We start from the raw sequence: 57,671 nt of genomic DNA, 5'->3' as shown, positions 1-57,671 counted from the left end.
ACTCACCGAGACTGTTCTGGCACTGCGCAACGGTCAGGTCACCAGCGAGGACACGGTGAAATCCTCGCTCGACCGCATCGAAGAGCTCAATGACACCTTGGGCGCGTTCATTCACGTGGATCGTGAAGTTGCCATGAAGTGGGCCCGGGAGGCGGACGAACAACTGGCCGAGGCGGCGTCGGACCCGTCCGCTCAAGCAGAATTGCCAGCGCTGCTGGGTGTACCCACGGCACTGAAGGACGGCCACGAGGTCGCGGGGATGCCCACGACCTTCGGAACCCTGATCAACCAGGACGAGGACGGCGAGTTCCCGATCGCTGCCGACTCTGACCCTCTCGCGCGGACCCTCGAGACAGCGGGCGCCATCATGCTCGGCAAGACGCAAGTCCCGGAGTTCCTGCTCAATTGTTATTCCGAGAACAGAATATTTCCGCCGGCGCGCAATCCCCATTCGCCGGAACACAGCCCTGGGGGCTCCTCTGGTGGCCAGGCTGCGGCTGTGGCCTCCGGGATGCTGGCGGGGGCGATCGGTTCGGACGGCGGCGGTTCGGTGCGAATTCCTGCCGCGGCGTGCGGATTGATCGGGCTCAAACCGAACCGTGGACGAGTCCCGAGCAGCGATGCGCTGAACAACGTGGGGCAGTTGAGCGTCAACGGCCCCATCACGCGCACCGCCTTGGACGCCGCCCTACTCATGGATGTGCTGTGCTCCACCCCGGGCCACACCGCCATCGATCGGCCGGTGAAAGCAGTGCCGGAACGGTCGTTCACATCCGTGGTGAGCCGCGCGCTGGCCGGGGATGCACCATGGGGAGATCGTCCGTTACGGATTGGCGTGAGTACGGCATCCCCGTTCGAGGGCAGCTACGACATCTCTGTCTCCCCCGAAGCAGAGCTCGCTCTGTCCGAGGGCGTCCGCCAGTTGCAGTCGCTGGGCCACGAAGTTGAAGAAGCCCAGATCAACTACCTGCCCGGTTACGCGGAGAACTTCTTCAAACTGTGGACGACCGCCGTGGGTCAGATCCCCTTGGCCGACGGGCAAGACTCGCACCTGACCGGCCTGGCGCGGCACTTCCGAGAAGCCGCGTTGAACCGCTCGGCCGTGGAGCTGGCGGACGCCGTGAGCGCGATCCGCGTGTTCGAGGCCGACACCATCGCCCAATATGCCCGGTACGACATGATTCTCACGCCAGCTCTAGCGATGCCCCCGCGGCCCATTGGTTGGTACTTCGAGGGCTACGACATGGCCGATCCTCGCAGCGCAGAACGCGACTACGAGCGGCAGTGCCAGTACACCCCCTACACCTCGTTCATCAACGTGGTGGGGCTACCGGCCATCACTGTTCCCACCGTGTGGACGCAGCCGGAATCCGGTGACTACCCCGGCAAGGTGCCCATGGGGGTGCAACTGGTGGGAGCGGCGTCGTCCGAGGCGTGGCTGCTCTCCCTGGCCGCGCAGCTGAACCCGCCCACGGACCCGCGGGCCGCGTGAGTGCAATCGAACGGAACATTGCGTCGCGTCACTGACGAGCGCGGGTTTCCCGAGTAGGTTTGGGGTATGGCGAACCGTGCGGGCACCGTAGCCCAACCCAGTGACCTTGTGAACATCGACGAGCTGATCGCGGCGTATTTCGACCGCGTGCCTGACGCCGGTGATCCCGATCAGCGAGTGGCGTTCGGTACGTCCGGGCACCGTGGATCATCGCTCAAGACCTCGTTCAACGACACCCATATCGCGGCCATCACGCAGGCGATTGTGGAGTACCGCGCGGGGCAGGGTATTGCCGGCCCGCTGTTCATGGGCAAGGACACGCACGCGCTGTCCGGGCCGGCGCAGGACACCGCACTCGAGGTGCTCGCGGCCAACGGCGTGAACGTGCTGCTGGATTCGCGTGAGGGTTTCACGCCCACCCCGGCGCTGTCCCACGCGATCATCAAGTACAACGCGTCCGGGGCGGCCGAGCAGGCGGACGGCATTGTCATCACCCCGTCCCACAACCCGCCGGCCGACGGCGGCTTCAAGTACAACCCCCCGCACGGCGGCCCCGCGGATTCGGATGCCACCGAGTGGATCGCCGCGCGCGCCAATGAGCTCATGGAGGCCGGGCTCGACGGCGTGCAGCGCGTCTCGAACGACGCCGCTCGGGTCGCAGCGACCACCGGTACCTTCGACTTCCTGGACTCGTATGTCTCGGATCTGCCTTCGATCATCGATCTGGATGTCATTGCGAAATCCGGTCTGCACATTGGCGCGGATCCCATGGGTTCCGCCTCCGTGGCGTACTGGGAGGAGATCAGCAAGCGTTTCGGGCTGAACCTCACCGTGGTCAACCCCGAGGTGGACCCCCAGTGGGCGTTCATGACCCTGGACTGGGACGAGAAGATCCGCATGGACTGCTCCTCCCCCAACGCCATGGCCTCGTTGATCGGTAACCGCGACAAGTACGACATCGCGACCGGTAATGACGCGGACACGGACCGGCACGGCATCGTGACTCCGGATGCCGGGCTCATGAACCCGAACCACTACCTGGCCGTGGCCATTGATTACCTGTACCGCAACCGTTCGGGCTGGTCCTCAGATGCGGGGATCGGCAAGACTTTGGTGTCTTCATCGATCATCGACCGCGTGGCATCGTCTCTTGGGCGCCGTCTGGATGAGGTCCCCGTGGGCTTCAAGTGGTTCGTGCCGGGCCTGATTGACGGTTCCATTGGTTTCGGCGGCGAGGAGTCCGCGGGTGCATCGTTCCTTCGAATGGACGGTTCCACTTGGACGACCGACAAGGACGGCATCATCTTGGCCCTGTTGGCCGCGGAGATCACCGCCCGCACCGGCAAGACGCCGTCGCAGCGCTACACAGAGCTGACCGAGGAGTTCGGCGATCCGGTGTACGAACGCATTGATGCACCGGCCAACCGCGAGCAGAAGGCGGCGCTGAAGAAGCTCTCCGCGGAACAAGTCACCACGGACACCCTGGCCGGTGAACCGATCACCGCGAAGCTTACGGAGGCTCCGGGTAACGGTGCGGCCATCGGCGGTTTGAAGGTCGTCACGGAGAACGCGTGGTTCGCCGCCCGTCCGTCCGGCACCGAGGACGTGTACAAGATCTACGCCGAGTCCTTCAAGGGATCCGAGCACCTCGCACAGGTGCAGAAGGAAGCCAAGGCGCTGGTGGATTCGGTGATTGGGTAGCTTCTGTTTCTGGCTTCTGCGGTGATCTCCGCCGTGGTTGCACATTCAGGGCAGGGGTTGGCGTTGAGACCAGGAGTTTCAGTGCCAACCCCTGCCCTTTTTGACTATCCAGCGCCCCTTGGATCCGTCTTGTTGCTGGGCCCCAGTGGCGAGCGGCACGATGGACGTCATGGTCAGTCATGGCAAGAAGAAGAACATCACGTTGGAAGTCGGTCACCACGAGCTCATCATCCGGGATCGGTATGAGATCGCGTCCATCAGCAATGACATCTTGATCGGCTTGATCTTCCTGGTGGGCTCGTTCCTGTTCTTCTCCGAGGCCACCATGACCTTCGCGACCTGGCTGTTCGTGATCGGCAGTGCGCTAATGCTCGTTCGACCGGTGATCCGTCTGGCCCGCCGCACCCATTTGAAGAAGATCAACCCCGGCAGCGATGCTGCCACGAGCAGGGACTTCTGAACGACAAACATTCCAGTCCGTAAAGATGCACCTGAGCGGCCTAAAAATGCACTTTTGAGGACTGGGATGTTGGGGATATCGCTCCCACACCGGCTCGTGCGGAACGCGCGCTGACACGCGAACTCTCAGTCATCAAAAGGCCACTTGGACGCGGTCCAGGTGGCTTTTTAGTGCCTAAGATTTGGCGGTGGCTTAAAGCTGACTCAGATCAAGGACCCGGCCGCTAAACCCGCGTCACCCACACCGCTTCAGCAGCGAGAACGCCCATGCTGACCACAGAAGCCGGTGCGGCTGCCTCAACCGACACCGCAATCATCCCCGGCGATCCCGAATCCGGCAGCACCCTCAACCGCGTACCCGGAACCACGCCGACACCGGCTAGATAGCGCAAGGTCGCTGGGTCGTCATCTGAAACCCGCACCACGTCAACGGCCACCGGATCCAGCACATCCACCAGTTGCACAGCCGTGGGTGCAGCAATCACACCGCTCGGCGAAGGAATCACATCCCCGTGCGGGTCCGCGGACGGATGCCCCATCAATGCGTCGATTCGATCCAGAAACTTCTCCGACACCGCATGCTCAAGCACCTCAGCCTCGTCGTGCACTTCATCCCACGCGTACCCGAGCTTGGTGGTCAGGAACGTCTCCAGCAACCGATGTCGGCGCACCATGGTCACCGCCACCGAACGGCCCTCGTCGGTCAGCTCGACCACACCGTAGGACGGGCGCGTCACCATACCTTGGGCCGTGAGCTTCTTCAGCGCCTCCGAAACCGTGGACGCTGCCAACCCCATGCGTGCGGCCAGGGTAGTCGTGGTGACCTTCTCCGGTGACCACTCCCCCAACTGCCAAATGGTCTTCAGGTAGTCCTGGGTGGAGGAACTGAGCTCTGCGGGTTGCACGTGTCCAGGGTACCGGTCGCCCCGGATTAGAATTTGGCGGGCGGTACTCATTTCCCAGCCGCCCGTCAGACGCCACGCGCCGCTGTCTAGGAGCCTTCATGAGTTCGTCACCGTCCACTCCCCCTCAGAACGACACCGCTTCCCCCGGCCTCGCACAACGCCTTGGGTTGGGCTGGCGGCTCCACGGGGACGGACGCACCGTGGCCCCCGGCGACGTCGTCACCCCGCGCGAGCGGCTCGTATGGCCCCGCACGATCTCGATCGGCGCCCAGCACGTGGTCGCGATGTTCGGCGCAACGTTCCTGGTGCCGCTGCTGACCGGGTTCCCACCGGCGACCACGCTGTTCTTCTCGGGCATCGGAACCATCCTGTTCCTGATCCTCACCGCGGGACGTGTGCCCTCGTATCTGGGCTCGTCGTTCGCGTTCATCGCCCCGATGTCAGCGGCTATGAATCAGTACGGTCCCGGCGGTGCGCTCGGTGGTGTGGTCATGGCCGGCATCGCGTTGGCGATCATCGGTGTGATCGTGCAGCTGGCCGGCACCGGATGGCTGCAGAAACTCATGCCGCCGCTGGTCACGGGCACCATCGTGGCGCTCATCGGCTTCAACCTGGCGCCCTCGGCCAAGGCGAACTTCATGGAAGCTCCGGTTACCGCCATGGTGACCTTGGGCTCCATCATTCTGATTTCTGTGCTCTTCCGCGGGTTGATCGGCCGCCTGTCCATCCTGCTGGGCGTGGCCATCGGCTACGTGACCGCCGTAATCCGCGGCGAGGTCGACTTCACCGCGATCAACGCCGCGTGGCAGGAACAGGGCCTGTTCGGACTCCCCCAATTCCACACCCCCGAGTTCCACCTGAGCCTGGCCGGGCTCTTCATCCCCGTGATCCTGGTGCTCGTGGCCGAGAACATCGGGCACGTGAAGTCCGTAGCGCTCATGACCGGCGACGACCTGGACCCCTACGCCGGCCGCGCCATCATGGCCGACGGCCTGGCCACCATCATCGCCGGCTCCGGCGGTGGCTCCGGTACCACCACGTACGCGGAGAACATCGGAGTCATGGCCGCCACCCGCGTCTACTCCACCGCCGCGTACTGGGTCGCCGCGATCGTCGCGATCCTGCTGAGCGTTATGCCCGTGTTCGGCGCAGCCGTTGCAACCGTTCCCCAGGGTGTCCTGGGCGGCGCGGCCACGGTGCTGTACGGCATGATCGGCATGCTGGGCGTGCGCATCTGGGTCCAGAACCGCGTGGACTTCTCCAACCCCGTCAACCTCACCACCGCGGCCGTTGCCATGATCGTGGGCATCGCCGACTACACGTGGTCGGTATTCGGTCTGGACTTCGCGGGCATCGCCTTGGGCACCGCCGCGACCCTGGTGATTTACCACCTCATGGCGTTCATTGCCCGCGTGCGCGGTTCCGTGGGCTCCGACCCGTTGACCCCGGACACCTCCAAGACGCCGTCGCCGCTGGGCTAGGTCAGACAGTAGAAATGGGGGTTGCTCACCACGGTGAGCAACCCCCATTTCTATCTGGTTTCGCTTATGCCACGTCGCCGACGACGCCGCTCAGCCACCTCTCCAGCGCGGGCCACGCATTGCGCCCGGTCGAGCGGCGGACCAGACCGTGGTGTCCCAGCGAGGAGACACCCAGCTCGCCCGGGGTGAAGGTCCTGCGCTCCACCGTGGCGCCGGTGAGTCGGTCGGTGATTTCCGGCCCTTCACAGATGAGCATGGGTAGCCGGGTGCGTGGGGGCGTTTCGGAGCGCGTGTTGTGGGGTCTGGGTAGAGGTCGAGGCCTCCAGGATGGGTAGCGACCAAGCAACCTGATCCATAAAGGCCTCGACGTGTCTCATGCTATCTGCGCGCCCGCGTGCGCGCTTTTCGACCTGCCCGACGTCCACGTCCTGGCCGTGGAACGCGGGGCGCGCCAGTTCACCGTGGTGGTTGAGACCGTGCCGCCCCTGGTGGGCTGCCCCTCCTGCGCAGTGCTCGCCACCGGTCATGGCCGCCGGAAGGTGCTCCTGCACGACCTGCCCTGTGCTGGGGTGCCGGTGCGGGTTCGCTGGCGCAAGCGGATCTACCGCTGCCTCGAGGACGCCTGCGAGATCTCGACGTTCAGTGAGCTCCACGAGCTGGCGGCCCCGCGGGGCAAGCTCACCACCCGCGCGATCGCCTGGGCCGTGGCCCAGCTGCGCTCCCACGACATCGCGGTCTCGGCCCTGGCTGAGATGCTAGGGGTCGCTTGGAACACCGTCTGGGATGCCATCGCCCCGGTCATCGAGGACCAGTTGGCCGCGCAGGAGCGGCTGACCGGTGTGGACGCTCTCGGTGTCGACGAGCACGTCTGGCGCCACGTCGGTCCGCCCGGCACCGGACTGGTCACCGGGATCGTGGACCACTCCCGCGGTGAGGACGGCCGGCCTCGGGCGAGACTGTTGGACCTGGTCAAGGGCCGCACCGGGGCCGCCTACGGCCACTGGCTCTCCGAGCAGGGGCCGACCTTCACGAGCGGGATCCGCACGGCGACGCTGGACCCGTTCCACGGCTACGCCAATGCCATCCGCGACAAGCTCCCGGAGGCCATCACGGTGCTCGATGCGTTCCACGTGGTCAAGCTCGGCGGCCAAGTCGTCGACGAGGTGCGTCGCCGCGTGCAACAGGACACCCTGGGTCACCGCGGACGGGCCGGAGACCCGCTCTACGGGATCCGCCGGACCCTGCAGATCGGCGCCGAGCACCTCACTCCCAAGCAGATCACCCGCCTGAACGCGAAGCTCGAGGCCGGGGACCCGCACTATGAAGTCACCCTCGCCTGGCACTGCTACCAGAAGCTGCGTGCCGTCTACCACGCCCGCCCCGAAGCCGGACGCCGGCTCGTCGCCGAGATCCTGGGGGCCTTCCCGACCTGCCCGATCCCGGAGGTCGCCCGGCTGGGCCGCACCTTGCAGCGATGGCGGTCGGCGATCCTGGCCTACTTCGACACCGCCGGAGCCTCGAACGGGCCGACAGAGGCGATCAACGGGGTGATCGAGACGATGCGCCGGGTCGCTCGGGGTTTCCGCAACTTCGACAACTACCGGCTACGCGCCCTGCTCGCCGCCGGTGGCCACCGGCCGTGGCGGAAGACGCCTACCCACGCTCATCTGTGAAGGGCCTGATTTCCTCGATCTGCTCCGGGGTGGCCCAGGGGTCGTCAGAGGCGCCGATGGCCAACACAGCCACGGCCACCCGCGCAGCGCGGGAGGCCGCGTTCATGGTCGGGTCATCAAAGAAGTAGTGGGGCTTCCGCGCCCACTTACCCCACTCGAGCATCGCCCCGGAAGGCATATCCTCGCCCAGCCCGGCTCGACGCCCCGGCATGTACCCGAACACCCGGCACAGCACCGGACCTGCCAGGTGGAGAACAGCAGCCACGCGGCGTCGTTCTGCGGTGCCTCGCACGGTGCTGGTGACGCCGGCGTGGGAGGAGATGGTCACAAAACCCGCGAGGCCGTCCGTGCCGTAGTCGAGCGCGAGCGCATGAGCGCCCACGCTGTGACCGATGGCAACCTGCGGCCGGTCCTCAAAGCGCTGACGGACCCACGCAGCCACCGCGGGCACGTCCTGCATCATCCAGTCGCGCATGCGCAGCTCGGGATGATCCTTGGGCTTGCCAGAGCGGCCCGTTCCACGGAAGTCATAGGTCACCACCGCGTAGCCCCGAGCGACAAAGTACTCCGCCAGACCACGGTAGAAACGCTCGGGGGTGGCGGTGGCCGGATGAATCGTCAGCGCGGCGGACGGCTCATCCAAAGGCAACCACAGCGTCCCGGTCACCGAGGAATCCCCGACGACCGGAATCTGCAGCTGCTCGGTTCGGATGCTCACTCCCGGCTCAGCCGGAGAAGACGATGCCGTGCTCAGAACGGCAGCTCCATCTTGCGCTCCACGACCCGGCGAACTTCTTCCGCGTCCACCTCTGCCACGGTGGCCGGGGACCACTGCGGCTTCTTGTCCTTGTCAACCACCATGGCGCGCACGCCCTCCAAGAATTCCTTGGACTGCGCGGCAACCGTGGCCATGCTGAGTTCACGTTCCAGGCAGGAGCGGACGCTATCGTCCTTGGCTCCCGCATTGAGCAGCTCGAAGACACGAACCAGCGAGGTGGGGCTCATCCCGTCCAGGTCGCTGTCGGCGCGCTCGACAATCGCCTCGAGCGAGTCGCCGCCGTAGGTCTCCTGAATCTCGTCCCACTTGGTGATGATCTCGGAAGCCGGCGGTTCCTGACCGAACTTGGCAACGGCGGCGTCCACGCCGTCGGAAATGGTCAGCTCCACGAAAGCCTCGGCATCGGACGAGGAAATGTAAGTGTCGGCCAGGCCCAGGGCAATGGCGTCCGCACCGTTGAAGCGGGCACCGGACAAGCCCAGGTACCGGCCGAATTCCAGCGACGTCTCGCGAGCGCCGCCGGCGGTTTCGCGGGAGACGCGCGGCAAGAAGTGGCTGGCTCCGATGTCCGTGAAGAAACCGATCGCGGTTTCAGGCATGGCCATCAGGGTGGTTTCGGAGACGATACGGTGCGAGCCGTGCACCGAGATGCCCATGCCGCCGCCCATCACGATGCCGTTCATCATGGCCACGTACGGCTTGGGGTACTCAGCGATCAGGTTGTCCATCGCGTACTCAGTGCCGAAGGTGTCCTCCACCTCGGCCGAGCGGCCATCCAGGGCTGCCTCGCGGACTTCCTTGATGTCACCGCCGGCGCACAGCGCCTTGGGGAGCGTGGACTGCATAACCACCTGCGTGATGGCCGGATCCTTGGCCCAATCCTGAAGGGCTCCGGCGATCTGGTGGTACATGGAACGGCTCAGCGCGTTGAGCGCCTTTTCGCGCGTGAGCGTGAGCACTCCGGTGCCGCCCACGATTTCTGCCCGGACAAAATTCTCCTGAGATGTGGTCATGGTCACTACCCTATCGAGACCGGCCTTGGAGAATTCAGGATTCCAATGCTTTACGCAGTGCGCCTAACAGGTCCTTGGCGCGGCGGTCCACGTTTTCCGCCAGCATCTCGTTGGTGTGGAACGAGAAGCCGATCCCGTAGTCCGGCCACGCGCCGTGCAAACAACCGCCCGCGCCGGAGTGCCCGTAGGCCCGCTCCACGGGGCCGTAAGTGCTGATGGGATCCTGCAGTTCGTAGCCCAGCCCGAAACGCAGGGGCCGGTCGTTGACCGCATCAAGCCCCTCGGACCACGTCCGGGTGAACAGCTGACGGGTCTCCGCAGATACCAACGCTCCGGACTCCACGAGCGAGTACGCGCGGGCAATCGAATCCGCCCCGCCGATCGCGCCACCGGATGCCAAGCCCGCCGCGTGGAATGCCGGCGAGTTGGCGGGAAGCTCCTCCCCCATCAGTGCATCGCCGTACATCCGGTCCACGATGGCCCGCCGTTCCGGGTCCTTCAGGAAGGTACTGATCGCATAACCGGGCGCGCGGAACACGGGTGCCACACGCGGCTCCTGAGCTTCCGGCAGTCCCAGGTAGAGATCCAGATCGTTGGGTTTCACGATTCGTTCGGCCAGCAGCTGTCCGGCCCGTTTGCCGGTAATGCGCAGCATGATGGCCTCCACCAGGTATCCGAACGTCACCGCGTGATAGGCGACCTTGGAACCCGGCTCCCACACCGGCTTTTGCTGCGCCAGGATCTCGGAATGAGCGGTCAGGCTGTAGAAGCTGTCCGTAGGATCCGGGTCCGTGTAGATCAGCCCCACGGTGTGATTGAGCACCTGCGCGACGGTCACGTTCTGCTTGCCCGCTGCGGCAAACTCCGGCCAGTACTCGGCCACGGGAGCGTGCACGTCCAGGGCGCCGTCGTCCACGAGCATGGCCGCCAGCGTGGCCACCATGCCCTTGGTCCCGGAGAACATGACGGCCAGGGTCTCGTCGGTCCACGGCGTCTCCGCCGGATCATCAGGAGACGAACGCCGCTCCTGCGAACCGCCGTGCAAACGAACCAGCGGCTCCCCGTCGCGGTACACGCTGAACGACATGCCGCCGCACGTTTGCCTCAAATGCTGCTCGAAGATCTCCCGGATCACCCGCCCTGTGGTGCCGGGCAGATGGGTTTCGGCGATCAATTCCTGTGCACTTCCGGCGGTCATTCGGTGACGATTCCTTCCCCCTCGCGCTACAGCGTGGGTACGTGCTTCAACAGCGACTTGGTGTAGCCATGCTGCGGGTTACACAGCACGTGGTCCGTGGGCCCGTAATCAACCAGTCGACCCTTCTCCAACACCGCGAGTTTATGGGACACGTGCCGCGCAAGCGCGATGTTGTGGGTCACGAACAGCATGGCCAGCCCGCGTTCGCGCTGCAGATCGCGCAGCAGCTCGATCACCGAGGCCTGCACGGACACGTCCAGCGCGGAGGTGATCTCATCACACACCAGCACCGAGGGCGCATTCACCAGCGCTCGCGCCACCGCCGCACGTTGCCGCTCACCACCGGAGAGTTCACCGGGCCTGCGGTTGATGTAGCTGCGCCCCAGCCGCACCGCATCCAGCGCGTCGGCCACGGCGGCGCGCCGCTGCTTCCGGGACATTCCGCCGCTCATTTCCAGCGGCACTTCGAGCGAGTCACCAATGCTGCGACGCGGGTTCAGCGATGAGAACGGCGACTGGAAAATGTACTGAATCCGGCGGCGGTCCTCGTTGCTGCGCTTGCGCGTTCCGTTCGCGAGCACGTTGCCTTCCAGCAGCACCTCGCCCGTGTACGCGGCGTTGAGGCCGGCAATGCTGCGCGAGAGCGTGGTCTTACCCGAACCGGATTCACCCAAGAGCATGGTGGTCTGGCCCTCGACCAGGTCCAGATTGATGCCGTCCAGAATCACCGCCGGTCCGTACGCCAGCCGCAGGTCGCGTACGGCGACCAACGGTTCATTGGCAGGTTTCGTTTCGGTCGGCGACGCCGCTCGGTCATGTACCTGGGCCGTATCGCCGGTTGACGACGCCGCCCGCTCACCACCGCGCGATGCCTCGTCAGATCGCGCGGGTTCGGCCGCGACCGCGGTGGCACCGGAGGATGCTCCGTGAGCCGACTGGGCGGCGTCGTGCTGGCCGACACCGCGAGCGTTGTCCCGGCCATCGTTCGCGCCGCGCGCGCTATCTGCGACCTGACCGCTATTGGCGACCGGGACGTCGTCGTCATGGCTGTTGTCCCAGGGCGCACGCACCTTGGCACTGGGGCTCACCGCAGGCCCGCCGCCCATGGCGCGTTCACCCTGGAGGTCGGGCACCGCGGCCAGAAGTGTCTTGGTGTAGTCGTGATCAGGATCGTAAAGAACCTTCTCGGCGGGACCGCGTTCCACTATCTCGCCGCGGAGCATGACCGCCACGTCGTTGGCGACCTGGGCGACCACGGCGAGGTCGTGAGTGATGTAGAGGCCGGCGACATCGTGCTTGGTAGTCAACTGGTACACGGTCTTGAGGACCAGGTCCTGGGTGGCCACGTCCAAACCGGTGGTCGGCTCATCCAGGATGATCACGGCGGGGCGGCACGCGAAGGCCATCGCAATGCCGATGCGTTGCTGCTGACCGCCCGAAAGTTGGTGCGGGTAGCGCCGCTGGTACTTCTTGGTGCTGGGCAGGCCCACTTCTTCGAGCACCTCGGCCACGCGAGCCTCGCGTTCCCTACCATTGCGTCCGAACTCGTGGATGCGCAGCACCTCGTGGATCTGCTCCCCCACGCGCAACGCACCATTGAGCGAGAGCGCGGGATCCTGAGGAACGTACGCAATGGTGCCGCCGCGCAGCTTACGCACCTGCTTCTCAGACAGCGTCAGCAGGTCCATGTTCTGGTTGAAGAACCGCGACGCACCTTCGTGCAACTGGACGGAGCCACCGCGCAGTTCCAATCCGGTGCGCAAATGGTTCATGCATGCCAGCGCGGCAGTGGTCTTACCAGAACCGGACTCACCCACCAGGGCCAGAATGCGCCCGGGCGTGAGGTCGAAATCGACGTCCTTGAGGATCAGGTCCCCGCCTTGAACACCCAGGGACAGGTCGCGCACGGAAATGGCCGTGGCCACCGTGGCCTTGGGAACGGTAGTTGTGCTGACCATTTACTTGTCCTTTCGCGCGGAACCGGTGGTGCGGCCCGCTGAGGCGCCGGACACGGCGTCGGCAATGAGGTTGGTGCCCACGGTAAGAATGGCGATCGCGATCACCGGCAGGATCACGCCCCATGGCTGGAGCGAAAGCGCAATGCGGTTCTCGTTGATCATCAGGCCCCAGTCCGCGGTGGGCGGCTGCATGCCCAATCCCAGGAACGACAGCGAGGCGACGGCGCCGATCGAATACGTCATGCGCAAGCCCATCTCCACCATGAGAGGGCCCATGATGTTGGGGACCACGTCCCGGCCCAGAATCTTCCACTGGGGCACGGCGTACATTTGCGAGGCCAGTACGTAGTCCTCCGCGACCACACCGGAGGTGGCCGAGCGAATCACGCGGGCCACGCGCGGTGCGTGGGTGATGCCGATGACCACCACGAGCACCCAGCCCTGCGGGCCCAGCACGGTAATGGCGAGCATTGCGAAGACCAGCTGCGGGATGGCCAGCAGCACGTCACCGGTGCGCATAATGGCCGAGTCCATCCAGCCGCCGCGGAACGCCGCGAGCATGCCGAGAACGGTGCCGAGCCCAACGCCCAGCACTGTGGCCAGGGCCGAGTACAGCAGCAGTCGCCAGCCGCCCTCAAGGAACCGGGAGAGTACGTCACGGCCCAGATTGTCCGTGCCGAAGATGTCGTACTGGAACGGTTTGCCCGCGTACGAGGTAGGACCGTAACCGGTCCACGCGGGAACCACGAACGGACCCGCGATGGCCACCAACAACACCAGGCCGGTCAGCACCAGGCCGAACTTGGCCTCGGGTTGGGACAGGAACCGGCGGAAGAAGGAAACAGGACGGGCGTCCCCGCGGGACTCCGCAGGTTCAAAACTTGCTGCGGGCTGGGTGACCGGAGTTTCCGGTGTCACCGGTTGATGGCTCTGCGCGCTCATTTGGAGGACTCCGTCCGCAGCTTGGGATTGGCCAGGATGCCGATCACATCAGCAATGAGGTTCACGACCACGTAGAACGCGGCAATGATCATGGACAGTGCTTGGACCACCTGAACGTCACGGATCTGCACCGCGTCCACCATGGCCTGGCCCAGACCGGGATAGCGGAAGAGGAACTCGACCACCACAATGCCGCCGGCCAACCAGGCCAGCTGCATGGCCACGACCTGCGCGACCGGTCCGATCGCGTGGGGCAGCGCATGCTTCATGATCACCTGGCGTTCGGGCACGCCCTTGAGCCGGGCCATCTCCACGTAGCCGGAATCAAGCACGTCCAGCATGGTGGTTCGGGTCATTCGGATCATGTAGGGAACGACCACGAGCACCAGTGTCAGCGTGGGCAGAACCAACTGCAACGGGTAATCCCACACCCGGGTTCCCGGCGCGGCCATGGTCACGGAGGGCAGAAGCTGGAACACCGTGGTGGACAACAGCGCAGTCAGCGCAATACCGATCACGAACTCGGGCAGTGCTGCCAGGACCAACGAAATGCCGGTCAGAGTGTGGTCAGTGGTGCGGCCACGGCGCATGGCGGACCAGGTGCCCAGCAGGATGCCCACCGGGATGGAGATGACTGCGGCAATGATCATCAGCAGTATCGAAGCCGAGACCTTTTGCCCCAGCAGCTCATTGACCGAACCGCCGGTGGCGGCCGAGGTACCGAGGTCGCCAACCAACAGGCCACCCAGCCAGGTGAAGTAGCGCTCGTACCAAGGGTCGTTGAGGTTCAGCTGTTCACGCAGCACCGCGAGGCGTTCCGGCGTGGCCTGCTGGCCGAGGATCGCCTGCGCCGGATCACCGGGCAGCAGGAGCGTGAAGACGAACACCACCACGGACACTGCCAGCAGCACGAAGACCGAGATGCCCAGGCGTTTGAGAATCATTTGTCCCACGGGTTACTCGCTTTCCTGTGCAATCCACAGATGCCGGAACTGGAAACCGCTCACCGGCATACCCGTGCGGTAGGTCATGGTTCCCCCCACATAGTTCTGATAGGCATCGGCCTGGTTGAAGAATCCCCACACGATGTAGCCGCCGGCGTCGTGGAGTATTTTCTGCAATTGACCGATCAGTTCGTTGCGTTCGTCGTCGTCCAGCGTGGCGCGCGCTTTGTTGTAGAGCTCGATGAATTCCGGATCCGCCCAGTGCGTCTCGTTGAACGGAGAACCAGGAAGCGTGCCATTGGCCGTCTGGGGCAAGAAGTTGCGTGTCAGCCAGAAATCTTGGGCGAACGGGTACTGCAAGTAGCCGTCGCCGAAGAACGTGGTGGTGTCCACGCGGCGCAGGCTCACGTTGATCCCGGCTTCCGAGGCCTGCTCAGCGAAGACCTGGGCGGATTCCACGGCGCCGGCTTGGATGGGTGCCGTGACCATTTCCACGTCCAGCCCGTCCGGGTACCCTGCATCGGCCAACAGTTGTTTGGCCTTCTCGATGTCCCGAGTTCGCTGCGGCAGCTCAGGTGTGCCGGGGTCGAACGGCGCGTACATGTCGTTCCCCACGTTGCCGTGCCCGGAGAAAACCTGCTCCACCATCTGCTCACGGTCCACCACGAGCTTGAACGCCTCGCGCACCCGGGGGTCATCGAACGGCTCCACGTCCACGCGCATCGTGAACGGCAACCAACCGCCGGTTTCGGACATCTCGGTGAAGATGCGCGGGTCGGTTCCCACCACGTCCACGAGCGCCATGGGCAGCTGGCCGACCGCATCAACTTGGGAGGACAGCAGAGCGTTGACCATCGCGTCCTCGTCGTTGAAGTTCATCATGTGAACTTCATCCAAGATCGGTGCGCCGCCCCAGTAGTTCGGGTTCTTCTTGAGCACCGTGATCTGACCGGGTTCGAACTGTCCCAGGGTGAACGGTCCGGTACCGATCGGATGTGCGGGATCGTAGTCCGGGGGCACGATGCCCACCGCGTACTCCGCCGTCGAGTAAATGAACGCGGCATCCGGTTCGGACAACTCGAACCGAACCGTGTGATCGTCCACGGCCACGGTTTTTTCCAGACTCGCCAGACCGGACGCACCCGATTTGGGGTTGTCAGGATCTGTTACTCGGTCGTAGGAGAACACGACGTCCGCTGCAGTCATCGGGCGGCCGTCGTGGAAGGTGACATCGTCGCGCAGTTTGAAGACCCAGGCCCGCCCATCGTCTACGGGTTCGGCGCTGACCGCGAGCGCCGGCACCGGTTCGTAGTCCTGGTCGAACTCGTAGAGCCGGTCATAGAGGTTGATCACACGACCGCCGTCCGGAGTGGTCACAGGCACGTGCGCATCCACGACATCCGCGGCACCACCACCTGCGAGTCCAACTCGCAAAATGCCACCGGGCTCCGGCTCTCCGGTAGCCGCAGTACCCGAGAAGGCCTGCTCCGTGTTACTTCCGCAACCAGCCAGCGCGAACACCGCGGCCGTCGCGCCCACGCCCAGGAAACCGCGTCGTGACAATGCCCGACGCCGCGCAGCCGAGCGACGCTCGTTGCGCACCCCTCCGGCGTGGTCCGGAGAGTGATGTGGATAGGGTTCTGCGCTCATATTTCCTCGCTGTTGAGACACGACGTTGTGAGACTCCTGGCGAGCGCCCTTCGGAAAACAGGGCGTGCCGTGGCATGCCCACACGGGCACACCATTGGGACAGGGAAATGTAGCTACGGGATCTTGCTGAGACAGCCGATCCACCGCGAACGGACGAAGCCCACCGGCTGACGAGCCGGGCCGTGGGCGGAGTGGATCTTGTGCATCTCCGCCTCCGTTCGATTGTGGGCGGCGCATTCCGGAGCCAAGCTCACGGATCAGTGCGCCGCGTGTTTCACCTACTTATGACATTAGAAACATCACAGGTGTGAGTCAAAGCTCACACGCGAGATGACGCGGATCGAGGTGGCCACTGACCGCTGTCGGCCAGCACCCGAGCCAGGATGTCTGCGCGGTCGGTCACCAGACCGTCCACTCCGATGGCCAGTAGCCGGCGCATCTCCTGGGCGTCGTTGATCGTCCACACGTGAACGGCAATGCCCACCCGATGTGCCACTTCCACGAACTTCTGGTTAGCCACCGCCACGGGCAGCTTGAAGCCACCCGGCAGGGAGAGTTCGTAGCTCACCGGTAGCTGAACGGTGTTGAACTCCGCGACCTTGGGGGCCCACAACTTGGTCAAAGCGGACCAGATAGAGCTCACGATCCTGGGCGAAATCTTGTCCGTCACCCGCGCCACCTTGGACAGAATCGTCAGCCCCGCGCAGCCGACGGTTCCCGCCGAAGTGAGCGGGCGTTTCCCGGTGAGCTGCGCGATCGAGGCGAGCGTGCGGCGTCGGCGAGACTCAGAGAACGAGGTCACCCGCACCCGGTCCACCGCGCCCTCGTCCGCGATCACCCGAGGAAGGGCGGCCACGGATGATTCGTCCTTGACGTCGATATTGAAGTGCAGCTCGGGCAGTTCCCGCAGCAGCTGCGCCAGAGTTGCCAGAGGCTCGGTGCCGCCGATCCGCACGTCCTCCAGGGAGGACCACGGAGCGTCACTGACATCCCCGGAGGTGTCCGTCACGCGATCCAGGGTGGGGTCGTGGAAGGCGAGCACCACGCCGTCGGAGGTGGTGTTCACGTCCGTCTCGGCCCACACGAAGCTCAGATCCGCGGCCGCGCGGAACGCTCGGAGCGTGTTCTCGTGGCCGTCCAGTGAGAATCCACGATGGGCAAGTGCTGTGACCTGGGGTGCAACTGACATGTACTAAACAGTAACTTGTCATTAGGGCATTAAGCGTCAGTTGCTGTTCAAGTAACTTTCAATCACCTGAGCCACGCCGTCCTCATCGAAGGGCGGGGCTGTACGGCCCACCGCGGTCACCACGCCCGGGTGGCCATCCGCCATGGCGTAACCGTGGCCGGCCCACGTGAGCATTTCCAGGTCATTGGGCATATCGCCGAAGGCCATTACCTGCTCACTGGCAATACCGTGCTCTGCCGCGAAGCGTTCCAGCGTGCGAGCCTTGGTCAACCCGCGCTGACCAATCTCGACCAGCGGCGCAGCCGCGACCGAGTGGGTGACAGCCAACCGCCCGTCCACCAGGTCACGCACGTGTTCGAAGTACTCGTTGGGCACTGCCCCGTCCAGCTTGGCCAGCAGTTTCACCACACCGGCGCCGTGGGGCAGACAGTCCCTGATGGGGGCTTCCTCGACAGGAAAAATTTCCATGCGGTCGCTGCGGGACCAACCGGGATCGGTGAATACGCGGTCCAGGGTCTCCGCCGCGTAGAGCGTCTTGGGGAAGAGCTCGCTGATCTCCCCCATGATCCCGAAGGCTTCGCGCACATCGAACAGGCTGGTTTCAATGATGCATTCGGTCCGCAGGTCGTAGACAACCGCCCCGTTGGAGCAGATGACCACACCCACGTCCTCAAGTTGTTCGTGGAGAGGGTGCAACCACCGCTTGGGACGCCCGGTCACGAAAACCACGTGGATCCCGGCGTCCCGCGCGGCGGTAATGGCTTCAACGGTGCGCGGCCGGAAACGAAAATCGGGTCCCAGAACCGTCCCGTCCAGATCGCTGGCGATCATTCGGACAGGTTGGGATTCCTCGATTCCACCGCGGGCCACTGCTGGGTTACTTGACTTCGTACACGGGGGTCAGGAAGGCCCGCCCGATCGCGTGCGAGAACAGGTTGAAGTTCACCACGGCGGGGCTGGTGTTCTCGTCCACGTCCATTTCCTCCACGTCCACGGCGGTCACGCACAGGATGTAGCGGTGCGCTCCGTGTCCCTCGGGCGGGGCCGCGCCCAGGAACTCGTCCGTGCCTGCGTCGTTGCGGTGCTTCACGGCTCCCTGGGGCGGGTTCGATGCGGCACCGGTGGCCAGTTCCGTGACCGAGGCCGGGATATTGGACAGGCACCAGTGCCAGAAACCGCTCGGTGTGGGAGCATCCGGGTCGTACATGGTGACCACGTAGGACTTGGTGCCCTCGGGTGCGCCGGACCAAGACAGCTGCGGGGAGATATCCTCTCCGCCCGCGCCCATGATTCCGGAGACCTGGGCGGTGGCCATGGTCTGGCCCTCCGCAACATCCGTTGAAGTCAGAGTGAACGTGGGAAGGTCGGGCAGGTCTGCGTAAGGTTTACGGTCAAACATCGGTATTCCTTTCGTTGAACGATTCGTACTCACGGACAATTCGTTGCCGACGGCGCTCGGCCGGGTTCACGGCCTCATCTCACCGAGCTTGCCGCTCGCCTATGAGCAGACTGGACGCATTAGTGAGCGGGCAGGTCCGCCTTGGTCGGCAGATCCGCTCCGGAGCGGGACACGGTCACGCCCGCTGCGGTGGCCGCGTAGCGCAGGATCTCGAGCACCTGGTCCTTGCTGAGTGCATCCAGTCCGCGACGAGCCTCGGCCCCCGTGAGACCGCGGTCGGTCAGTGCGGAGATCAACGCGGCCATGAAAGAGTCACCGGCACCCACGGTGTCCGCCACGTCCACCTTGGCGGCGGGGGTGTCCATGCCTTCTCGTCCGGTGCCACGACTGACTGCCCACGGACCCAGGGCACCGCGGGTCACAACCACCAAGCGAGCTCCGGCCTGCAACCAGGCACGGGCGCTGTCCTCGATGGAACGGTTCGGGTAGAGCCACAACAAGTCCTCGTCCGAGGCCTTTACGATGTCCGCAGATGCCACAATCGCCTCCGCGCGGGCGCGGGCGTCCGAGGAATCCGGGATGATGGTCGGCCGGCAGTTGGGGTCATACGAGACCAGAGCATGATCGTGGGCGCGTTCCACGGCCTTGCGGACCATGGTGGCCCCGGGCTCGAGCATGGCGCCGATGGAGCCGACGTGCAGCAGACCGGTCTCGTTCAGGAGCCGATCGATCTGCTCGTCCGAGACATCCAGGGACCAGTCCAGCTGAAAGTCATAGGTCGCAGCACCCGCCTGATCCAGCGTGGCCTGGGCGACGGAGGTGGGTTTGGAATCCGGATTGAACGGCAGATTCACGTTGTTGTCCCGCAGGTGAGCGGCCACTTGCTCGCCGTACTCGTCCTGACCGTAACGGCCCAGGAACTGCACTTCTTGATCCAAGCGGGCGAGGCCCACGGCCACATTCATGGGGCTTCCGCCCACGTGCGCGCGGGGTTCTTCACCGTCGCGTGAGACCACATCCACGAGAGCTTCACCGATCACCGTCAACATGGCACCACGGTAGCAAAGGCGACCGACAAGAAGAGGCCACCGAGCGGCGTCGTCACCTTAAGAGACACGTGCGCGAGGGGTGCGCGAGCCACGTACACTGGCGTACGACGAGCCGCCTCATCTTGTGCGGCGCCATCACGCTAGACCGCACAACGAAGCGCGGCACAACACGGCCCTCACGACGAAGTCCGGGTCGAGGAAGAAGGATGCTGGTGAGCACCACCTGGTCCGATCGAGAAGCACTTGCTGAAGCACTGGTCCCCCTGGTGGGCCGTTTGCACCGCGAGAACAAGGTGGTCACCACCGTGTTCGGCCGGTCGCTGGTTCACAAGTCCGTTACCGAAATCATCAAGGCGCACCGCTTCACCCGCCGCATCCTGGGCGAAGAGCTGCCGCTCAAGGACACCCTGGACATCGTCGAGACGCTGACCAAGCTCAAGCTGGGTACCTGCAACATCGACGTGGCCAAGCTGGCACAGGGCTACAAGGAATCCGGTAGCAACGACCTCGAGGCGTACCTGCGTGAACAGCTCGCGTCCGTAGTCGATCACCAGGGCGAGAACGAGCCCGAGTCCCAGGACGTGGTGCTCTACGGTTTCGGTCGCATCGGCCGTCTGCTGGCTCGCATCCTCATCAACCGTAATGACGGCACCGGTCTGAACCTGCGCGCCGTGGTGGTTCGCAAGAAGCCGGGCAACGACCTGGTCAAGCGCGCATCCCTGCTGCGCCGTGACTCCGTGCACGGTTCCTTCGACGGCACCATCACCGTGGACGAAGAGAAGAACGTCATCACCGCCAATGGCGTGGACATCCAGTTCATCTACGCCGGCTCCCCGGCCGAGGTGGACTACACCGAGTACGGCATCGACAACGCCCTGGTGGTCGACAACACCGGTGCGTGGCGCGACGAAGAGGGACTCTCCCAGCACCTGCAGTCCAAGGGTGTCGCGAAGGTCCTGCTGACCGCTCCCGGCAAGGGCGATCTCAAGAACATCGTGTGCGGCGTGAACGACAAGGACATCCTGCCCGAGGACAAGATCCTCTCCGCAGCATCCTGCACGACCAACGCCATCACCCCGGTCGTCAAGGTCCTCAATGACCAGTACGGCATCAAGCAGGGTCACGTCGAGACCGTTCACTCGTACACCAACGACCAGAACCTCATCGACAACTGGCACAAGGGCGACCGCCGCGGCCGTTCCGCAGCGCTGAACATGGTCATCACCGAAACTGGTGCCGCCAAGGCTGTGGCCAAGGCTCTGCCGGAGATGAAGGGCAAGCTCACCGGCAACGCCATCCGCGTGCCAACCCCGGACGTCTCCATGGCCATCCTCAACCTGCAGCTGGACAAGGCACCCGAATCCGCTGACGAGGTCAACGAGTTCCTCAAGGACATTTCCATGAACTCGGCCATGCGCAAGCAGATCGACTACGTGGACTCCCCGGACGTCGTCTCCACCGACCTGGTCGGCTCCCGCCGCGCCGGCGTGGTGGACGGTCTGGCCACCATCGTCAACAACAACTCGCTCGTGCTCTACGTCTGGTACGACAACGAGTTCGGCTACTCCTGCCAGGTGGTGCGCGTGCTCGCTCGCATGGCAGACATCGCCATGCCGCAGCTCCCGTAAGCTGCCCGGCCACTACGACGCAGCCCCGGCCCCTTCCGCGCGAAGGTGCCGGGGCTGCGTCATTGGTTGTGAGGCGCGTTGGTTGTGGGGTGCTTCGGTTGTGGGGGCGTTGGGACTGTCGCGGGGCTTGCTGCGCATCTCAGGCGCCGTCCCGACCCCGCCGGGCACCTCGTGTGCCGTTAGAGCCTTTCTGAGCCTCGCCAAGGGTTCTAATGACGCATGGCGTGCGCACGGAGGTTCTAACGACGCCCGGTGCTCGTCGTTGCAGCACCCTTACCGCAGACGACGCCGCTTCGGCCGCGTAGCCGCGCATCTCAAGCGCGCTCAGGTCCCTGCCGCGCACCTGGTGTGTCCCACAGGTCTACTGGGGCTTCTCACCGGCCTGCTTGACCTCGCCAATCGCGTTGAGGCCGAACATCGGGGTGCAGTTGACGCGGTAGTCGCCCACGATGCGTGCTTTGTAGATGGTCGGGTTGTGCGTGGCCACGGTGCGGGCGTTGCGCCAGAAGCGGTCCAGGGACTTGGACTTGCCCACGGCGGAGGCGCCGAGCAGGTCGAAGATCCCGTCCGTCACGTCGCGTACGAGGTCCGGAACGACCACCTGGGCATGTGCCACGGGCAGTTCGCACGCGTTGGTCAACTCCTGGGGGTTGTTGAGAAGGGGATCGCCGCCGAGAACGCCAATGGCGGCGTCGAGCTCCCGGGCCGCTTGCAGAACGATCGCCCGCGCGGCGGCTGCCTTCGCACTCAGTTCACCCACGCGCTGCAGGACCTGCGGATCCTCGCGCGCAACTGAGCCGGTACCGGTGTTGAAACCGCGAGTGCGTGAACGCACCAAGTGGACGCCCTCGTCGATGGCGGCCTTGGCGATGCCCGCTTCAACGGCAAGGAGGACGAGCTGGAAGACAGCGGTCTCCTGGGTGGCTCGGCCATCGCGGTTGCGCACGTTGGCCGCCGGAACCTTAACCCCGCGGAAGTGCGTGGTGCCTGTGCCGGTGAGTTGCTGGCCGAACCCATCCCAGTCGTCGACCAGTTCGATGCCATCCCACGAGCTCTTCACCAGCGCATGCGAGCGCGCCTCCTGACCGGGAATCTGCGCGGTGACCTGGATCCAATCGGAGAAGATGGAACCGGTGGAGTAGTACTTGGTGCCGTTGAGCTCCCAGTCACCGTCTGCGGTCTGGATCTGGGTCAGGGTAGTGGCCGCGGTGCCCAGCGCGGCCCCGGAGCGCTCGGTCGCGGCATTGCCCACGGTCTCGCCGGCGGCAATCCGCGGGAACCAGACGTCGGACTCCTCCGAGCTGAGGCTCGCGATGAATCCCAGGTGCGAGCGGTAAACATGCGCCACATTGGAGTCCGCCGCGGCCAGGGCAATCAGCAGCTCCGCCACCTGCTCCAGCGAAGCTCCGTAACCACCCCGCGAGCGCGGAACGGTCAGCGCACCGAAGTGCCGTTCCTTGAGCCACTTGAACTGTTCGAACGGCAGAATCCGCTGCTGTTCGCGTTCCACAGCACCGGCCGCAATCCGGTCGAACACCGGTTGGAACACGTCAAATAATTCGCGGGTGCTCAGCGATCGCTGCGGATCCCCGTGAAGGGCCGCGGTGTCGAATTGTTCCTTGATCCCGGTGTCAGTGCTCATGTTCTCGGTAGTCCCTCGCGTTCAGTCGCGGTGCACGCACCCGACCGAGAGGAACACAGCGCGTGCGCGGGCATGACCGTGCGAACCGCAGAAGCTGAAAAGCTGTCCATCGGTCGTGGCGGAAGCACCGTCCCGGTATCCGGGTGGTTGCTGCGGCGTTGACGAGCCACGTCTCTCGGCCGCTCTTGATGGCGTTACGGGTTCAGAGCATCACGGGCCCCGGGGGACTGTCAACGCGCGTGACGGTTTATGACCGCCAGAACGCTCCGGTCACTCGGGACAGCGCGTGAAGGTCGTCCACGTGGGCGAGTTCGCGGGCCGAATGCATCGACAACAAGCCCACGCCCACGTCCAGGGTGCGCATGCCCAAGCGGGTGGCTGTGATGGGCCCGATAGTGGAACCGCACGGCACGTTGTTGTTGGAGACGAATTCCTGATAGCTCACGCCGGCGCGATCACACGCATCCGCCCACAGCCCGGCGCCCATGGCGTCCGTGGTGTAGCGCTGGTTGGCGTTGATCTTCAGGAGCGGTCCGGATCCCGGTTCGGGAGTGTTCACGGGATCGTGATGACCGCGGTAGTTGGGGTGGACCAGGTGACCGGCGTCCGCAGACAGGCACACCGATTCAGCCAGAGAACGCCGGTAATCGTCCTGTGATTCGCCCTGCGCCGCGCTGATACGCACGAGCACGTCCTCCAGGAACGGGCCCGCCGCGCCGGAACGCGTGGCTGAACCGACTTCCTCGTGGTCGAACGCGGCCAGCATCGAAACCTGCGACGCGGATTCGAGCTCCTCCGCGTGCTCGACGAACGCATGAAGCCCCGCATAGACGGAGGACAGGTTGTCCAGTCGACCGCTCGCGAGCAGTTGCCGCCGCTGCCCGATCAATTCAGGTTTCTGGGTATCCGCGAGCACGATGTCGAAGCCCACGATGTCCTCCGGGGACACCGATGCCTCGGCCATGTCCGCGAGCAGTCCCAGCACGTCAGCGTCCTGCGCCGAGCCCGTTCCCCAAATGGGCTGCACGTGCTGCTGCTTGTCCAGCTTGAGCCCGTCGTTGGCCCCGCGGTCCAGGTGGATGGCCAACTGCGGAATCCTTGCGATGGCCTCAGTCGCGCATAAGTGTTGCGTGAGTTCGCCGTTCTCACCACGCACCACAATGCGCCCGGCGAGCCGCAGATCCCTGTCCAGCCAAGAATTCAGCAGTACCCCGCCGTAGACCTCCACTCCCGCCTGATACCAACCGTTGGAGACCGTGGTCGGCTTGGGCTTGAGCTTGAACCCGGGCGAATCCGTGTGCGCGCCCAAAATGCGAGACCCGGCGCCCGCGCGATAGTCGCGAGGGGCCACCCAGGCGATCAGAGCGCCGTCGCGAATCGTGAAGTGCCTCCCGACGACGTCGCTCCACGCCTCGGACCCGTGCAGTTCCGTGAATCCCGCGCCGCGCAGCAGCTCTGCGGCGGCCGCGACCGCGTGGTAGGAACTGGGCGAGGCCATGACGTAATCACCCAGGGCACGGGCATAGCCGAACGGGGCGCGGTGGGAGTCCAAGTCAGAAACGCTGTGATGGGCCATGCAGCACAGTCTAAGGAGTGCGGTCCTGGTTGGTAGCTGAACCGTCGCCCTGCGGTCCCAGGTTCTGGCCTTGCGGCGAGCCGTAGCTCGTGTGTTGGCTCGATGGCTGCGCCCCCGTGAACTGGCGGTCCCGCGGGTCGCCACCCTGCGACGGGCCGTTCTGCCAAGGCCCGTTCCCGGATGGTCCGTTCGGTGACTGCGGGCCCGATGTCTTCCGCACGTCCAGCAGACCCACCGGACGCCCCTGGCCGTCCCGCACGGTGTACGGGCCGTACTGCTCGGGCAGGGAGAGGTAGTTCTGAGTCCGCGGGTCCACCACGAACGCGGCGAGCGCGGTGCCGTTCTGGCCGACCACACGCTGCCGTTGCGCGAGTGCGGGCAGGCGCGGCGGAGGCGGCAGGATGATGGTGCGGGAGGTCGCGATTCGAGTCTTCCGAGCCATCCGGAACACCACCAACAGGAAAATCCCGTTGATGGCCAGGGTGAACAGCACCTCGATGGGCCCACCACTCGTATCGTTCAGGTCCGCCAAGCCGACCATGGCCATGAGCGTGACCGTGCAGTTGTTGACCACGTGGAGCGCCACGGCCGCCTCCAAACCGCCGGTGCGCCAGGTGATGACGCCCATGGTGATCGCCATGACGGCGATGGAGGCCTGTCCCCACACATCGTAGAGATGCCCGGCCACGAACAGCGGGACGGGCAGAAGAATGGCCCAGGCCGGGTGCTTCAACCAACGACCCACCGTCTGCATCAGGTAGCCGCGGAAGACGAGTTCCTCCGCGAAGCACTGGATGGGCACCAGCAGGATCACCATGAGCAGCAGCCAGCCCCACTGGGGCGCCAGGGTGAACTCGATCGCTTCACCGCCGGCCACGATATCGAACAGGATGGACAGGCCGTTGATCACCACAAAGATGGCCAGTGCCGCGAGCCCGCACTGAAGCATCCATTTCCAGCGCAACCGCCCCGTCACCGAGTGGAGTAGGCCCAATGGCCGCGGGCCCATAATCCATCTGGCCAGATAAGCCGCCGGAGCCATGAGTGCAACTGAGCCGAACAGGAGTAAGAAGACCAGCGGGTCCAGCTGGTTCATGGTCTCCAGATTGTCCATGTCCATGGGGTTGTCCACGAACAGGACAAGCGGGATGGTGAACAGCACCGTAAGGACGATGTACAGGAAGAAAAAGATGGCGCCCTCAACCAAGGGCTTCCACCACTCGTGTTTGGGATCCGCGAATCCCAGGCGGTGATACGCCAGCGTGCGCAGCCGCTCCGGCGGCACCTGGGACGGGCCGGGAGCAGGAACCGGCGGGGGTACGCGACCGCCGTTCATGGTCGACGACGCCGCTGCCCGACCATCGCCTCTCCCCTCACCGGGCCGCGTGGCCGGGATCGAGTGAGGTGCGGGCGGTTGGCTCCAGGGAGCGGGGTGCTGGCTCATGGTTCCACGCTATCGGTCGCCGGTGTTCTGCGAGGTGATTGTGGAGTGTGTGTACCGTGTGCCAACCGGGCAACCGAACAACCCGGCAATCCTGCAACCCACGCGGCGCAGCGAGGCAGACGGGCCCCACGCGCGGCACGAAGTTCCTTAGACGGAAGCCGATTGGTGGGCCGTTGTTGCCCGCACCGCGTAACGCTCCACGAAGGCCGCCAGAATTTTCTTGGGTTGATCCACCTCAGGCCCGTCCTTGACGCGATCGATCACGGTCTGAGTGTCTTCCGGCCGGAAGTAACCCAGGTCCTTGTAGGCGATGACCCGGTTGATCAGGCCGTTCGGGTCCAGTTCCGGGTGGAACTGCGTGGCGTAGAGGTTCTGCTTGACGCGGTACATCTGCACCTCGCACACGGTTCCGCTGGCCAGCAACACTGCGCTGGCGGGCAGCGAACGAGTGCCTTCCTTGTGCCCTACGTAGGCGGTGAACTCCCCCGGCAACTGGGACAGCAGTGGATCTTTGGCGCCCTCTTCGGTCACCGTGACGGTGATCGGACCCACCTCTTCGCTGCGGGTCCGGTCCACCACTGCACCCTGATGGATTCCCAACGTACCTACGCCATAGCAAGCCCCGAGGAACGGGAAGTCCCTGGCCACCACCTCATCCAGGAGAGCACTGATCCACTTCTCGGCCCGGTGTTGCGTGGCCGATTTCTCCTCCGCGGGGTCGGATGAATTGAAGGGCGAACCGCCCACGATGATTCCGCTGTACCGCTCCAGGTCCAGCTGCGGGACCGGGCCTTTCTCCAGGCGCACGTGTTCGAGCTCCGACTCCTGCAGGCCGCCGAAACGCCGGACGGCGTCGTATTCCTCCAGTGCCACATCGTCTTCGGGCCGGGTGGCCAGCAGTACAAACGGTTTCATGACCTCATCGTAGGCACCGTTTCAGCCGCCAAAGTGCGCCTCCCACTGTGCGTCACACCACGTCACGCGTTACAGCGGCATGACACTTGGTTTCAGTTCTGAAAACTCCGGCTCGGCCCCTTGACTTCCGCCCTGTGATCCAGTTCACTATCTTTATATGGAATTTAGATTTCACATAGCGAAAAAGTAAGGGAAGCAATGACGCTCAGCGAGTTCAACGAAACGGATCGACAGACGGCGGTGGAAACCGTTCGCCCCGCTCTGGACATCCAGCGCTGGATCGAAGAGATCGTGGACGGTCGCCCCTACGAAAATACCGAGGATGCGCTGGCCGCCGCACGCGATGCTGCCAACCCTTTCACGGATGCAGAGGTCGACCAGGCTTTGTCGCACCACCCCAAGATCGGTGAGCGCGCCGCTGGGAAATCCAAAGAAGCCGACCTCTCACGCAACGAACAAGCCGGCCTGGGTGAGTCCACGGAGGTCATCAAGGCCGAACTCGCTCGCGGCAACGCCGAGTACGAAGAGCGCTTCGGCCAGGTCTTCCTGATCCGCGCCGCCGGCCGCTCACTACCCGAAATTTTGTCAGAGCTGCAGCGCCGTCTGCAGAACACCCCGGAGGACGAGCGCACCGAAGTTGCCGATCAACTTCGTCAGATTGCCCTCCTCCGCATCGAAGGGATCCTGTCATGAGCTTCATTTCCGCACACGTCCTTGATTCCGTGCACGGCTGCCCAGCCCAAGGAATCGACGTCACGCTCCTCACCGGTGAAGGCCAAGAACTTGGCACCGCAACCACCAACGAGGACGGCCGAGTCACCGAACTCGGCCCAGAGACCCTGGAGTCCGGCCATTACCGGATCATTTTCGCAACCGAGCAGTACTTCGCCGGGCGCGAGCTTGAGACGTTCTACCCGTTCGTCTCGGTGGATTTCTCGGTGCAACAGGAGCAGGGCCACTACCACGTGCCCTTGCTGCTGAGCCCGTTTGCGTATTCCACATACCGCGGCAGTTGACCCAGGAGCCGACCCAGTCGACGATTGCCGATCCACTCAGACAGCACATCAATTTTCTACACAGGAGTAGATGAAAATGACCGAAGTAGTTCTCGGAAAGAACCAGTACGGCAAGGCGCAGAACCACGTGGTTCGCATCAACCGTGACAACGACCGCCACATCATTCGCGACCTGGTGGTCACCTCCCAACTGCGCGGTGACCTGACCGAGGTACACACCAAGGGCGACAACGCCCACTGTGTCCCCACCGACACCCAGAAGAACACGGTGTTCGCGTTCGCTCAGAAGTACGACGTCAAGTCCCCTGAGAACCTGATCCTCAAGCTCTCGGACCACTTCACGAGCGAGTTCGACTGGATCTCCGGTGGCCGTTGGGCAGCCGATGAGTACCGCTGGGACCGCATCAACGACAACGATCACTGCTTCGTCCAGAACAAGCAGGAAGTCCGCACCTCGGTGCTGGTCACCGATGGCGACAAGAAGACCGTGATCTCCGGCTTCAAGGACCTCACGATCTTGAAGTCCACCGAATCCGGGTTCGAGGGTTACCCCAAGGACCAGTACACGACCCTGAAGGAAACCACGGACCGCATCATGTCCACGGACGTGGCAACCCGCTGGCGTTACAACACCACCGATGTCGACTTCGATGCCGTGTACGACAGCGTCAAGAACATCATCCTCACCAAGTTCACCGACCACTACTCCCGTGCGCTGCAGGAGACCCTGTACCTCATGGGCAAGGCCGTGATCGAGGCTCACCCAGAGATCGACGAGATCAAGTTCTCCTGCCCGAACAAACACCACTTCGTCTACGACTTGAGCTTCTGCGATCTGGGCAACAACAACGAGACCCACTACGCGGCTGACCGTCCCTTCGGCCTGATCGAGGCCACCGTGCAGCGCAAGGGCGCTGCCGAGGACGAGCACGCCTGGATGGGCATCACCGGCTTCTGCTGAGCCATCTGCTCTACCGCCGATGTGTCCCCGCCTCTTGAGGCCGAGGCGGGGACCCACCAGCTCATTCATTCTTAGGAAGGCTTCCCAATGTCACAAACCGCTACGACCGAGGTCAAGCGGCCCGAGGACGAGTACCTCGGCGCGGGTCCGAGCTTAGGCTACGGATTCCAGCACGTTCTGACCATGTACGGCGGCATCATCGCTCCGCCGTTGATCGTGGGTGGCGCAGCCGGTCTGTCCACCAATGAGCAAGCGCTCCTGGTCGCTTGCTGTCTCTTCGTTGGCGGTCTGGCGACCATGCTCCAGTCCTTCGGCATCAAGTTCTTCGGCTCCCAGTTGCCCTTGGTCCAGGGCACCTCGTTCGCCGGTGTGGCCACCATGACCGCGATCGTCAACGGTGACGGCGGTATTCAGGCGGTCTTCGGCGCGGTGATGGCATCAGCGGCCATTGGCTTCCTGATTGCACCGTTCTTCGCGCGCATCATCAGATTCTTCCCGCCGGTGGTCACCGGCGTGGTCATCACGACCATCGGTCTGTCCCTGTTCCCCGTGTCCGCTCAGTGGGCCATGGGTGGAGCCGCCGTCGCGAATGGTGGGGATGAGAACGCGATCTTCAAGAACGTGTGTCTGGCCGGCGCAACGCTGCTGATCATCATGCTCCTGTCCAAGGTGGGCAGCGCGATCATCTCGCGGCTGTCCATTCTGTTGGGCATTGTTCTGGGCACGGTCTTCGCACTGGCTATCGGCATGGCCGACTTCTCTCAGGTCATGAACGGCGCGATCTTCGCGTTCCCCGAGCCCCTCGCGTTCGGACCGCCCACCTTCCAGCCCGCCGCCATCATCTCGATGACCATTGTGGTGCTGGTGATCCTCACGGAAACCACCGCGGACATCATTGCCGTGGGTGAGATCGTGGACACCAAGGTGGACCGCCGCCGTATCGCTGACGGTCTGCGTGCCGATATGGGCGCTTCCTTCCTGGCTCCCCTGTTCAACGGCTTCACTCAGTCCGCGTTCGCGCAGAACGTTGGTCTGGTCGCCATCACGGGTGTGAAGAGCCGATTCGTGGTCACGGCCGGCGGCCTGATCATGTTGATCCTCGGCCTGCTGCCCATCCTGGGTCGCGTGGTTGCTGCGGTCCCCATGCCGGTCCTGGGTGGCGCGGGCATCGTGCTCTTCGGCACCGTGGCCGCTTCCGGTATCCGTACCCTGGGTAAGGTCAAGTACCAGGGCACTCCCAACCTGGTCATCGTCTCCACCGCCATTGGTATCGGTATGCTGCCGATCGCAGCTCCGGACATCTACAGCGGCTTCCCCACGTGGTTCGAGACCATCTTCCACTCCGGTATTTCTTCCGCCGCTGTGGCAGCTGTCCTCCTGAACATCCTGTTCAACGAGATCAAGCTGGGTAACCCGCCCAAGGGCGAAGGTTCTGTCTTCACCGCGGCGCCACCTCGCTACGTTCGGATCGAATCGCTCGAGCACCTGCAGGGCTCCCTGCGCGAGGGCGACACCATCAAGAACGGCAAGCTCGTGGATTCCGAGGGCAAGGAAATTCCCGCCATCACGGCGTCGGGCGAGGTCGTCCAGGCTCCGGTCGTGGAGAATCGTTCCGGGTCCTCCACCAGCGACCACTAATTCACGGGGACGACGCCGCTCGCGACCTTCGCGATCGACCGCGCCGAGCGGCGTCGTCACCCGAAAAATACTCGCGGCTGCCAGGCCCCCACCGGAGCCTGGCAGCCGCACTGCCACATCGGTGAACCACCGTGACACTGCAGGAGAAACTGTGCAGCCTTCAAGTAACCACCACATTCTGAGTGGGTTGACCAACAACCTCAAAGACGCCAACTCCGAGGAAACCCAGGAGTGGATCGAGTCCTTCGACGGGCTGATCGCGGCGCAGGGAACGGAGCGCGCGGAGTACATCATGCGCGCTCTGTTGCAGCACGCGGGCACCCATTCCGTGGGCGTTCCGATGGTGACCACCTCGGATTACGTGAACACCATCCCGGTCGACCAGGAACCGGAATTCCCCGGCGACGAGGAGATCGAGCGCCGATACCGCGCGTACCTGCGGTGGAACGCCGCGGTTATGGTGCACCGCGCTCAGCACCCGGAGATCGGCGTGGGTGGCCACATTTCTTCGTACGCCGGCGTGGCCACGCTCTACGAAGTGGGCTTGAACCACTTCTTCCGCGGCCCCGAACACCCGGGCGGCGGCGATCAGGTGTTCTGGCAGGGTCACTCCTCCCCCGGTAACTACGCGCGAGCGTTCCTCGAGGGTCGAATGTCCGAAGCGGATCTCAACGCGTTCCGCCAAGAAAAGACCAAGGCTCCTCAGGGGCTCTCGTCCTATCCGCACCCGCGTTCCATGCCGGACTTCTGGCAGTTCCCCACGGTGTCCATGGGCATCGGCCCGATGAACGCGATTTACCAGGCACAGTTCAACCGCTACATACACAACCGCGCCATCAAGGACACCTCCGAGCAGCACGTGTGGGCCTTCCTCGGCGACGGTGAGATGGACGAGCCGGAAAGCCGCGGGCTTCTGCAGCTGGCCGCCAACGACAAGTTGGACAACCTCACGTTCGTGATCAACTGCAACCTGCAGCGCCTGGACGGACCCGTTCGCGGTAACGGCAAGATCATTCAGGAACTCGAGGCGTTCTTCCTCGGCGCGGGTTGGAATGTCATCAAGGTCGTGTGGGGTCGCGAGTGGGATGACTTGCTCGAGAAGGACAAGACCGGCGATCTGGTCCGCATCATGAACGAGACGCTGGACGGTGACTACCAGACGTACAAGGCCGAGAACGGTGGCTTTGTCCGCGACCACTTCTTCGGCAAGTCGCCTGAGACCAAGGAACTCGTGGCGGAGATGTCCGACGACGAGATCTGGAAGCTCAAGCGCGGCGCTCATGATTACCACAAGGTCTACGCGGCCTATAAAGCGGCCACGGAACACAAGGGTCAGCCCACGGTGATCCTTGCGCAGGCTGTGAAGGGCTACGGTCTGGGCACACACTTCGAAGGCCGCAACGCGACCCACCAGATGAAGAAGCTGACCCTGGATGACCTCAAGGTCTTCCGCGATCACCTGCGGATCCCCATCAGCGACGAGAAACTTGAAAAGGACCTCTACAACGCGCCGTACTACCACCCCGGCGAGGACTCCCCGGAGATCAAATACCTCCTGGAGCGCCGAAAGAAACTGGGTGGCTTTGTGCCGGATCGCCCGCACGAGCAGAAGGACATCGTGCTGCCCTCCGACAAGGCCTATGCCTCGGGCAAGAAGGGTTCCGGCAAGCAGCTGGCCGCCACCACCATGGCGTTCGTGCGTATCTTGAAGGACCTCATGCGCGAAAAGGAGTTCGGCCACCGCATCGTGCCAATCGTCCCGGACGAATCGCGCACGTTCGGTATGGACTCGTTCTTCCCGACCTCCAAGATCTATAACCCCAACGGGCAGAACTATCTGTCGGTGGACCGCGAGCTCATGCTGGCCTATAAGGAATCGCCTCAGGGCGTGCTGTTGCACCCCGGCATCAACGAGGCCGGCGCCACCGCAGCGTTCACCGCCGCCGGCACGTCCTACGCCACGCACGGCGAGGCCATGATCCCGTTCTACGTGTTCTACTCGATGTTCGGATTCCAGCGCACGGGTGACTCCTTCTGGGCTGCCGCGGACCAGCTGACACGCGGGTTCATCATCGGCGCCACCGCCGGTCGCACCACGCTCACCGGTGAGGGTTTGCAGCACGCAGACGGTCACTCCCCGTTGATCGCGGCCACCAACCCGGCCGTCATCCACTATGACCCCGCCTACGGCTACGAGATCGCGCACATCATCAAGCGCGGCATCGAGCACATGTACGGGTCCAAGGATGAGGACCACAACGTGATGTACTACCTGACCGTCTACAACGAGCCGATCCGCCAGCCAGCGGAACCGGAGAACGTGGATGTCGAGGGCATCATTAAGGGCATCTACCTGCTCAAGCCGGCGGAGAACGAGGGCCCCAAGGCGCAGTTGCTCGCCTCCGGCGTGGGTGTCGCTTGGGCTCTCGAGGCTCAGCAGATCCTCGCCGACGAGTGGGGTGTCTCCGCTGACGTGTGGTCGGTGACCTCGTGGACCAACCTGCGCCGCGACGCCTTGGCAGCCGAGCGGGACACGTTCCTCAACCCGGGTGAGGCCCGTCGCGTGCCGTACGTGACCGAGAAACTGGGCGCGACCCAGGGACCGGTCGTGGCGACGTCGGACTTCGCCTCGGATCTGCAGGACCAGATCCGTCAGTACGTGCCCAACGAGTGGGCCTCGCTGGGTGCGGACGGGTTCGGTTTCTCGGACACCCGCGCTGGCGCGCGCCGCTTCTTCAACATCGACGCCCATTCCATGGTGGTGCGCACGCTGGAGATGCTCGCGGATTCCGGTGAAGTGGACGCTGAGGCTCCCAAGCAGGCCATCGAGAAGTACGACCTGCTCAACCCCAAGGCCGGAACCTCCGGTAACGCCGGCGGAGACGCCTGATCCCACCCGGTTCAGCTGTGGCCCCGCCCCTCGTCGGACGGGGGCCACAGCTGTGTCCGAATCCATTCGTCTGCACGGACTGCTGCGAGAATGGGCGGTATGAAGGGGATTATTCTGGCGGGTGGCACGGGCAGCCGGCTGCATCCGATCACCATGGGCATCAGCAAGCAACTGGTCCCCATGTACGACAAGCCCATGATCTACTACCCGCTCTCCACCCTCCTGTTGGCCGGAGCGCGCGAGATCCTGATCATCACCACACCGCAGGATTTGGAGCAGTTCCAGCGTCTCCTGGGCGACGGCTCGCGGTTCGGGGTGTCGGTCACCTACACCGTGCAGGCCTCCCCCGACGGGCTTGCGCAGGCCTTCACGCTGGGTGCCGACCACATCGGCAATGACCCGGTGTGCCTGGTGCTGGGCGACAACATTTTCTACGACCCAGGCCTGGGCACGCAGCTACGCCGTTTCAATGAGATCGACGGCGCAGCAGTGTTCGGTTATCGCGTGGCCGACCCCACCGCATACGGCGTGGTGGAGTTCGACGCCGCCGGAACAAACTGGCTCGAGAGTTCCTGAGCAGCCTTGCGCAGCAGCGGGACGGCGCGATCGCCGAAGTCCCAGTCCACGCGCGTGGTGGGCCCGGAGACCGAGATCGCGGTGGGCGTGGGGGCGTTGGGCAGGGCCATGGAGAAGCAGCGCACTCCGATCTCCTGCTCCTCGTCGTCAATCGCGTAACCGCGTTCGCGGATCTTCTCGAGATCGGCCAGCAGATCGTCCACGGTGCCCAGACTCTTGGGCGTGGGGGTGGTCATGCCCATTGAATGCACGATGGAGACCACTTGCTGATCCGGGAGCGTGGCCAGAATGGCCTTCCCCACGCCGGTGTTGTGCATGGGTGCGCGGCGGCCCACTTCGGTGAACATACGCATCGAGTGCTGGGACTGTGCCTGACCGACGTACACGACCATGCGGCCGTCGAGCACTGCCATGTTGGCGGATTCGCCCAGTTCCTGGACGAGTTGTTGCAGCACGGGTTGCGCGTAGGTTCCCAGCTGCAGGCTGGCCGTATAGCCCAACCGGATCAGACCGGGGCCCAGCGCGTAACTGCGATTGGGGAGCTGGCGCACGTACCCCAGGGGCACCAGGGTGCGCAGCAAACGGTGAATGGTGGGTAGCGGGAGTTCGGCCTTGTTGGCCAGCTCACTCAAGGAGGACTCTCCCCCGGAGGCAGTGATGATGTTCAGCAGGTCGAACACTCGCTCAACCGACTGGACTCCTCCCCCAGTTTTACCTTCTGCCATGGTGCCAACTCGCTTTCCGTGATGGACGGCAGCCCCTGTCCGGGGCGGCCTCTCCAATGTCATCATGTGAAATAAGTCTCACACGGGTCTTGTCTTTCGCCCTAGACTACATCTACGATTCAAGAAGTGGAAACTTTTTTCCACAATGCGGATAACGAAGTGGAGCGAGGGTTCCGCTCAGTCTGAAAGGAACTTCATACAGATGTCTACTCCCAGCCCCGGTTACTCCATGGTCCTGCGAGTTGAAGCGCCCGCCACGTTCAACTCGACCAGTGAAATCACCACCGCGGCCTCTGCGGCCGGCGCCCAGGTGACCGCATTGGACATTGTCGAATCGCACCCCACCAGCGTGGTCATCGACATCAGCTGCAACGTTTCCAACGCGGAACACCGCGACGAGGTCCGGGACGCGCTCAACACACTGGACGGCGTGACCGTCCACAAGATCTCCGACCGCACCTTCCTGATCCACCTGGGCGGCAAGATCGAGGTCACCCCGCGCGTCTCCCTGCGTAACCGTGACGACCTCTCCCGCGCTTACACCCCCGGCGTGGCCCGCGTGTGCACGGCCATTGCCGAGAACCCGGAGGACGCTCGTCGTCTGACCATCAAGCGCAACACCGTGGCCGTGGTGACCGATGGCACCGCCGTGCTCGGCCTGGGCAATATCGGCCCCGCCGCCGCTCTGCCCGTCATGGAGGGCAAGGCTGCCCTCTTCAAGGCCTTCGCCGACGTTGACGCCTGGCCCGTGTGCTTGGACACCAAGGACACCGAGGAGATCATCAGCATCGTCAAGGCCATGGCTCCGGTCTACGGCGGCGTGAACCTTGAGGACATCGCAGCCCCGCGCTGCTTCGAGATCGAAGCCCGCCTGCGTGAAGAGCTCGATATTCCCGTCTTCCACGATGACCAGCACGGCACCGCCATCGTGACCCTGGCCGCCCTCTACAACGCACTGCGCGTGGTGGACAAGAACATCGAGGACGTCAAGGTTGTCGTCTCCGGTGTGGGCGCTGCCGGTAACGCCATCATCCAGTTGCTGCTCGCCAACGGCGTGGCCAACGTGATCGCGTGCTCCCGCAACGGCGCCATCCACTCCGGTGAGACCTACACCGATCCCCACCGCACGTGGCTGGCCGAGAACACCAACAAGGACAGCTTCTCCGGCTCGCTCAAGGAAGCCGTGGCCGGTGCTGACGTCTTCATCGGCGTGTCCGCTCCCAACGTTCTGGATGGCAATGACATCGCCACCATGGCCGACGGCGCCATCGTGTTCGCCATGGCCAACCCCGACCCCGAGGTGCACCCGGCCGAAGCCGCCGAGCACGCCGCCGTGGTCGCGACCGGCCGAAGCGACTTCCCGAACCAGATCAACAACGTGCTCGCCTTCCCGGGCCTGTTCCGCGGCCTGCTGGACGCCGCAGCCTCGGACATCACGTCCGACATGCTCGTGGCCGCGGCCAAGGCCATTGCGGACTGCGTGGAACCGGACGAGCGCAACGCGAGCTTCATCGTCCCCAGCGTGTTCGACCCCAACGTGGCCCCGGCCGTGGCGGAAGCGGTCAAGAACACCGCGCTGGGCATCGAAGGCTAGTCACGCGAAAAACCTCAGGAGCGGCGTCGTCGTTCATTCATGACGACGACGCCGCCCACCCGCCGCTTCGAGCGCAACGCAGCGATACCGGCGAGACCAAGCACTACCAGCACTACACGTACTTTCCAGGAGGCAATCATGACCATTACCCACAACAGCCCGCAGAACGTGGCCGCGGCCGGCGAGATCCTCAGCGACGAGGCACTCGCGTTCGTCGAGGCGCTGCACGAGAAGTTCAACGACCGCCGCGAAGAGCTGCTGGGCAAGCGCGAGACCGCTCGTGAGCAAGCAGCCTCTACCGGCACGCTGGACTTCCCCGAGGAGACCCGCGAGGTCCGCGAGGGTGACTGGCAGGTTGCCCCGGCTCCCAAGGCACTGCAGGACCGCCGCGTGGAAATGACCGGCCCCGCCTCCCCGGCCAAGATGGCCATCAACGCGCTCAACTCCGGCGCCAAGGTGTGGCTGGCCGACCTCGAGGACGCAGCGAGCCCCAGCTGGGCCAACCAGATCGACGCGATCGCCAACCTGCGCGACGCCGCCCACGGCACCCTGGCCTTCACATCGCCCGAGGGCAAGGAGTACAAGCTGCGCGAGGACGCGCCGCTCGCCGTGGTTGTGACCCGCCCGCGCGGCTGGCACCTTCCCGAGCACAACATCACCGTGAACGGCAAGGAAGGCTCCGGCTCCCTCACGGACTTCGGCCTGCACTTCTTCCACACCGCCAAGCAGCTCATCGAGAATGGCCAGGGCCCCTACTACTACCTGCCCAAGATGGAGTCCTACCTCGAGGCTCGCCTGTGGAACGACGTGTTCACCTTTGCCGAGGAGTACCTGGGCATCGAACACGGCACCATTCGGGCCACGGTGCTCATCGAGACCATCCCCGCCGCGTTCCAGATGGACGAGATCCTCTACGAACTGCGCGATCACGCCTCCGGTTTGAATGCCGGCCGCTGGGACTACCTGTTCTCGATCATCAAGTACTTCCGTGACGCCGGTGACAAGTTCATCCTGGCCGACCGCTCCTCGGTCACCATGACCGCACCGCTCATGCGCGCCTACACCGACCTTCTGGTGCAGACCTGCCACAAGCGCGGTGCCTTCGCGATGGGTGGCATGGCCGCTTTCATCCCGTCCCGCAAGGACGAAGAAGTCAACCGTGCGGCCTTCGAGAAGGTCCGCAACGACAAGACCCGCGAAGCCAACGACGGTTTCGACGGCTCCTGGGTCGCCCACCCGGACCTCGTGCCCGTGTGCAAGGAGATCTTCGACGGCGTACTGAACGACAAGCCCAATCAGTTGGACCGCCAGCGCCCGGAGGTCGAGGTGACCCCCGAGCAGCTGTTGGACGTTCCCTCCGCCGGCGATCAGCGCACCGAGGAAGAACTCAACGCCAATCTTTACGTGGCCATCCGCTACATTGCGGTCTGGTTGTCCGGCAACGGCGCCGTGGCCATTCACAACCTCATGGAGGACGCTGCCACTGCGGAAATCTCCCGCTCCCAGATCTGGCAGCAGATCAAGAACGGTGTGGTCTACACCGACACCGGAAACACTGCAACGCGCGAGCTGGTCTCCGCCGCTCTGGACGAGCAGCTGGAGGTCCTCAAGCAGGAAATCGACGCGGAGAACTACGAGAAGTGGTTCGTCCCGGCCGGAAAGCTCATCTCCGACATGGTCCTGAGCGACAACTACCCGGACTTCCTGACCCTGCCCGCGTATGACCTCATGGAAGGGGCCAAGTGACACAATCCATTCTCGGGGCGCGAGTCGCCTCCGCTGCTCCCGCCGACGTCGCTACCAACGACTCGGCGGGGGCCGTCCCGGCCGGCGCGAGCCTGCCCACCACGTTCTACCAGCGCGCCGACCTGGTGCTCGCCGGCACCGATGCTGACCTCGCACGGTTCTTCCCGGGTGACTCCGGGGTCCGCCAACCCGTACACACGTGCTACGTCCCGGCCGACCTCGTCACCGTGAACACCCCCGCAGAATGGGGCCGCGCCGCACAGGCCGCCGCCGACGAAGCGGGTGGACTCCAGGTGCTCGCCGAGTTGGCGGGACTCTCCGGGGACGGCATGAGCGACGTCGTCGACCGTGTGGCCGCCAAGCTGCAGACCGAGCCGATCGAGGACCTGCGATTGGACCTCGAGGACGGGTTCGGCAACCGCTCCGACGGCGAAGAAGACGCCGCCGCGGCCCAGGCCGCCCGCACCGTGGCGCAATTCGCGATCAACCGGGCCAATGGTTCCGCACCGGCCCCGGCCTTCGCGGGCATCCGATTCAAGTGCTTCGAAGAGGCAACCCGGGCCCGCGGACTGCGTTCGCTCGACGTTTTCGTCACCACCCTGGTGCGCGAGGGCGGCTTGATCGAGGCCGGCGTGAGTTCGGATGGCTTACCCGAGGGACTCGTGCTGACCCTGCCCAAGGTTTCCTCCGTGGAACAGGTGCAGATCATGGTCGAAGCGTGCCAAGCACTCGAGGATGCGCTGGATCTGCCGAACGGCCGACTGCGCTTCGAAATCCAGATGGAAACCGCCCCCATGATCCTGGGGCTGGATGGCACCTGCCTGATCCCCGCGATGCTGCGCGCTGCCGAGGGCCGCGCCACCTCGCTGCACTACGGCACCTACGACTACTCGGCGTCCCTGGGGATCTCCGCGCAGTTCCAGTCCATGGAGCACCCCGCCGCGGACTTCGCCAAGAACGTCATGCAGGTGGCAGTGGCCGGAACGGGCGTGCACCTCTCCGACGGCTCCACCAACCAATTGCCCGTGGGCGATGCCGAACAGCGCCGCGATTCCTGGGCACTGCACGCACGGCTGGTCCGACGGTCGTTGGAGCGCGGTTACTACCAGGGCTGGGATCTGCACGCCCACCAGCTGCCCACGCGCTTCCTCACCAATTACGCGTTCTACCGCGACGGGTTCGACGCCGCCGCCCACCGCCTGGAGGTCTACTCCCGTCGGTCGGTGCCCGGCATTGAAGCCGCCGATGTGGCCGATGAACCCGCCACCGCTCGTGCCCTGGCCCGCTACATCCTGCGCGGCACGCTGTGTGGCGCGGTGACCGAGGACGAGCTGCGCGCCTCCGGCTTGACCCCGGAAACGGTGAGCTCGGTTGCGAAGACGGGCGTGGCTGCAGCGTCGAACGCTGAACATTCTGAAACAGGAGACACACGATGAGCGAACGCACGTACTGGGCCACCCACGGTGGCCACCCGCCGCAGACCGACCTGCTGACCGACCGGGCCATGTTCAAGGAGGCCTACGCGGTGATTCCGCGGGGCACGCAGCGGGACATCGTGACGTCGTTCCTGCCGTTCTGGGAGGGCACTCGGCTGTGGGTGCTCGCGCGACCGCTGACCGGTTTCGCGGAGACGTTCTCGCAGTACCTCATGGAGGTCTCCCCCGGCGGCGGTTCGGACAAGCCCGAGGAGGACCCGGATGCGGAATCGGTGCTGTTCGTCATGGAAGGTTCGCTCGAGCTGACCCTGGGTGACGAGCCCGGTGGCGATGACATCCACACTCTCAACCCCGGTGGTTACGCATTCATCTCCCCCGGGGAGACGTGGACCGTGCACAACCGCGGTTCCGAGGAAGTCCGCTTCATGTGGGTGCGTAAGCGCTACCAGAAGGTCGCGGGCATCGAGAAGCCGGAATCCTTCGTGACCAACGAGCAGGACGTGGAACCCACGCCCATGCCCGGCACCGAGGGCCGCTGGGCCACCTCGCGGTTCGTGGACCCGGCGGACGTGCGCCACGACATGCACGTGACCATCGTGACGTTCCAGCCCGGCGGGATTATCCCGTTCGCGGAGACCCACGTGATGGAACACGGGCTCTACGTGTTGGAGGGCCAGGCCGTGTACCGCCTCAACGAGGACTGGGTCGAGGTGCAGGAGGGCGACTTCATGTGGCTGCGCGCCTTCTGCCCGCAGGCCTGCTACGCCGGTGGGCCCAAGCCCTTCCGCTACTTGCTGTACAAAGACGTCAACCGGCACGCTCCCCTGTCCCTGGGAGGGCATGCGGGGCGCTGATCTCGACTGCTGACGGTTTGCCGTTGAAGGTTTAAGGTTCCTTATCCCCGATTTCCGCTGTGGAATCGGGGATAAGGAACCTTATTCCATTCCCGGGTGAGAGCGCTCAGCTTGCTCAGCTCAGCGGGAAGCCCTTGAGGTCCTTGGGCAGCGGAGATGCGTAGGTGCGGGACTTGGACGTGGTGAGTCCCAGGCGCACGAGAGATTGTGCGATGGTCACCGCGGCGGCGACTCCGTCCACGACGGGCACACCGCACTGTTCACGAACGGCAGCTTCGAGCGCTGCCATGCCACCGCAGCCGAGCACGATGACCTCCGCACGATCCTCGTCGATGGCCCGCTGGGCCTCGGCCACGATGGACTGGATCGCGGCGTTCTCATCCGCTTCCAGATCCAGCACCGATGTGTTGGACGCCCGCACGGACGCACAGCGATCCATGAGACCCGCCAGCTGCAGCCGGTCCTCGATCAGGGGAACGGTGCGGTCCAAGGTGGTCACCACCGAATAGCTGCGCCCCACGAACGTCGCCATGGAGGCGGCGGCCTCGGTGATGTCCACGACCGGTTGCTCCAACAGCTCCTGTAGGCCTTCGCGGCCGTGTTCGCCGAAACCGGCCTGAATCACGGCGTCGAAGGGCTGGTCGTAGCTGAGCACGGCGTCCATGACGCCCACCGCGGCCAGGTAGGACTCCATGTTGCCTTCACACGAGGGCGCCCCGAAACGCGGGGTCAGTCCCACAATCTCGACGCCGGACTCGGCCACTTTTCGTGCCGACTCCGCAATCGATTCCGTCATGGACTCCGTGGTGTTCACGTTGACCGTCAAAATGCGCATGGTGTTCTCCTGTTCAAGGTCAGTGGGTGGTGGCCACGGCGATGGCCTCGCCGTGCTGATCGGTGTATTCCACGCGTTTCTTGGCGGTGATCAAGTAGCAGATCGCGCCCAGTGCGGCGCCGATGAACCACGAGAACTCGCTGGCTCCGGCGAAGAACGGAAGCAGTGCCACGGCCAGGGATGCCAGCGATGAGGGGATGAACGCCGCAATCGCTCGTGGATTCACACCCTTGCGGTAGTAGTACGCGCCGTCATTGGTGTCGATGTAGAGCTGCGGAACGTTGACCTTGGAGCGGCGGATGATCCAGTAGTCGACCATGATGATGCCGAACAGCGGGCCTAGCAGGGCACCCAGTCCACCCAGGAAGTACACGATCACCACGGGTGAGTTGTACAGGTTCCAGGGCAGGATGATCAGTCCGATCACCGCGGAGACGATGGCAGCCTTCTGAAAGTTCAACGCCTTGGGGAACATGTTGGTCAGCGCGTAGGTGGGTGCCACGAAGTTGGCCATCAGGTTCACCGCGACCGTGAGAATCAGCAGCGCCAGGGAGGCCAGCACGATCAACGGCACGGAGGGAATCGTCTGAACGATATCCGCCGGTGCCGTGATGATGGTTCCGTCCAACTTCAGCTGCGCACCGGCCAGGGACACCACGATCAGGCCGAACAAGAGCATGTTGATGGGGATGCCCCAGAAGTTGCCCTTCACGATCGCGCCCCTGCTGGTGGCCGAACGCGTGAAGTCACAGAAGTTCAGCACGAACGTTCCGTAGATGGACACCCACAGTGCACCGCCGCCCAGGATGTGAACCCACATCTCCCAGCCGGTCAACGGGTTCTCGGTGGCCCACGCAATGGAGAAGTCCACGCGCCACAGCATCCACACGGCCAACGCCACAAAGGTGACCAGGATGATCGGACCGGCCATGGCCTCGTACCGGCGAATCATCTCCATGCCGTAGCAAACGATGATCACCTGAATGATCCACAAAGCCACAAAGCTGATCCACCCCAGAGTGGAGAGCCCCAGGACGTCGTTGGAGTCCAACGGCGCCAGCCCCGGCCACAGGGCAATGAGCATCACGCGTAGCACCACCGAGGCCAGGTAGGTCTGAATGCCGAACCAGGCAATGGCAACAATTCCGCGCACCGCGGCCGGCAACTGCGCGCCGTGCACACCGAAGGAGATGCGGCTCATCACCGGATACGGAACACCGGTCTTGTAACCCATGAATCCGGACAGGCACAGCAGGAAGAACAACAGCAGCGCGCCAACACCCAAAGCCGTGAGCACCTGCCACGCCCCGAGTCCGAGTGCGAAGAGCCCGATGGCGAATGAGTAGTTGCCCAACGAGTGCACATCGTTGGCCCACAACGTGAAGATGCTGTACGCGTTCCACGTGCGACCTTCCCTGCGCGTGGGGGCCAGATCCACGTTGTAGAGCCGGTCGCTGGTGATGGGCGGCGGTTCGGTCTGAACCGTGCCGGGCGAATATACGTGGTCGAATTCCGGGCGTCCGGCGGCACGTTCGCGTGACAGAGCGGTCTCGTCAGTGGCCATATCCCCTCCTTAGGTGATGAGTCGTTCTCCGGACGCGGCCCTGATGATCTGGCCCGATATGTGGTCCACCGGTGGGCGGGAGACACAGACAGAAACATCTCACACCAAAGGTTGACGTAGGTCACATTCTAACCTAACGTTTTCACCAGATAGAACTTAACTTCCACAATCCGAAAGATGGGCACCCGCGATGGGCCGCCACACAGGAGGAAAACCGTGAGCTACACCGTCAACTCTTCGATCTTGCTGACCGACCTGCCGATCAACGACCGCCCGCAGGCCGTGACCTCCGCAGGTTTCACGCGCGCCGAGTTCTGGTGGCCGTTCCCCACGCCCACCCCCACGGATGCAGAGATCCAGGACTTCGTGGACGCGCTCAAGAACGCGGGCGTCCAGCTGACCGGTTTGAACTTCTACGCCGGTGACATGCCCGGCGGCGAGCGCGGTGTGCTCTCCCAGTCCGCGCGTTCGGAAGAGTTCCAGGCCAATATCGACGCCGTGGTGAAGATCGCCCAGGCCACCGGCTGCAAGGCGTTCAACGCGCTCTACGGCAACCGTCTGGACGATGAGGACGCCGCTGAACAAGACCGGATCGGCGTCGAAAACCTGCAGCGCGCCGCGGATGCCGTGGCTCCCCTGGGCGGTGTCGTGCTGCTCGAGCCCGTTTCCGGCACCGAGGCCTACCCGCTCAAGACCGCTGCGGACGCCCTGGCCATCATCGAGAAGGTGGGCCGCGACAACGTCAAGCTGCTGGCCGACTTCTACCACCTGGCTGTCAACGGTGATGACGTGGAGAAGGTCATCGAGGAGCACGCCGCGAACTTCGGCCACATCCAGATCGCCGACAACCCCGGCCGCAACGAGCCCGGCACCGGTGAGCTGCCGCTCGAGAAGTGGATCGACCGCTCCCGTGAACTCGGTTACGACGGCGTGATCGGCCTGGAGTACAAGGCTTCGCAGGAGGATCCCTTCGCGTGGCTGCCCCGCGAGAAGCGCGCCTGATCCGGCCGCCTCGCCCCTGAGAACAACGAACCACAGAACACCAGTTACACGCGCGGATCACCGCAGAACTTCTAAGGAGAACATCATGACCAAGGTTGCAGTTATCGGATTGGGCATCATGGGCCTTCCCATGGCCAAGAACCTCGTCACCGCCGGCCACGAGGTGACCGGTTACAACCGCTCCCCCGAAAAGGCACAGGACCTCGCCCAGGCCGGCGGCACCGCTGCCGGCTCCGTGGCCGAGGCGGTCAAGGACGCCGAGGTCATCATCACCATGGTTCCGGACTCCCCGGACGTCCAGGACGTGGTCGAGGGTGAGGACGGCGTATTCGCCAATGCATCGAAGGGCGCCCTGTGGATCGATGCGTCCACCATCCGCCCGGACGTGGCCGTGACCCTGGCCGACTCCGCCCGCAAGGCCGGCATCCGCCCGTTGGACGCCCCGGTCTCCGGCGGCGAGCAAGGCGCAATCGACGCAGCCCTGTCCATCATGGTCGGCGGCGAGGCCACTGATTTCGAGGCCGCCCAGGAAGTCCTCAACGGCGTGGGCAAGACCATCGTGCACGTGGGCCCCTCCGGCTCCGGCCAGACGGTCAAGGCCGCCAACCAGCTCATCGTGGCCGGCAACATCCAGTTGCTCGCCGAGTCGGTCGTGTTCCTCGAGGCCTACGGCGTTGATACGGACGCCGCTCTGAAGGTCCTCGGTGGCGGCCTGGCCGGCTCCAAGGTTCTCGATCAAAAGGGACAGAAGATGCTCGATCGCAACTTCGATCCCGGTTTCCGCCTGGCCCTGCACAACAAGGACATGGGCATCGTCACCGCCGCCGCACGCGAAGCCGGCGTCACCATCCCGTTGGGCGCGGTCGTCGCCCAGTTGGTCTCCGCCCTGGTCGCCCGCGGCGACGGCGGCCTGGACCACTCGGGTCTGTTCAAGCTCGCCCATGAACTGTCCGGCGGCGACAAGAAGTAACTTCCCCGGCCCACGCGGGCACGGCGGTCTGAGACAAGATTTCAAGGAGAACATCATGACCAAGATGCGTACGGTGGACGCCATTGTCGCCATCCTCAAGAAGGAAGGCGCAACCGAGGCGTTCGGTCTGCCCGGTGCGGCCATCAACCCGTTCTACTCAGCCATGCGTAATGACGGCGGCATCCGCCACACGCTGGCCCGTCACGTCGAGGGTGCCTCGCACATGGCTGACGGCTACACCCGTGCCGCTCCCGGCAACATCGGCATCTGCGTGGGCACTTCGGGCCCCGCAGGCACCGACATGATCACCGGCCTCTACGCCGCGATCGCTGACTCCGTGCCGATCCTGTGCATCACCGGTCAGGCACCGGTGGCCAAGCTGCACAAGGAAGATTTCCAGGCCGTTGACATCGCCTCGATCGCCAAGCCGGTGACCAAGATGGCCGTGACCGTGCTGGAGCCGGGTCAGATTCCGGGCACCTTTGCCCGAGCGTTCCACGAGATGCGCACGGGCCGCCCCGGCCCGGTGCTGATTGATCTGCCCTTGGACGTGCAGTTGGCCGAGATCGAGTTCGACATCGACCTCTACGAGCCCCTGCCCGTGGCCAAGCCCGCAGCCACCCGTGCCCAGGCAGAGCGTGCCCTGGACATGCTGTTCGCTTCGGAGCACCCGGTGATCGTGGCCGGTGGTGGCGTGATCAACGCCAACGCATCCGAGAAGCTGGTCGAGCTGGCCGAGGTGCTGGACGTTCCCGTGATCCCCACCCTGATGGGCTGGGGCGCCATTCCGGATGATCACCCGTTGATGGCCGGCATGGTGGGTCTGCAGACTTCGCACCGTTACGGCAACGAGTCGTTCCTGGCCTCGGACTTCGTCCTGGGCATCGGCAACCGCTGGGCCAACCGCCACACCGGTTCCATCGACAAGTACACCGAGGGCCGCACGTTCGTGCACATCGACATCGAGCCCACCCAGATCGGTCGCGTGTTCTCGCCTGACCTGGGCATCGTGTCCGACGCCGACGCCGCCCTGACCGTCCTCCTCGAGGTGGCCAAGGAGCGTAAGGAAAAGTTCTCCGTCCCCGATTACGGCGTGTGGGCCAAGGAATGCATCCAGCGCAAGGGTCAGCTGCAGCGCAAGACGCACTTCACCGAGGTACCGATCAAGCCGCAGCGTGTGTACGAGGAGATGAACTCGGCCTTCGGTCAGGACGTCACCTTCGTGTCCACGATCGGTCTGTCGCAGATCGCCGGCGGTCAGTTCCTGCACGTGTACGGTCCGCGCAAGTGGATCAACGCGGGTCAGGCCGGCCCCCTGGGTTGGACCGGCCCCGCGGCCCTGGGCGTGGTGCGCGGCAAGCCCGGTGAGACCGTGGTGGCACTGTCCGGTGACTACGACTTCCAGTTCATGATCGAGGAATTGGCCGTGGGCGCGCAGTTCAACCTGCCCTACATCCACGTGGTCGTGAACAACTCCTACCTGGGCCTGATCCGTCAGTCCCAGCGCGGATTCAAGATGGAACAGAACGTGTCGTTGGCCTTCGACAACATCAACTCCCCGGAGACCCAGGGATACGGTGTGGACCACATCAAGGTGGTCGAGGGCCTGGGCTGCAAGGCTGTTCGCGTGACCGATCCGGACAAGCTGCAGGATGCGTTCTCCGAGGCCAACTCGTTGGCTCAGGAGCACCAGGTTCCCGTGGTGGTGGAGGTCATCCTGGAGAAGGTCACCAACATCTCCATGGGCACCGAGTTGGACAACGTGGTGGAGTTCGAGGAACTGGCGGCCCGCGGTGTGGACGCACCCACCGCCATCGCCCTGCTCGACTAATCACGGACTGTTCTACTTCAGTCCGATACACCGCGGGCCGCTCACGGATTCCGTGTGCGGCCCGCGGTTCATCTCTAGATTTTCGGGAGGTTCTCGTGCGCATTGTGGTGGCACCAGACAAGTTCAAGGGCTCGGTGAGTGCCGAGGAGGCGGCCGAGCACATCGCCGCCGGGATCCGCGAGGCCCAGCCCGACGCCCAGGTCACGATCCTGCCCGTGGCCGACGGCGGTGAGGGCACGTTGGATGCAGCGGTCACCGCCGGTTACACGCGCCACGACCTCACGGTCACCGGCCCCATCGGCGAACCAGTGGCCGCAGCCTGGGCTCGCCTCAACGACACCGCTGTGGTCGAGATGTCCCTGCCCTCCGGGTTGGCAGCACTCCCCCACGACGAGAACGGCGAACCAATCCTTGCCGCTCGCGAAGCCACCAGCCGCGGCACCGGCGAGTTGATTGCCGCCGCTCTGGACGCCGGCTGCACCCAGATCATTCTGGGCGTGGGCGGTAGCGCCAACACGGACGGCGGGGCAGGCATGCTGGCCGGTCTGGGCGCCCGTCTCTTGGACGACCGGGGCAACGAGATTCCCGACGGCGGCGCCGCCCTCGCGCAGTTGGCCTCCGTGGACGTCTCCGGCCTGCACCCCGGCATTTCCTCCGCGCAGTTCGTCCTGGCCGCGGACGTGGACAATCCGCTCACCGGCGAGCGCGGTGCCGCGGCGGTCTTCGGTCCCCAGAAGGGCGCTTCCGAGCAGGACGTGTCCGAGCTCGACGCCGCCCTGGGAACCTTCCGCGACGTCCTCGCCGAGGCCTTGGGTGCCTCGGCACGCTCAGCAGCCGAGGCTCCGGGGGCGGGTGCCGCCGGTGGCGTCGGCTATGCCGCGCTGGCCGTCTTGAATGCGACGCGGAGGCCTGGGATCGACGTCGTCCTCGACCTGGTCAACCTGGACGACGCCGTGACCGGCGCGGACCTGCTGATCACCGGCGAAGGCAGCCTGGACGAACAATCCCTGGGCGGCAAGACCCCGGTGGGCGTGCTCAAGGTCGGCCAGGCCCACGGCGTACCCGTGATTGCCGTGTGCGGCCGCACCACCCTGGACCGCGAGACGCTGGAAGCCACCGGTTTCCGCGCCACTCACGCGCTCTCCGACCTCGCCCCGGACGCCCAGACATCCATGCGTGAAGCACCCCGGTTACTCCGTGAGGTGGGACACACGGTAGCTTCAGAACTAGCCCAGACCTCGAATGGCTGAGCGGCCCGCGCCGCCACCGTTCCAACGCACCTCCGAAAGGAACTCCCCGTCATGAACGCAACCCCTCAACAGGGCAATAAAGACTCCGGTAAGAACTCCGGCAACGCCAAGAACAACCAGCCCGCTGAGGACAAGAACCAGCGCACCACGGACCCGCAGGTCAACGAGGAGCGCGCAACGGACAGTGTGAAGGCCAAGGTGGCCGAGGCGGCGTCGAACCCCGAGGTCAACGAATCCCCGCAGGACGTGGCCCAGGAGAACTCGCAGCTGGCCGTGACCGAGGACCGCCGCGAAGAGGTCGAGTCCGCTCGCGCCGAGCAGATCAAGCTCGCCAACGAGGTCAACAGCGCCGAGCGCGTGCGCGAACTGATCCGCGCGTACAAGTCGGAGAACAAGCTCAAGGAATCTGACGAGCCCACCGAGGCCCGCATCACCGGTCAGCACGCCGGGAAGTTCGACCTGGTGGTGCGCGGCAAGCAGGTTTCGTGCGGCGATCATTTCTCCCCGCGTGAGATCGGCGTCAAGGACGGCAAGATCGTGGCGATCGAACCACTCGGTGCGAACCTCGAGGGCGCCAAGGTTGTGGAGCTGGCAGATGACGAGACCCTGATCCCCGGCCTCGTGGACACCCACGTCCACGTCAACGAGCCCGGCCGTACCGAGTGGGAGGGCTTCGGTTCAGCAACCCGCGCCGCGGCAGCCGGTGGCGTGACCACCATCGTGGACATGCCGCTGAACTCCGTGCCCGCCACCGTGAACGTTGCCGCGCTGGAGTACAAGCGCCTGTTCGCCCAGCAGAACGCCTTTGTGGACGTCGGATTCTGGGGCGGTGCGATCCCCGGCAACAAGAAGGACCTGCGCCCCCTCCACGACGACGGCGTGTTCGGCTTCAAGTGCTTCCTGCTCCACTCCGGCGTGGACGAGTTCCCGCACCTGGAAGCGGACGAAATGGAAGAGGCGCTGGCCGAGGTCAAGACCTTCGACTCGCTGCTGATCGTGCACGCTGAGGATTCGCGCACCATCGACAAGGCCCCGCAGCCCAACGGTGACGTGTACGAACACTTCCTCAAGTCCCGCCCGCGCGGTGCCGAGAACATCGCGATCGCCGAGGTTATCGAGCGCACCCGCTGGACCGAGGCGCGCTCGCACGTCCTGCACCTGTCCTCCTCGGATGCGCTGCCCATGATCGCCTCCGCCAAGCGCGACGGCCTGGATATCACCGTGGAGACCTGCCCGCACTACCTGACCCTGCTCTCCGAGGAGATCCCCAACGGCGCCACCGCATTCAAGTGCTGCCCGCCGGTGCGCGAGGTCTCCAACCGGGAGAAGCTGTGGGAGGGCTTGCTGGACGGGACCATTGACTTCATCGTCTCGGACCACTCGCCGTCGACCCTGGACCTGAAGGACCTGGGCAACGGTGACTTCGGCGTGGCATGGGGCGGCGTCTCATCACTGCAGTTGGGCTTGTCACTGATCTGGACCGAAGCACGACGCCGCGGTGTTGGCCTGGACAGGGTCCTGCAGTGGATGTCCACGCGCCCGGCCGAGCGCGTTGGCCTGCGCTCCAAGGGTCGCCTGTCCCTGGGCTACGACGCCGATATGGCCGTCTTCGCACAGGACGAGAGCTTCGTGGTGGACGCCAAGTCCCTTAACCACAAGAACCCCATCACCCCGTATCAGGGCAAGGTGCTCTCCGGTAAGGTCCGCAAGACCTTCGTGGGCGGCAAGGAAGTCGACTACAAGAAGCCCTCGGGTCGCCTGCTCAACCGCGGCCAGGTGTGATTCACACGCGTTAGTGGCCCGTTGGTCGCTCGTTAGTGGCTTGCCCGGGTTTCACGGTTCATACTGTGAAGCCCGGGCACACTATTGATATTTTCCACGTATGACCCGTCCGGCAGGTTTGGACACGGGAAGGAACGGTTCCGCAGCTAGGAGCGCGCCATGACTGATTTGATCGATACCACCGAGATGTACCTGCGCACCGTGCTGGAGCTCGAAGAAGAGGGCATCCCTGCCCTGCGCGCTCGCATTGTGGAGCGCCTGGGCCACACCGGCCCCACCGTGTCCGAAACCGTTCAGCGACTGTGCCGCAAGGGGCTCACGGAGCTCTCCGAGGGAGATATCCGCACCCGCACCGTGTCCCTGACCGCGGAGGGTCGCGAACAGGCCACATCCGTGATGCGCAAGCATCGCTTGGCCGAACGTCTGCTGGCGGACGTGATCGGCTTGGAGCTTCCCTACGTGCACGAAGAAGCCTGCCGCTGGGAACACGTGATGAGCGACCGTGTGGAAGTCCTGCTCGAGAAACTGCTGGCCTCCCCCACGACATCCCCCTACGGCACCCCGATCCACGGAGCGTTCACGCAGAACCCGGAAGGTGTCTCGTTACTGGATGCGGTGGCGCAGGCTAGTGCTACTTCTGGTGCGGCCGGGTCGGGTGCTGCCGGGGCTGATTCGGTTCAGCCTGGAGGCGCTGGCGCGGGTGCCTGTGTCGGGGCATCCCGCCCCAACGGCGAGCGCCAGTACACCTTGGAGCTGATCCCGGAGTCGGTACAAACCCATGCGGACGTGCTGCGTTCCCTCTACGACGCCGGGTTGATGCCGGGCGCCACCGTGGTCATCAGTGGCTCAGCTCCCGCTGACACGGATGCCCACTCGGCTCACCCCGGCCCCGTGACCCTGCGCTGCTCGGACCGCTCAGAGTCCGTAGAACTACCCGCCGAGCTGGCCGCCTCGATCCTGGTGTCCTGACCGACATAGGTGCAGGTGCCGGCACAACAGCAAGCTTGTCTAGCCGACCGGGTGTCCGTCATGTGTCCGCGGCGCAGCCTGATAGCCCGGCCTATCCACTCTGGTGTAAGGAACCTGCAGCACGGCAGTCTCATGTGATGAGAATGCAGAAAACGTGCCCACTTCTTACCTTTCCCTCACACGAGGCTCCCCGTCCGGCCATCCTGCCCCACCTCATCCGGCCCGATGTGCCATGACCCGCAACACCCCAACTGCACGTCCATGCCTCACGCGCACTGGTGATCGTGTGACCACTCCGTCTTTCGCACGGATCGCTTGATTGTTGACAATAGGCGGATTTCCTTCAATCATGAACCATGAGCACATGGGACGTGTCCGAGGGGTTTCCTTCCACTGGTCCGGCCCCCACCGTGGAGGTCGTGGCGGACCCTGCTGATGTCCGTTCGCCACTCTTCACGGCCCACGAGTACGAACAGCGGTTGCAGTGCGTCCGCGAGAAGATGGCGCTGCAGGGACTGTCCGCGCTGATCGTGACGGATCCGGCCAATCTGTTCTATCTGACCGGCTACGACGCCTGGTCGTTTTACGTTCCGCAGATGCTGTTCGTCCCCGCCGAGGGAGACATCCTGCTGTTCCTGCGCGAGATGGATGCACAGGGCGCGTTCCGCACATCGTGGCTGCCTCCGCACCAAATCATCGGGTACCCGGAGCGCTACGTTCAGCGCCCACACCTGCACCCGTTCGACTGGGTGGCGTTCGCGCTACGACGCCGCGGGCAGGTCGCCCCGGCCGCCCACGGTTGCGTGGGGCTGGAAATGGACGCTCATTTCTTCTCCCCCAAGGGCTACCGCTCACTGGGCAACGCGATACCCGAGTGGCTGCTCGTCGATTGCTTCGAATTGGTCAATTGGGTCCGCTCCGTGAAATCCGAGGCTGAGATCTACTACATGCGCTTGGCTTCGCGTGTCACCACAGCGTCCATGCAGGCCGCCATCGACGCCATTGAACCCGGAGAGCCCCAGTATCGCGTGGCCGCGCGGATTGCCGCTGCGCAAGCAGAGGGTGAGGGTGAGGGTGAGGCCTGGGGTGACTTCCCCGCCATCGTTCCCATGATGCCCACCGGTGCATCCGCTGACACTCCCCACCTCACATGGTCCGACAGGATTCTCAAACCCAGCGACGCCGTGGTGATCGAGTTGAGTGGCGTCCACCGGCGCTACCACGTACCCCTGGCCCGCACCGTGACCATGGGGCCACCCAGCGACCACATGCTTCGCCTGGAAGAGGCCGTTGCCGACGGGCTGCAGGCCATCCTCGATACCACTGCGCCCGATGTCCCGATCCGCGAATTGGCCAGCGCCTGGAACTGGAAACTCGCCGCCTACGGACTCGAGAAGCCCAGCCGCCTGGGGTACTCCGTGGGTATCGGCTACCCACCGGACTGGGGCGAACGAACCATCAGCATCCGCTCCGAGGACGAGACCGTCCTCGCGGAGAACATGACCTTCCACCTCATCTGCGGCATGTGGATGACGGGGTACGGCTACGAAGTTTCGGAGACCATCCGAGTGACCAGCACGGGGGTGGAGACATTCACTTCCTTCCCCCGCCAGATCATCAGGAAGTGAGCTCATGACCAGCAACAAGCCACTCATCACCACCGTCCGTTCCTTGGACCCCAACCCCACTGCGGGCATCTCCGGCCCGGCAGACAAGGGCTTGTTCCCCTTGGCCTCCCGCGCCGACGGACTCGTGGGGTCTGTGATTGATTCCTCCACGTCCTTGCTCGCGGCACAGACCCACGACATCGTGCGCTTCGCCATGGGTGCCCCGGCGGCTGAAGTGATCCCCACCGAAGAGTTCAGGGAGATTGCCGGGGAAGTTCTCACGGATGCGAGTTTCACCTACGGTGCCACGGAGGGTGAACCGGACCTGATCACCACGGTCACCGAACAGTTCTCGAGCGCGTCCTCCGACCCGGAGCGCATTGTGATCACCTCCGGCGGCATGCAGGGCCTGGACCTCGCATTCAAATTGTTCACGGATCCCGGTGACCTGGTGGTCGTGGAGAGCCCCACCTACACCAATGGTTCCGGCACCGCACTGAGCTACGGGGCCGACGTCCTGGAAGTACCCGTGGATGATCACGGCATGGATATTGACGCGCTCGAGACTCTCGTTGCCGAGTCGGGCCGCGTTCCCCGGATGATCTACACGATTCCCAACTTCCAGAACCCGTCCGGCACCACTCTGAGCGAGGACCGGCGACGCCGCTTGCTCGACCTCGCGCACCGATGGGGCGCCATGATTCTCGACGACGATCCGTACGGAGCCCTTCGCTTTTCAGGAGACCCGGTGCCCGGCTTCCGGGAGATCAACCCTGACGATCCCCTGGTTTTCTCGGTGCGAACCTTCTCGAAGATCCTGGCCCCCGGTTTACGCGTGGGCTGGATCAACGCCGATCCCCGGCTGCGGAAACTCTTGATCGCGGGCAAACAGGCCATGGACACGTGCGCCAATGTGCCCGGCCAGCACATCGTCAACGCCTATATCAACCGCGGCGGATACGGCGATCACCTGACCAGCCTACGCACCGAGTACAAGCGCCGTAAGGAGGCCATGGACGCCTCCATCGCGCGGCATTTGGGTGATCGCGTGCGCACGACCAATCCGGACGGCGGATTCTTCCTATGGGTCACGCTCCAGGGCGACGACGCCCGGGTCGCCTCCCCCCGCTTATTCGAGATCGCACTGGCGGAAGGGGTCGCGTTCATTCCGGGACCGTCGTTGTCCCCGTCGGGTCAATTCCAGGACGCGTTCCGCTTGTGCTTCGCCTCGAGCACCCCGGAACGCACCGAAGAGGGGCTCCAGCGGCTCGCCCGGGCGCTCGACATCGCCCGCAAGGAAGTCGACGGGTAAACCTGACCGTTCGAACACAGACCGGCAGCGTGGCCGGGTCGATTGCGCTCGGAACCAGGAGTTCACGTGGCGGTCCAGACCAGGTGCCACACAGGAACGGAGATCCTCATGCCCAGTGATGATGTGCAGTGCACCCCGGACGAGCGGATCGTACTCGATCTCATCGACCCGGATGAGCTGATCGAGCTCACGTGCACCCTGGTGAACGCCGCTGGTGAGAATCCCGGTGGCACCGAGGAACGCACCGCTCAGGCCTTGGAGCGCGCGGCAAGCGAGCGAGGCTTGGTGTCCCGCAGCGACGCGGTAGCCCCCGGGCGCCCCAACGTGGACGTGGACCTGCCCGTGGGCGGTGCCGTGGCAGACGGGCCGGGGTTACTGTTTCTGGGCCATTCCGATGTGGTTCCAGCGGGGCCCGGGTGGACGCGGCAGCCCTACAACGCGGAGGTCGAGGGTGATCGACTGTACGGGCGCGGTGCCACGGACATGAAGGGCGGGCTGGCCGCTGCACTGGTCGCAATGGATGCGCTGCGCCGCTCGGGCAGGGAACTTGCCGGGCCCGTGCGGCTGTCGTCCACCGTGGACGAGGAGGACCTGGGCCTGGGGATCCGTCATCTCACCGCACGCGGGTTGGGACGTGAATTCCGAGGCTGCATCGTGGCCGAACCGACCGATCTGCAAACCGTGATTGCCTGCCGCGGGGACGCCTACCTCGAGGTCGAGATCACGGGCGTCCCCGCACATTCCGGGCGTCCGGCGGACGGGCGCAATGCGATCGACGCCGCCGCGGCGCTCCTCACGCTGATCAAGCAGGACCACGAAAACCACATCCGCGAGCTGGATCCGCTACTGGGATCCCCCACCTGGAATGTGGGCAAGATCGAGGGTGGCCGGGCCACCTCCATGGTGGCGCCTTCGTGCCACGTGTGGTTGGACCGCCGCCTCATGCCGGGCGAGGACCCGGAGCAGATCGTCTCCGATCTCCGTAACGCCGTGGACCAGGCCGGCATCGCCGGCAACGGGATCTTCATGGACATCGAGATCACCATGTCCATGCCGGGTTTTCGCACGGATCAGGATCACCAGCTGGTCGGCACCGTGCACAGGGCGGTGGCGGACGTGGGCGGGGCGTCGTCGATCGGCGGCTGGACCGCAGCGTGCGACGGCGGGTTCATCGCCCGCGACCACGGCGTGCCCACGGTGGTCATGGGTCCCGGCGGCCTCAACGACCAGGCGCATCAGGTGGATGAGTCCGTGAGTGTTCGAGAGTTAACACAAGCGGCCAGGGCATACACCCTGGCCGCATTGCGTTTGCTGGCGCGCTGAATTCTCCGCGCGAGCTATGACCTGGTGACCACGGGCATCTTGCCCGTCTCCGGAATTTCGGTACCGCGCAGCGACGCGCCCACGGTTTCCTTCATGAACTTGGCCGCGATCAGACCGATCACACACGCGCCCATCATGTAGAAGGCGGGGATCAACGGGTTGCCCGTGGACTCGATCAATGCCTCGTTGACCAACGGTGCAGTACCGCCGAAGATCGCGGTGGACACGTTGTAGGTGATGGCGAAGCCTGCGTAGCGCACCTGCGTGGGGAACATGGCCGGGAACGTGGCCGAGATACACGCCAGCTGCGGGATGTAGAGCAGACCCAGTACCGCGAAGCCCAGCAGCGCCCACCAGAAGCCGTTGGCCATGAGCATGTACATGGGAATCGACATCACGATCAGTCCGATGAGCGAGAAGTACCACATGGGTTTTCGTCCGAACTTGTCAGACAGCGTGCCGGCGAACGGAATCACGAGCATCATGGCGAACTGCGCAATGAACATGATGGTCAGCACCGTCTGCGCGGACATCTCCGTTTGCCCCTCCAGATAGGTGGGCATGTAACTCAGCAGGGTGTAGTTGACCACGTTCACGGACACGACCAGCCCGGACATGATGAGCATGGGTTGCCAGTAGGTAGTGACCAGTTCCTTGACGGCCATGCCCGCGGATTCCTCCGACTCACCGGCCTCTTCCAGCTCCAAGAACACGGGCGAGTCGGCCAGCTTGGAACGCAGATACAGACCGATCAGACCCATGGGGCCGGCCAGCAGGAACGGAATGCGCCATCCCCACTCCATCATGGCCTGGTTACCCAGGACGACCTCACCCATGAGCACGATCAGCGAACCGAGGGCGAAGCCACCCAACGTGCCGAACTCGAGGAAGCTGCCTAGAAAGCCTCGCTTCTTGTCCGGGGCGTACTCGGCCATGAACGTGGCTGCGCCGCCGTACTCCCCGCCGGTCGAGAATCCCTGAATCACGCGCAGCAGTACCAACAGGATGGGAGCCGCCAGGCCAATGGTTCCGTGGGTGGGCAAGAGTCCGATGCAGAACGTGGCACCGGCCATCAAGATGATGGTCAGCGCCAGGATCTTCTTTCGGCCCAGCCGGTCACCGAGCGGTCCCCAGAACAAACCACCCAGGGGGCGGACCAGGAAGGACAGGGCGAACGTACTCAGCGCCAGCAGGGTGCCGGCTTCACCCGGGAAGAAGTTCTGGGTGATGTAGACGACCGACACTGCATACACGCCGTAGTCGAACCACTCGGTGGCGTTACCGATCGCAGAGGCAGCCACCGCACGGCGAACCGTCTGGGCGTCCGGTTCCGGGTGGTGGGCGGCTCCGTCTGGAGTATTGGCGCCGCGTGGATCGTGCGGCGGATCAGCCTGGTGTTGCGAATTCATGGAACCCTCCATGGTGAATTCAGCGGGCACCTGATGGCGCACCGGCGCTCTACGGCCGTGACGCAAAAGACGCCCAAACCGTTTGATTGTCGACAATCCTACCCCTAGGCTTATCGGTACGTAAGACGTTGACCTGCAAACCCTTGTGTTTGCCCCGGACCGGAGGCCGCCATGCCCGGCAATCTGCTACGACCCGTGGTGCAAGAAACCACACCGTCACTGATCGCCCGGCAACTGCGACGAGCCATCGGTGACGGCGAACTGGCACCCGGCCAGCAGCTCAATGAAATGGAATTGAGCCGCTCCCTGGGCGTGAGCCGCGGCCCACTGCGCGAAGCCATGCAGCGCCTCACACAAGAAGGTCTCCTGCTCAGCGTGCGTAACCGCGGCGTGTTCGTCATCGAGGTCACCGACGACGACGTTCGCGACCTCTATCTCGCTCGGAACGCCGTGGAGCGCGCGGCCGCCGCGCGGGTCATCGCGGGCGACCCCGAGGCCGGTGCGGATCGACTGCTGGAAAAGGTCGACGAGATGTCCGCGGCCATCGAACGCGGAGACACTGCCGCGTTGACCGAGGCGGACGTCGCGTTCCACGAACTGCTCGTGGAGCTGTCCGAAAGTCCCCGTCTGATTCGCATGCACGACACCCTCATGGTGGAAACGCGCATGTGCATGACCGCGCTCGAAACCCGGTACGCGTCCCACAGTTTCCGCTTGGACGAGCACCGGGAGATCACCGAAGCCATCCGCGCGGCGGACGAGGCCCGCGTGGATCTGCTGCTCCTCGATCACATGCGCGACGCCGTAATGCGCCTCACCACCGAGGACGCGTAGCACGCAACCCAAGAGGCGCTCACCGGGCACAGGAGCTGCAGCACCAATCCACGCACGGCCCGACGCCGCGCCACGGCTCCGGGGCCCAGTGCCCCGGAACCGCATCGCACCGGCCTCAGGTGCGCGGCACGGCCACGTACTTGTACTCCAGGAACTCCTCGATCCCCACGCGGCCACCCTCGCGACCGAGCCCGGAGGCCTTCACACCACCGAACGGCGCGGCGGGGTTGGAGACGATGCCCGTGTTGAGTCCGACCATGCCGACCTCCAGAGCGTCGCTCACCCGGAAGCTGCGGTCCACGTCCTGCGTGAACAGGTAGCCCACGAGTCCCCACGGGGTGTCGTTGGCCATCTCGACCACTTCATCCTCCGAGTCGAAAGGGATCACGGGCGCCACGGGGCCGAAGATCTCCTCGGTCATCAACTGCGATCCCGGATCCACGCCGGAGAGCACGGTGGGGCTGTAGAAGAACCCGGGGCGATCAGGGCGGGAACCACCACATTCCACGGT

The 57,671-nt window shown here is 64.5% G+C and carries 47 protein-coding genes, 1 pseudogene and 1 riboswitch (2 of these 49 running past the window's edge); of the genes and pseudogenes, 26 read left to right on the top strand and 22 right to left on the bottom strand.

Going from position 1 to position 57,671, the window contains the following annotated elements:
- The 3 genes from ABD283_RS03970 to ABD283_RS03960 all read left to right on the top strand — a co-directional run.
- A protein-coding gene (locus ABD283_RS03970) for an amidase (protein ID WP_344223708.1) crosses the window boundary here: on the top strand, positions 1–1,492 show its 3' portion. 17 nt of this gene lie to the left of the window's left edge; 1,492 of the gene's 1,509 nt are visible here — the last part of the coding sequence; the start codon falls outside the window, past its left edge; its stop codon occupies positions 1,490–1,492.
- 66 nt (positions 1,493–1,558) lie between these two features.
- Complete coding sequence (pgm, locus tag ABD283_RS03965; RefSeq protein WP_344223707.1) at positions 1,559–3,193, top strand: phosphoglucomutase (alpha-D-glucose-1,6-bisphosphate-dependent); 1,635 nt, start codon at positions 1,559–1,561, stop codon at positions 3,191–3,193.
- 169 nt (positions 3,194–3,362) lie between these two features.
- A complete protein-coding gene (locus ABD283_RS03960; RefSeq protein ID WP_344223706.1) occupies positions 3,363–3,653 on the top strand; it encodes a YrhK family protein in 291 nt (96 codons plus the stop codon).
- A 223-nt stretch (positions 3,654–3,876) separates the two neighbouring features.
- Here the strand turns inward: ABD283_RS03960 and ABD283_RS03955 are convergent, their stop codons facing one another.
- Positions 3,877–4,557, bottom strand: a complete 681-nt coding sequence (locus tag ABD283_RS03955) for a metal-dependent transcriptional regulator (RefSeq protein ID WP_344223705.1) — start codon at positions 4,555–4,557, stop codon at positions 3,877–3,879.
- A gap of 98 nt (positions 4,558–4,655) precedes the next feature.
- Here ABD283_RS03955 and ABD283_RS03950 point away from each other — a divergent pair, with 98 nt between their 5' ends.
- Complete coding sequence (locus ABD283_RS03950; RefSeq protein ID WP_344223704.1) at positions 4,656–6,038, top strand: uracil-xanthine permease family protein; 1,383 nt, start codon at positions 4,656–4,658, stop codon at positions 6,036–6,038.
- 64 nt (positions 6,039–6,102) lie between these two features.
- On the opposite strand, the gene ABD283_RS03945 is transcribed toward ABD283_RS03950, so the two are convergent.
- A complete protein-coding gene (locus ABD283_RS03945; RefSeq protein ID WP_344223703.1) occupies positions 6,103–6,294 on the bottom strand; it encodes a hypothetical protein in 192 nt (63 codons plus the stop codon).
- 91 nt (positions 6,295–6,385) lie between these two features.
- Between ABD283_RS03945 and ABD283_RS03940 the strand changes: the two genes are divergently transcribed.
- On the top strand, positions 6,386–7,711 hold the full coding sequence (locus tag ABD283_RS03940; protein ID WP_425552793.1) for an ISL3 family transposase: 1,326 nt from the start codon (positions 6,386–6,388) through the stop codon (positions 7,709–7,711).
- Here the strand turns inward: ABD283_RS03940 and ABD283_RS03935 are convergent.
- From ABD283_RS03935 to ABD283_RS03885, 11 genes are all read right to left on the bottom strand, one after another.
- Positions 7,692–8,429 (bottom strand): alpha/beta hydrolase family protein, encoded by a 738-nt coding sequence (locus ABD283_RS03935; RefSeq protein ID WP_344223701.1) that lies wholly within the window; start codon positions 8,427–8,429, stop codon positions 7,692–7,694. The two genes, ABD283_RS03940 and ABD283_RS03935, sit on opposite strands and share 20 nt — an antisense overlap.
- A gap of 32 nt (positions 8,430–8,461) precedes the next feature.
- The gene (locus ABD283_RS03930) at positions 8,462–9,502 is read right to left on the bottom strand and encodes an enoyl-CoA hydratase/isomerase family protein (RefSeq protein ID WP_344223700.1); all 1,041 of its coding nucleotides are present in this window, start codon (positions 9,500–9,502) and stop codon (positions 8,462–8,464) included.
- 34 nt (positions 9,503–9,536) lie between these two features.
- Entirely contained in the window at positions 9,537–10,700 is a 1,164-nt protein-coding gene (locus tag ABD283_RS03925; protein ID WP_259912688.1) for a serine hydrolase domain-containing protein, read from the bottom strand.
- A gap of 26 nt (positions 10,701–10,726) precedes the next feature.
- A complete protein-coding gene (locus tag ABD283_RS03920; RefSeq protein ID WP_344223699.1) occupies positions 10,727–12,658 on the bottom strand; it encodes an ATP-binding cassette domain-containing protein in 1,932 nt (643 codons plus the stop codon).
- The gene (locus ABD283_RS03915; protein WP_344223698.1) at positions 12,659–13,600 is read right to left on the bottom strand and encodes an ABC transporter permease; all 942 of its coding nucleotides are present in this window, start codon (positions 13,598–13,600) and stop codon (positions 12,659–12,661) included. It lies immediately after the preceding gene.
- Positions 13,597–14,553 carry an ABC transporter permease gene (locus ABD283_RS03910; RefSeq protein WP_259912691.1) on the bottom strand — a complete coding sequence of 319 codons (957 nt, stop codon included), beginning with the start codon at positions 14,551–14,553 and terminating at the stop codon, positions 13,597–13,599. Before ABD283_RS03910 ends, ABD283_RS03915 begins: the two co-directional genes overlap by 4 nt.
- 3 nt (positions 14,554–14,556) lie before the next feature.
- Complete coding sequence (locus ABD283_RS03905; protein ID WP_259912692.1) at positions 14,557–16,194, bottom strand: ABC transporter substrate-binding protein; 1,638 nt, start codon at positions 16,192–16,194, stop codon at positions 14,557–14,559.
- 319 nt (positions 16,195–16,513) lie between these two features.
- Positions 16,514–17,383, bottom strand: coding sequence for a glycerophosphodiester phosphodiesterase family protein (locus ABD283_RS03900; RefSeq protein ID WP_344223697.1), 870 nt, complete (start codon positions 17,381–17,383; stop codon positions 16,514–16,516).
- 36 nt (positions 17,384–17,419) lie between these two features.
- Complete coding sequence (locus ABD283_RS03895; protein ID WP_129699654.1) at positions 17,420–18,214, bottom strand: HAD family hydrolase; 795 nt, start codon at positions 18,212–18,214, stop codon at positions 17,420–17,422.
- Between the two features lie 46 nt (positions 18,215–18,260).
- On the bottom strand, positions 18,261–18,782 hold the full coding sequence (locus ABD283_RS03890; RefSeq protein WP_129699655.1) for a YbhB/YbcL family Raf kinase inhibitor-like protein: 522 nt from the start codon (positions 18,780–18,782) through the stop codon (positions 18,261–18,263).
- A 119-nt stretch (positions 18,783–18,901) separates the two neighbouring features.
- Complete coding sequence (locus tag ABD283_RS03885) at positions 18,902–19,831, bottom strand: carbohydrate kinase family protein (RefSeq protein ID WP_129699656.1); 930 nt, start codon at positions 19,829–19,831, stop codon at positions 18,902–18,904.
- A gap of 206 nt (positions 19,832–20,037) precedes the next feature.
- Between ABD283_RS03885 and ABD283_RS03880 the strand changes: the two genes are divergently transcribed.
- Complete coding sequence (locus ABD283_RS03880) at positions 20,038–21,459, top strand: glyceraldehyde-3-phosphate dehydrogenase (protein ID WP_344223696.1); 1,422 nt, start codon at positions 20,038–20,040, stop codon at positions 21,457–21,459.
- A gap of 361 nt (positions 21,460–21,820) precedes the next feature.
- On the opposite strand, the gene ABD283_RS03875 is transcribed toward ABD283_RS03880, so the two are convergent.
- The 4 genes from ABD283_RS03875 to ABD283_RS03860 all read right to left on the bottom strand — a co-directional run bounded on the left by ABD283_RS03875 (position 21,821) and on the right by ABD283_RS03860 (position 27,036).
- Positions 21,821–23,101 (bottom strand): acyl-CoA dehydrogenase family protein, encoded by a 1,281-nt coding sequence (locus ABD283_RS03875; RefSeq protein WP_344223695.1) that lies wholly within the window; start codon positions 23,099–23,101, stop codon positions 21,821–21,823.
- A 103-nt stretch (positions 23,102–23,204) separates the two neighbouring features.
- Positions 23,205–23,296: riboswitch (SAM riboswitch) on the bottom strand.
- A gap of 52 nt (positions 23,297–23,348) precedes the next feature.
- Positions 23,349–24,677: a M18 family aminopeptidase gene (locus ABD283_RS03870; protein ID WP_129699659.1), complete on the bottom strand. Its 1,329-nt coding sequence runs from the start codon at positions 24,675–24,677 to the stop codon at positions 23,349–23,351.
- Between the two features lie 10 nt (positions 24,678–24,687).
- On the bottom strand, positions 24,688–26,121 hold the full coding sequence (locus ABD283_RS03865; protein WP_238663022.1) for a CPBP family intramembrane glutamic endopeptidase: 1,434 nt from the start codon (positions 26,119–26,121) through the stop codon (positions 24,688–24,690).
- A gap of 147 nt (positions 26,122–26,268) precedes the next feature.
- Complete coding sequence (locus ABD283_RS03860) at positions 26,269–27,036, bottom strand: glutamine amidotransferase (protein WP_344223694.1); 768 nt, start codon at positions 27,034–27,036, stop codon at positions 26,269–26,271.
- Between the two features lie 198 nt (positions 27,037–27,234).
- Here ABD283_RS03860 and uraD point away from each other — a divergent pair, with 198 nt between their 5' ends.
- The 6 genes and pseudogenes from uraD to ABD283_RS03830 form a co-directional block, all read left to right on the top strand.
- Complete coding sequence (gene uraD / locus ABD283_RS03855) at positions 27,235–27,729, top strand: 2-oxo-4-hydroxy-4-carboxy-5-ureidoimidazoline decarboxylase (protein WP_129699661.1); 495 nt, start codon at positions 27,235–27,237, stop codon at positions 27,727–27,729.
- The gene (gene uraH, locus ABD283_RS03850) at positions 27,726–28,052 is read left to right on the top strand and encodes a hydroxyisourate hydrolase (protein WP_129699662.1); all 327 of its coding nucleotides are present in this window, start codon (positions 27,726–27,728) and stop codon (positions 28,050–28,052) included. Before uraD ends, uraH begins: the two co-directional genes overlap by 4 nt.
- Before the next feature lie 76 nt (positions 28,053–28,128).
- Positions 28,129–29,013 carry a factor-independent urate hydroxylase gene (gene pucL, locus ABD283_RS03845; RefSeq protein ID WP_129699663.1) on the top strand — a complete coding sequence of 295 codons (885 nt, stop codon included), beginning with the start codon at positions 28,129–28,131 and terminating at the stop codon, positions 29,011–29,013.
- Positions 29,014–29,100: 87 nt separating this feature from the next.
- Positions 29,101–30,651, top strand: a complete 1,551-nt coding sequence (locus ABD283_RS03840) for a nucleobase:cation symporter-2 family protein (protein ID WP_344223693.1) — start codon at positions 29,101–29,103, stop codon at positions 30,649–30,651.
- 151 nt (positions 30,652–30,802) lie between these two features.
- Positions 30,803–33,541, top strand: a complete 2,739-nt coding sequence (gene aceE / locus ABD283_RS03835; RefSeq protein ID WP_344223692.1) for a pyruvate dehydrogenase (acetyl-transferring), homodimeric type — start codon at positions 30,803–30,805, stop codon at positions 33,539–33,541.
- Between the two features lie 99 nt (positions 33,542–33,640).
- A pseudogene (locus ABD283_RS03830) lies at positions 33,641–34,093 on the top strand (sugar nucleotidyltransferase); the annotation flags it as partial.
- Here ABD283_RS03830 and ABD283_RS03825 read toward each other — a convergent pair.
- The gene (locus ABD283_RS03825; protein ID WP_344223691.1) at positions 34,039–34,842 is read right to left on the bottom strand and encodes an IclR family transcriptional regulator; all 804 of its coding nucleotides are present in this window, start codon (positions 34,840–34,842) and stop codon (positions 34,039–34,041) included. The pseudogene ABD283_RS03830 and the gene ABD283_RS03825 sit on opposite strands and share 55 nt — an antisense overlap.
- A 202-nt stretch (positions 34,843–35,044) precedes the next feature.
- Between ABD283_RS03825 and ABD283_RS03820 the strand changes: the two genes are divergently transcribed.
- The 4 genes from ABD283_RS03820 to ABD283_RS03805 all read left to right on the top strand — a co-directional run bounded on the left by ABD283_RS03820 (position 35,045) and on the right by ABD283_RS03805 (position 40,472).
- Complete coding sequence (locus ABD283_RS03820; protein WP_344223690.1) at positions 35,045–36,436, top strand: NAD-dependent malic enzyme; 1,392 nt, start codon at positions 35,045–35,047, stop codon at positions 36,434–36,436.
- A gap of 138 nt (positions 36,437–36,574) precedes the next feature.
- Positions 36,575–38,182, top strand: coding sequence for a malate synthase A (gene aceB, locus ABD283_RS03815; RefSeq protein WP_344223689.1), 1,608 nt, complete (start codon positions 36,575–36,577; stop codon positions 38,180–38,182).
- Between the two features lie 92 nt (positions 38,183–38,274).
- Positions 38,275–39,618 carry a DUF6986 family protein gene (locus ABD283_RS03810; protein WP_344223730.1) on the top strand — a complete coding sequence of 448 codons (1,344 nt, stop codon included), beginning with the start codon at positions 38,275–38,277 and terminating at the stop codon, positions 39,616–39,618.
- Positions 39,615–40,472, top strand: a complete 858-nt coding sequence (locus ABD283_RS03805) for a bifunctional allantoicase/(S)-ureidoglycine aminohydrolase (RefSeq protein ID WP_344223688.1) — start codon at positions 39,615–39,617, stop codon at positions 40,470–40,472. Before ABD283_RS03810 ends, ABD283_RS03805 begins: the two co-directional genes overlap by 4 nt.
- A 115-nt stretch (positions 40,473–40,587) precedes the next feature.
- Here the strand turns inward: ABD283_RS03805 and ABD283_RS03800 are convergent, their stop codons facing one another.
- The gene (locus ABD283_RS03800; protein WP_344223687.1) at positions 40,588–41,307 is read right to left on the bottom strand and encodes an aspartate/glutamate racemase family protein; all 720 of its coding nucleotides are present in this window, start codon (positions 41,305–41,307) and stop codon (positions 40,588–40,590) included.
- A 19-nt stretch (positions 41,308–41,326) separates the two neighbouring features.
- Positions 41,327–42,871, bottom strand: coding sequence for an NCS1 family nucleobase:cation symporter-1 (locus ABD283_RS03795; RefSeq protein ID WP_344223686.1), 1,545 nt, complete (start codon positions 42,869–42,871; stop codon positions 41,327–41,329).
- A gap of 216 nt (positions 42,872–43,087) precedes the next feature.
- Between ABD283_RS03795 and ABD283_RS03790 the strand changes: the two genes are divergently transcribed.
- The 9 genes from ABD283_RS03790 (at position 43,088) to ABD283_RS03750 (ending at position 54,917) form a co-directional block, all read left to right on the top strand.
- Entirely contained in the window at positions 43,088–43,873 is a 786-nt protein-coding gene (locus ABD283_RS03790; protein WP_344223685.1) for a hydroxypyruvate isomerase family protein, read from the top strand.
- Between the two features lie 16 nt (positions 43,874–43,889).
- Positions 43,890–44,843 (top strand): 2-hydroxy-3-oxopropionate reductase, encoded by a 954-nt coding sequence (locus ABD283_RS03785; protein WP_344223729.1) that lies wholly within the window; start codon positions 43,890–43,892, stop codon positions 44,841–44,843.
- Positions 44,844–44,898: 55 nt separating this feature from the next.
- Positions 44,899–46,674: a glyoxylate carboligase gene (gene gcl, locus ABD283_RS03780; protein ID WP_344223684.1), complete on the top strand. Its 1,776-nt coding sequence runs from the start codon at positions 44,899–44,901 to the stop codon at positions 46,672–46,674.
- A gap of 95 nt (positions 46,675–46,769) precedes the next feature.
- Entirely contained in the window at positions 46,770–47,924 is a 1,155-nt protein-coding gene (locus tag ABD283_RS03775) for a glycerate kinase (protein ID WP_344223683.1), read from the top strand.
- 429 nt (positions 47,925–48,353) lie between these two features.
- Positions 48,354–49,706: an allantoinase AllB gene (allB, locus tag ABD283_RS03770; RefSeq protein WP_344223728.1), complete on the top strand. Its 1,353-nt coding sequence runs from the start codon at positions 48,354–48,356 to the stop codon at positions 49,704–49,706.
- A 159-nt stretch (positions 49,707–49,865) separates the two neighbouring features.
- Positions 49,866–50,675 (top strand): metal-dependent transcriptional regulator, encoded by an 810-nt coding sequence (locus tag ABD283_RS03765; RefSeq protein WP_344223682.1) that lies wholly within the window; start codon positions 49,866–49,868, stop codon positions 50,673–50,675.
- Between the two features lie 356 nt (positions 50,676–51,031).
- Positions 51,032–52,303: a M24 family metallopeptidase gene (locus ABD283_RS03760; protein WP_344223681.1), complete on the top strand. Its 1,272-nt coding sequence runs from the start codon at positions 51,032–51,034 to the stop codon at positions 52,301–52,303.
- Between the two features lie 4 nt (positions 52,304–52,307).
- On the top strand, positions 52,308–53,594 hold the full coding sequence (locus ABD283_RS03755) for an aminotransferase-like domain-containing protein (protein WP_344223680.1): 1,287 nt from the start codon (positions 52,308–52,310) through the stop codon (positions 53,592–53,594).
- Positions 53,595–53,702: 108 nt separating this feature from the next.
- Positions 53,703–54,917 carry a M20 family metallopeptidase gene (locus tag ABD283_RS03750; RefSeq protein WP_344223679.1) on the top strand — a complete coding sequence of 405 codons (1,215 nt, stop codon included), beginning with the start codon at positions 53,703–53,705 and terminating at the stop codon, positions 54,915–54,917.
- A gap of 14 nt (positions 54,918–54,931) precedes the next feature.
- Here the strand turns inward: ABD283_RS03750 and ABD283_RS03745 are convergent, their stop codons facing one another.
- Positions 54,932–56,326: an MFS transporter gene (locus tag ABD283_RS03745; protein WP_344223678.1), complete on the bottom strand. Its 1,395-nt coding sequence runs from the start codon at positions 56,324–56,326 to the stop codon at positions 54,932–54,934.
- 171 nt (positions 56,327–56,497) lie between these two features.
- Here ABD283_RS03745 and ABD283_RS03740 point away from each other — a divergent pair, with 171 nt between their 5' ends.
- Positions 56,498–57,160: a GntR family transcriptional regulator gene (locus ABD283_RS03740; RefSeq protein WP_016997211.1), complete on the top strand. Its 663-nt coding sequence runs from the start codon at positions 56,498–56,500 to the stop codon at positions 57,158–57,160.
- Positions 57,161–57,275: 115 nt separating this feature from the next.
- Here the strand turns inward: ABD283_RS03740 and ABD283_RS03735 are convergent, their stop codons facing one another.
- A protein-coding gene (locus ABD283_RS03735; protein WP_344223677.1) for an NAD-dependent succinate-semialdehyde dehydrogenase crosses the window boundary here: on the bottom strand, positions 57,276–57,671 show its end. 1,095 nt of this gene lie beyond the right edge of the window; 396 of the gene's 1,491 nt are visible here — the last part of the coding sequence; its start codon lies beyond the right edge, outside the window; the stop codon is at positions 57,276–57,278.

The sequence above is a fragment of the Kocuria atrinae genome (assembly GCF_039531425.1).
In the GTDB taxonomy this organism is placed as follows: Bacteria; Actinomycetota; Actinomycetes; order Actinomycetales; family Micrococcaceae; genus Kocuria; species Kocuria atrinae.
Note: the sequence above shows the minus strand (reverse complement) of the source record. Positions and strands in the feature narration are given on the sequence as shown.

What these genes read in the sequence shown, in the direction of transcription:
- pgm (WP_344223707.1), top strand. Translation starts at nt 1,559, where the DNA reads ATGGCGAACCGTGCGGGCACCGTAGCCCAACCCAGTGACCTTGTGAAC.
- ABD283_RS03960 (WP_344223706.1), top strand. Translation starts at nt 3,363, where the DNA reads ATGGTCAGTCATGGCAAGAAGAAGAACATCACGTTGGAAGTCGGTCAC.
- ABD283_RS03950 (WP_344223704.1), top strand. Translation starts at nt 4,656, where the DNA reads ATGAGTTCGTCACCGTCCACTCCCCCTCAGAACGACACCGCTTCCCCC.
- ABD283_RS03945 (WP_344223703.1), bottom strand. Translation starts at nt 6,294, where the DNA reads ATGCTCATCTGTGAAGGGCCGGAAATCACCGACCGACTCACCGGCGCC.
- ABD283_RS03930 (WP_344223700.1), bottom strand. Translation starts at nt 9,502, where the DNA reads ATGACCACATCTCAGGAGAATTTTGTCCGGGCAGAAATCGTGGGCGGC.
- ABD283_RS03925 (WP_259912688.1), bottom strand. Translation starts at nt 10,700, where the DNA reads ATGACCGCCGGAAGTGCACAGGAATTGATCGCCGAAACCCATCTGCCC.
- ABD283_RS03920 (WP_344223699.1), bottom strand. Translation starts at nt 12,658, where the DNA reads ATGGTCAGCACAACTACCGTTCCCAAGGCCACGGTGGCCACGGCCATT.
- ABD283_RS03915 (WP_344223698.1), bottom strand. Translation starts at nt 13,600, where the DNA reads ATGAGCGCGCAGAGCCATCAACCGGTGACACCGGAAACTCCGGTCACC.
- ABD283_RS03905 (WP_259912692.1), bottom strand. Translation starts at nt 16,194, where the DNA reads ATGAGCGCAGAACCCTATCCACATCACTCTCCGGACCACGCCGGAGGG.
- ABD283_RS03900 (WP_344223697.1), bottom strand. Translation starts at nt 17,383, where the DNA reads ATGTCAGTTGCACCCCAGGTCACAGCACTTGCCCATCGTGGATTCTCA.
- ABD283_RS03895 (WP_129699654.1), bottom strand. Translation starts at nt 18,214, where the DNA reads ATGATCGCCAGCGATCTGGACGGGACGGTTCTGGGACCCGATTTTCGT.
- ABD283_RS03890 (WP_129699655.1), bottom strand. Translation starts at nt 18,782, where the DNA reads ATGTTTGACCGTAAACCTTACGCAGACCTGCCCGACCTTCCCACGTTC.
- ABD283_RS03885 (WP_129699656.1), bottom strand. Translation starts at nt 19,831, where the DNA reads ATGTTGACGGTGATCGGTGAAGCTCTCGTGGATGTGGTCTCACGCGAC.
- ABD283_RS03880 (WP_344223696.1), top strand. Translation starts at nt 20,038, where the DNA reads ATGCTGGTGAGCACCACCTGGTCCGATCGAGAAGCACTTGCTGAAGCA.
- ABD283_RS03875 (WP_344223695.1), bottom strand. Translation starts at nt 23,101, where the DNA reads ATGAGCACTGACACCGGGATCAAGGAACAATTCGACACCGCGGCCCTT.
- ABD283_RS03870 (WP_129699659.1), bottom strand. Translation starts at nt 24,677, where the DNA reads ATGGCCCATCACAGCGTTTCTGACTTGGACTCCCACCGCGCCCCGTTC.
- ABD283_RS03865 (WP_238663022.1), bottom strand. Translation starts at nt 26,121, where the DNA reads ATGAGCCAGCACCCCGCTCCCTGGAGCCAACCGCCCGCACCTCACTCG.
- ABD283_RS03860 (WP_344223694.1), bottom strand. Translation starts at nt 27,036, where the DNA reads ATGAAACCGTTTGTACTGCTGGCCACCCGGCCCGAAGACGATGTGGCA.
- uraD (WP_129699661.1), top strand. Translation starts at nt 27,235, where the DNA reads ATGACGCTCAGCGAGTTCAACGAAACGGATCGACAGACGGCGGTGGAA.
- uraH (WP_129699662.1), top strand. Translation starts at nt 27,726, where the DNA reads ATGAGCTTCATTTCCGCACACGTCCTTGATTCCGTGCACGGCTGCCCA.
- pucL (WP_129699663.1), top strand. Translation starts at nt 28,129, where the DNA reads ATGACCGAAGTAGTTCTCGGAAAGAACCAGTACGGCAAGGCGCAGAAC.
- ABD283_RS03840 (WP_344223693.1), top strand. Translation starts at nt 29,101, where the DNA reads ATGTCACAAACCGCTACGACCGAGGTCAAGCGGCCCGAGGACGAGTAC.
- ABD283_RS03825 (WP_344223691.1), bottom strand. Translation starts at nt 34,842, where the DNA reads ATGGCAGAAGGTAAAACTGGGGGAGGAGTCCAGTCGGTTGAGCGAGTG.
- ABD283_RS03820 (WP_344223690.1), top strand. Translation starts at nt 35,045, where the DNA reads ATGTCTACTCCCAGCCCCGGTTACTCCATGGTCCTGCGAGTTGAAGCG.
- aceB (WP_344223689.1), top strand. Translation starts at nt 36,575, where the DNA reads ATGACCATTACCCACAACAGCCCGCAGAACGTGGCCGCGGCCGGCGAG.
- ABD283_RS03805 (WP_344223688.1), top strand. Translation starts at nt 39,615, where the DNA reads ATGAGCGAACGCACGTACTGGGCCACCCACGGTGGCCACCCGCCGCAG.
- ABD283_RS03800 (WP_344223687.1), bottom strand. Translation starts at nt 41,307, where the DNA reads ATGCGCATTTTGACGGTCAACGTGAACACCACGGAGTCCATGACGGAA.
- ABD283_RS03795 (WP_344223686.1), bottom strand. Translation starts at nt 42,871, where the DNA reads ATGGCCACTGACGAGACCGCTCTGTCACGCGAACGTGCCGCCGGACGC.
- gcl (WP_344223684.1), top strand. Translation starts at nt 44,899, where the DNA reads ATGACCAAGATGCGTACGGTGGACGCCATTGTCGCCATCCTCAAGAAG.
- ABD283_RS03765 (WP_344223682.1), top strand. Translation starts at nt 49,866, where the DNA reads ATGACTGATTTGATCGATACCACCGAGATGTACCTGCGCACCGTGCTG.
- ABD283_RS03760 (WP_344223681.1), top strand. Translation starts at nt 51,032, where the DNA reads ATGAGCACATGGGACGTGTCCGAGGGGTTTCCTTCCACTGGTCCGGCC.
- ABD283_RS03755 (WP_344223680.1), top strand. Translation starts at nt 52,308, where the DNA reads ATGACCAGCAACAAGCCACTCATCACCACCGTCCGTTCCTTGGACCCC.
- ABD283_RS03750 (WP_344223679.1), top strand. Translation starts at nt 53,703, where the DNA reads ATGCCCAGTGATGATGTGCAGTGCACCCCGGACGAGCGGATCGTACTC.
- ABD283_RS03745 (WP_344223678.1), bottom strand. Translation starts at nt 56,326, where the DNA reads ATGAATTCGCAACACCAGGCTGATCCGCCGCACGATCCACGCGGCGCC.
- ABD283_RS03740 (WP_016997211.1), top strand. Translation starts at nt 56,498, where the DNA reads ATGCCCGGCAATCTGCTACGACCCGTGGTGCAAGAAACCACACCGTCA.